Raw genomic sequence first — 55851 nt, 5'->3', positions numbered from 1 at the left:
ACCGTTGATCGACAGGATGCGCGCCGATATTTCTGCCGACTATCCCGTCGCCATCTTGGCCGAGCTTGCCGGGATGAGCGAGCGGACGTTCCTGCGCCGGTTCGCGGCCGCGACCGGCGTCACGCCGGCGCGCTGGCTGCTGTCGGAACGGCTTTCGCGGGCGCGCACGCTGCTGGAAGACACCGCCATGCCGATCGAACGGATTGCCGAGACCGCCGGCTTTGGCGCGGCAGGCACGTTGCGGCATCACTTCCGCCGGCAATTCGCCACGACGCCCGTCGCGTACCGTGCGCGGTTCGGGAACACGGCCAGGTCGGCTTAAGTCACGCGTCCCTCATAGCGGCCACGCGGCCTGATGATGCTGCCGCTAATGATCTGTTCGACCATATGCGCGGCCCAGCCGACACTGCGTCCGAGCGCAAACAGCTGGAACGGTGCATCGCGCGGCAAGCCAAGGCCGCGCGTCAGAGCGGCCAAGGCGAAGTCGATGTTGGGGTGCGCGCCGGTCGCCGCCATGGCGGCTTTTTGCAGCTGTTGCAGCGTCTCGTCGACAGGGATGACTTCCAGAAGTGCGGTGGCACGGGGATCGCCGTCGGGATAGAGCGGATGGCCGAACGCCGGCAAGGGCCGGTCATGGCCGAGCCAGCGCCGGATCGCCGCATCCGCGCCGTGGGCTGCTGCATCTTCAGCCAGTTGCATCGCCGCTTCGCCGGCGCCACCGTGGCGCGGGCCGGACAGCGTTGCCAAGCCGGCCAGCAGGCATGCGGCAGGCGAGGCGCCTGTGGACGCTGCGACGCGGGCGGCAAAGGTCGATGCGTTGAGTTCATGATCGGCGAGCAGGACGAGGGCGCAGCGGATCGCTTCCGCGCCGGCATCATCCACCGACCAGCCCTGCGCCAGGCGCTTATGGACGGGCGCTGTGCCGGCTTCAGCGCCCAGCGACTGCGCCAGCGCTCCGACTGTGCGCGCGGCCTCGGTGCACAGCGAGGCGGCGCTGCGTCCGAGCGAAGGCCGCCCGTGGCCTGCAAGCATGGCAAGCTGCGCAAAGGCCGAGGCGCGGCCGACTGGATGAGGCGCTTCAGATGACGGAGCTTTGAAAGCCACCGGTTCAGGCGAGGCCCAGAGCACAGCAGCGGTTTCCTCCAGCGTCGCCGCTTTGGAAAGCGCAACGGCGTCTTGCCCTCGGTAGATGAGGCGCCCGTGCAGAACGGTTGAAATTGCTGTTGCGATCGAGGGTTCGCCCCAGGCGATCGCACTCTCGGCGATGGCCGAGGGACTGCGGCCCCGCGCCCGGCGGGTCGCCAATGCCGCGATGTCGTCGGCGCGGTACTGGCTGCGGCGCGGGTCGCTCTCATCCGGCCGCATGCCGATGCGGCCACGGCTGACATAGGCGTAGAGCGTCTGCGGCCGGACCTTGAGCCTTTCCAGCGCCTCTTCCCGCGACAGCCATTCGGACATTTTCAGCCCATACATTGATTATATTGATCAAGATTGATCGAGGCGCAGCCTAACCCTTATCTCCCATGCAGAAAAGCTGCAAGGAGATGAGATATGGCGAACGGGCTCGATGATGTGGTGGCGGCGGAGACCGTGCTCTCCGATGTCGATGGCCTTGGCGGCCGCCTGACGATCCGCGGTCATTCGCTGCCGGAATTGGCGGGACGCTGGCGCTATGCGCAAGTGGTTCGCCTGTTGCTCGACGGCTTCTTCGACGGCCTTCCCGGCGATGCCGAACTGGCAGCGAGGCTGGGCAAGGCTCGCGTCGAGGTGTTCGAGCGGCTTGCGCCCTCGCTGCCGCTGCTCGCACCGCTTGAGATCTATAGCGCCATGCGCGCCGGCATGGCGCTGCTGCCGGATGGCGAGACACCGACGGACGCCTTGCGGCTGATCGCGGCGCCCGCCGTGCTGACGCCGGCTCTGCTGCGCGTGGCGCGTGGCGAGCAGCCGATCGCACCTGACGCGAAGGCCGATCATGCCGCCGACATGCTGAGGATGCTCGAGGGATCCGTCCCGTCGCCGGCGCTGGCAAGGGCACTCGACACCTATCTGGTGACCGTCTGCGATCACGGCCTCAACGCCTCGACCTTCGCCACCCGCGTCGTCGCATCGACGCTGGCCGGTCTGACATCGTCGGTGCTGGCCGGGCTCGGCGCGCTCAAGGGGCCCCTGCACGGCGGCGCGCCCGGCCCGGTGATCGAGATGCTCGATGCAATCCAGGCGCATGGCGACGCGGCCGGTTGGCTGCGCGAGAAGGTCGCGCATGGCGAGCGCATCATGGGTTTCGGCCATCGTATCTACCGCGTGCGCGATCCGCGCGCCGATGTACTGAAAGCCGTCGTGCGGCAGCTCGGCAGCGAGGGCGAAGCCGGCCGCCGCCTGGCCTTCGCCGAACAGGTCGAGCACACGGCGCTCGAAGTGCTGCGGATCGCCAAGCCGCAGCGCTCGCTGCAGACCAATGTCGAGTTTTACACAGCGCTTGTGCTTGAGGCGGCTGGCTTTCCGCCACAGGCGTTCAGCAATGTCTTTGCCGCCGGACGTGTCGCCGGCTGGATCGCCCATGCGCGCGAACAGCAGACGACGGGGCGGCTGATCCGTCCACAGTCGCGCTATGTCGGGCCGGTGCCGGACCTCGTGGCCTGAGGTTCCAAGTTCAGATTGTTGCGAAGAGGACCCCACCCTAGCTTGCCGGGGCGAGCCACGAATCTCGCCCGTCCTTCGGACCCCCACAAGGGGAGGGCAGCTGGCGCGCGCCGCCGAAACGTCGGTGGTTTGCTGAGATCAGCGTCTACCAAGTCTCCCTCCCCCTTGTGGGGAGGGATCAAGGGTGGGGGTATTCGTAGGGCGAAGACCTGGGCGTGGAGGACCATTCCCCATGACCAAAATTTCATGTGATCACGCGACCGTGTTCGTGTTCTTGCCTTGGTCATCCCTTATATGCTGCACTGCAATATAAGTCCGCTGCCGTCGAACCCGCCCGATTTCCGGGCGGAATGAGGCAGCAGCGACCAAACTGAACAGGAACGCCATGACCAAAAACGGCAAGGCGGAGGAAACGAAGAAGATCAACATTGCGCTGCAGGGAGGCGGCTCGCACGGGGCTTTCTCCTGGGGCGTACTCGACCGGCTGCTGGAGGATGGCAGGCTCGACATTTCAGCCGTGTCCGGCACCAGCGCCGGCGCGATGAATGCGGTGGCGCTGGCCGATGGTTTTGTGCGCGGCGGCGTCGAGGGTGCACGGCAAAAGCTCGACGACTTCTGGCGCGCGGTGGCGGCCAAGGGCCGCTTCAGCCCGGTGCAGCGCATGCCGTGGGACGTCGCCTGGGGCAACTGGTCGATCGAGAACACGCCCGGCTATTTCTTCTTCGACACCATGTCCCGAGTGTTTTCGCCCTATGTCGCCAATCCGCTGGGCTTGAACCCGCTGCGCGACGTGGTCGAGCAGGAGATCGATTTCAAAAATGTTCACGCCTGCAAGTCGATGGAGCTGTTCATTTCGGCGACCAATGTCGAGACCGGCCAGCTGCGCGTCTTTTCCGATGGCGAGATCGACCTCGACACGGTGATGGCCTCGGCCTGCCTGCCGCAATTGTTCCGCGCCGTCGAGATCAAGGGCGTGCCCTATTGGGATGGCGGCTATGGCGGCAATCCGGCGCTGTTTCCGTTCTTCAAGACGGCGGCGACCGAGGATGTGCTTTTGGTGCAGATCAATCCGGTGGTGCGCGAGGGCACGCCGAAAAGCGCCAACGAAATCCAGAACCGCATCGACGAGATCACCTTCAATGCCGGGCTGCTGAACGAATTCCGCTCGATCGCCTTCGTCAAGGAGCTGATCGCCGCCGGCCGGCTGCCGCCTGGCGAATACCGCGACATCCGCATGCACCGCATCGATGCCGACGAAGCGTTCAAGGATCTGTCGGCGTCATCCAAGGTCAACGCCGAATGGGCTTTTTTGACCTATTTGCGCGACCTTGGCCGCATAGCGGCGAGCGACTGGCTGGAGGAGAATTACGACGCCGTCGGCAAGCGGCCGACGCTCGATCTTTCCGGCGAACTCGATGACGGCTTCAAACCGGTGCGCGGGCCGGCACCGGGACGGCGGGTGAAGGAATTCCTCGCCGCCCGCAAGAAGCCGGAGGCGGAACGCCGGCGGGCCTGAGTCCGCCCGGATCGATCAAGACGATCAGCGAAGTGTTCGGCAAATCGGAGTAGCGCCGATGACTTTCCGTCCCGGAACAACCGTTGCGTGTGACGGTATACAAAATCATACTGACGCCTGCTGCCATTCACTGAGTGGCTACGCAGGTCGCGCCCACATTTGAGCGTCAAAAACTAGTGGGGGCACAGGGTGATGTCAGCGCTCGTAACGCCTTGAAAACAAGTCGGCTCCAGCATCCGTGCGGCGCCGGGGCTGTGGTTCCGCCGCCTGACGGGGCGCTGACAAAACCGTTTCCCGTTGGCCACACTACATCGCCTGGCACACTGTTCCTGCAACTTTTCGACTGTATTGCGATGCAACTTTGATGTAGAAGCGCGGCTTCGCCGTTCACGGCAAATTGAACACGGCCTGGCGCGCACCCATATCGGCGACGCGCCCGAGTTGGAAGACACGGTAGCTGTTAGACGACGGACTCCTGTTGGATAACGACTTGGCCGAACCCCGCAGTGGAAAAACAATGATGCCGAAGATCAGGTTTCACAAGCTTGCCGCTATTGTCGTGCTCATCGGCTTCGCCGCCTGGATGGGAACAGGCGCGTTCTCGTCGGTCGGCAGCGCCGCTGTCGAAGGTGCTGGCAAGGCAGGCGATCAGGCCAAGCCGGGCGATCAGGCCAAGGCGCCGGATGCAGCCAAGGCGGCCGAGGCCGAACCGAAGGCGCCGCTGCGGACCGTCGCTGTGGTGACGCCGCCGCGCAAGACCTATGCCCGCGCCATCCGCATTTCCGGGCTGACCGAGGCCGACAAGCGCGCCGTGCTGGCGACGCGCGTCGCCGGCGTCATCGAAAAGCTGCCGGTCAAGCAGGGCGATCACGTCAAGACCGGCGACCTGGTGCTGATGCTGGCGGCCGAAGAAAAGATCTCGATGGTCGACAGTGCCAAGCAGCTCGTCGCGCAGCGCCAGGCTGAACTCGACGCATCGCTGCGGCTCATGAAGACCGGCAATCTGCCCAAGCTGCAGCTCGACACGGCGCGTTCGAACCTGACCGCTGCGCAGTCGCAGCTGGAAACGGCGCAGGCCGAACTCGACCGCAATCAGGTCAAGGCGCCCTTCGACGGCGTCATCGACCGGGTGCCGGTGGAGCTCGGCAGTTCCATCATGCAGGGCGGCGAGGTGGCAACCATCCTCAAGCTCGATCCGGTGATTGCGCGCGGTGAAGTCAGCGAACGCGACCTCGGCTATCTCAAGCTCGGCGACAAGGCTGCTGTGCGGCTGGTCAGCGGCCAGACCGTCGAAGGCACCGTGCGCTACATCAGCCGCGACGCCTCGTCGGCCACCCGAACCTTCCGCGTCGAGATCGCCGTCCCCAATGCCGATGGCTCCGTGCCGGCGGGCATGACGGCCGAGATTTCGCTCAGCGCGCAGCCGACCGATGCCGTCATGTTGCCGCGCTCCGTGGTGACGCTGGGCGACAAGGGCGACCTCGGCATCCGTGCCGTCGACAAGGACAACAAGGTGGTGTTCTTCCCGATCGACCTGGTCGACGACTCGCCGAAGGGGCTCGTGCTTGGCGGCATTCCCGCCGATGCCCGCGTCATCGTCGCCGGCCAGGAATTGGTCAAGGAAGGCGACGTCGTCAAGCCGGTCGAGGCCGACCAGGCGACCATCCAGAAACTGTTGGGCGAAGCGACAACGCAGTAGCGCCGGAGCGGCCCCGGCCGGAGCCGTCCCCGCCGCAATGCGGCTCCTGAAATCTTGAGAACAGGCCATGGATATCGTCAAACTCGCGATCAACAATGCCCGGCTGACCATTGCGGTGCTGGTCTTCCTGCTGCTGGCGGGCTGGGTCGCCTATCAGTCGACACCGAAGGAAGCGGAACCCGACGTTCCTACCCCTTATGTTTATATAAATGTCGCCTATCAAGGCATTGCGCCCGAAGACGCTGAAAGACTTCTGCTTAGGCCGCTGGAGGCAAAGCTTAAGAGTCTTAAGGGGTTAAAGGAGATGAAATCATCCGCCTATCAGGGCGGCGCCTTTGTCTTTCTTGAGTTTCTGCCGTCTATAAAAGTCGACACCGCGGTGACAGATACACGCTCGAAGGTTCAGGACGCGAAGGCTGACCTGCCCCAAGCGGCAGAAGAACCGGTTGTTACCGAGGTCAACATTTCCGAGTTTCCCGTCCTGGTCGTCACGCTGTCCGGCGATGTGCCCGAGCGTGTGCTTACGGCGGCGGCGCGCGAACTGCGCGACCGCATCGAGGAAGTACCGGGCGTTCTTGAGGGCACCATACAAGGCGCGCGCGACGATCTTGTCGAAGTCGTCATCGACCCGATGAAGCTGTCCTCCTACGGCCTGCAGCTCGACCAGTTGATCGGCGCGGTCGGCGCTTCCAACAGCCTGGTCGCCGCCGGCAATATCGAGGGTTCGGAAGGCAAATACGCGGTCAAGGTGCCGTCGCTGATCGAAACACCAGAGGATGTGGCGTCGCTGCCGGTGGTTGCCGGACCCAATGCCGTCGTCCAGGCCAAGGACATCGCCACGATCCGGTCGACCTTTGCCGATGCCACGACCATCACCCGCCTCAACGGCAAGCCGGCCATCGCCATTGAAGTCAAGAAGCGCATCGGCGCCAATCTGATCGACACGCTGGCCAAGGTGCGGGAAGTGTCCGACGCCTACGTCAAGACCATGCCGGAAGGCATGAACATCACCTACACGCAGGACAAGTCCGTCTTCGTCAACCAGCTGCTGGGCGACCTGCAGAACCACGTGATGATCGCCGTCATCCTGGTGTTCATCGTCATCCTCTATGCACTGTCGGGACGCGCCTCGCTGCTGATCGGGCTTGCCATTCCGTCATCCTTCCTCATCGGCATCCTGCTGCTTGCGATGATGGGCTACACGATCAACATGATCGTGCTGTTCAGCCTTATCCTGGCGGTCGGCATGCTGGTCGACGACGCCATCATCGTCACCGAATTCGCCGAAAGGCGCATGGGCGAAGGCATGCCGAAGGCGGAAGCCTTCACGCTGGCCGCCAAGCGCATGGCCGGTCCGGTCATCGCCGCGACGATGACGCGCATCGCGGCGTTTTCGCCGCTGCTGTTCTGGCCCGGCATCATCGGCGACTTCATGAAATACATGCCGATCACGCTGATCGTCACGCTGTCGGCCTCGATGCTTTATGCGCTGGTGTTCGCGCCGACGCTGGGCGCGCTCTTCGCCAAGGCGCCGGAGCATCACGAGGAACACAATCGCGACGGCTGGTACATGGCGCTGGTCAAACAGGCGGTGCGCTTCCCCATCACCGTGCTGGTGCTCACCGCCGTGCTGCTCACCGGCGTCGGCTTCGCCTATTCGAAATATGGCGCCGGCGTCGAGTTCTTCCCCAGCGTCGAGCCCGATTACGGCCTGCTCTATGTGCATGCCCGCGGCAATCTCTCGCTGGCCGAAATGGATACGGCAACCAGGATCGCCGAAAACCGGCTGCTCGGCTGGCCCGGCGTGAAATCGGTTTACACCCGCGTCGGCAAGACGCAGGGCGGCGGCCAGGATGTGCCGGAGGACGTCGTCGGCGTCATCCAGTATGAGTTCATCGACTGGCGCGAGCGCAAATCGGCCAACCACATCCTGGACGAGCTGCGCACTGTCATGGCCGGCATTCCCGGCGTCGATGTCGAAGTGCGCGTGCCGGAGGCCGGTCCTCCCACGGGCAAGGCGGTCCAGCTCCGGCTTTCGGCCATCGATCCCAAAGGGCTCGACGACCAGGCCCGCGCCGTTGCGGCGCGCATCGCCAAGGTGCCCGGTGTCATCGACGTTTCCGACGGCCTGCCGCCGCCCGGCGTCGACTGGGCGCTCGAGGTCGACCGCGCCAAGGCGGCGCAGTACGGCATCAGCCCGACCGCCGTCGGCACGGTGGTGCAACTGGTGACCAATGGCCTGAAGCTGTCCGAGTACCGGCCGGCCGGCGCCGACGATGCCGTCGATATCCGCCTGCGCCTGCCCGAAGACCGGCGCACGCTGTCGACGCTCGACGAGCTCCGGGTGCAGACCGCGCAAGGCTCGGTGCCGATCTCGAACTTTGTCGTGCGCAAGCCGGAGCCGACGGTCGGCATCCTCAACCGCATCGACGGCGCCCGCACCGTGGTCGTCCAGGCCAACGTCGCCGCCGGTAACCAGGTTGCGGCGGTGCAGGCGGAAGTGACGAAGGCGGTCACCGACATGAAGCTCGACAGCGGCATACGCTGGAAGCTGGCCGGCTCCAACGAGGACAGCGCCGAAGCCAGCGCCTTCCTCGGCAAGGCCTTCGGCGCGGCGATCTTCCTGATCTTCCTGGTGCTGCTGATGCAGTTCAACAAGTTCACCAGCGTGCTTCTGGTGCTGTCCTGCGTGGTCATGGCGACGATCGGTGTGTTCCTGGGGCTGCTGCTGACAGGCGAAGCGTTCGGCATCGTCATGTCGGGCATCGGCGTCATCGCGCTGGCCGGTGTGGTGGTGAACAACAACATCGTTCTCATCGACACCTATGACCGGTTGCGCGAAGAGGGCTGGGACAAGATGGAGGCGGTGCTGCAGACCTGCCGCGAGCGTGCCCGCCCGGTCGTGCTGACGGCTGTCTCGGCCATCCTCGGCGTGCTGCCGATCGCCTTCGGCCTCGGGTTGGAAATCTTCCATCACGAGACGACGATCAACGCGCCGTCGACGCAATGGTGGATTTCGCTGTCCTCGGCGATCGTCTTCGGCCTGTCCTTTGCCACCTTGCTGACGCTGGTGGTGACGCCATCCATGCTGATGATCTTCACGCGCAGCAAGAACAGCCGCTTCTATGCGTTCTTCCGCCGGCTGTTCGGCCGCGACAAGAAACGGGATGCGTCCACGGGGCCGAAGCCGGGTCCGCTCGATGAACCGGCAATCGCCTTCCCGAAAGCCGCGGAATAGCTGCATTCGACCAGTTCAGACAAAAGGCCGTCCGGAACAACCGGGCGGCCTTTTGCATTGTGCCCTCGTATCCGACCAGCAAAGCGAGGGACTCTTAATGACCGTCAGCACCATCCTCATCATCGTTCTAGTCCTGATCCTGATCGGCGCCGTACCGGCCTGGCCGCATTCGCGCTCCTGGGGTTATGGGCCGTCCGGAATAGCCGGCGCTGTGCTGGTGGTGCTGCTGATCCTGGTGCTGATGGGCAGGATTTGATCGGGGCAAGAGACCTCTGCGATCAGCGTTTCCTCGCCCGATGAAGTGCTGGCAATAGGCATACGGCGGCGCCCGCCCCCACTCCGGCCGCTGGGCGGCCACCCTCTCCCCCATGTCCATGGGGAGAGGAAATGCCAAGTCTTTCAATGCCGCAGCCTCGGCGATTAGCATTTCCTCTCCCCCAAGGAATGTGGGGGTAGAGGTGGCTCGGCGAAGCCGAGACGGAGTGGGGGAACTCCCTATGCGATTGGCCCGAAATCGAGATGACGAGCACACGCTGGGTCCCCCCTTGGCCACCCCGCTCCGTTGCGTATACGCTGCCGTCACGACAATCACCGAGGGAGCCATCAAGATGAACACCGCCAGCCCACCAAGGCCTCTCGCCGAGATCGCCAGCTATCACGCCCACATCTACTATGACGGGCAAGCCGAGCGGCAGCACGCCGAATGGCTGCGCCTGCGCATCGGCGAACGCTTCCGCGTGCGCCTGGGCGCCTGGCACGACAAACAAGTCGGCCCGCACGAGCAGGCCATGTACCAGGTCTCCTTCGCCACCGAGATCTTCGCCACGCTGGTCCCATGGCTGATGCTGAACCATGGCGGCCTGAGCGTCCTCATCCACCCCAACACCACCAACCCCAAGCGCGACCATCTGGTCGATCCGATCTGGATCGGGCGGCCGCTGGGGGTTCATGGCGAGGTGCTGGGTGAAGAGGATGAAGCGGAACAGGCGCTGGAGGTGAATACGGAGCCGACGCTGGGGGCTTAGGGAGGGCGTTCTGCAAAGTAGAGACTTGGCCCTTGGAGACGCGTTCACCAATAGCCCAGTTCAGGCATGCATGACCGGCCGCTTTACGCCTCAAGCCGTATCCTATGCCTTCATCATTGCTTCGTCGAAGATGCCGAACCAGCGTGGGGCCGTTGGAGCGATGGACCGTCGATGGATGGCAAGGGAGAGTTCTCCCTGGTCGCCGGTACGCCGAGGCGGGGCCGCCGAATAGGCAAAAGGTTGCAATACAGGACGCAGCCGGCACTCGGTTCCCGCGGAGTCGGGCGCACCGGTTCGTACGGGAGCAACTGGCGCTCCGCACGAGGGACAGGGCAACTCACTGGTGACTGGGTGCGTGCCTGACGAAGCTCTTCGTTTCGGCTGAGATAAATGCTCGCACTTAGGGAACATCGCAGGTTCCTCGAAGTTGGAAAGCTACGGAGGACGTGCACATGAACAGTGTAATCTATCTTATCGGCCTTATCGTCGTCGTGCTCGCGGTCCTCTCCTTCCTCGGTTTTCACTAGGTGGCCTCATGCAGCATGAGAACGATCAGGGCGGACAGCCCACCGATTTCGGCAAGGCGAAAAGCGACGTCTCCGAAAGACTTCGCCAGGAAAATGAGCGTGCCAGCGAGTTGCTTCACGACGCGCGGGACGAGGTGACCCGCAAGGCTGGCGACTATGCATCTGAAGCCACGCAGGTCATCTCCGACAAGGCGGAGGAGGCGCAGCGCGACATCGGATCGAGCTTGGCGGCGTTGGGTGGTGCACTGCGAGCGGCCAGCGATCATCTTGCCAGCAACGATGAAAGGAACGCATCGAAATTCGCTTTGGATGCTGCCAGTGGCCTTGAGCGGCTTTCATCGTCCTTGAAACAGAAGCCCTTTAGCCAAGTCCTTGATGACGTGCAGTCCTTCGGCCGGCAAAATCCCGGTGTCCTGCTTGCGGGATCGGTGTTGGCCGGATTGGCTCTCGGGCGGTTCATCAAGGCTTCTCCGCCGGCAAGGCCCGATTCTGAGGCCGCTCCGGGAGGCCTCAAATCACACACCGATCAGCCACAGGGTTGGTCCGCTGATCGTCCACAAGATTTTGGCGTGGTCGGCGATGATGGGGCCACGCAGATGGCGGAGCAGGACAGATGAATAACCAGGACAATCCCAGCCTTGCCGGGCTAGTCACCGATTTGGCCCAGAATGTCACCACTCTGGTGCAAACCGAGGCGAGGCTGTTTCGGGCCGAGCTCTCTGAAAAGCTTACCAAAGCCGGAGCAGGTGCCGCGGAAGTGCTGGGCGGCGCGATTTGCCTGCTCGCCGCGCTCTTGGTGTTGCTGCAGGCGCTCATTATCGCACTGACGCGGGCAGGGCTTGGCGCGGGGTGGTCTTCCCTGCTGGTCGGTGTGGTCGTGGCGGTCCTCGGCGTCATCCTGCTGCGGACGGGGACGGCCAGCATGGCGCCTTCGGAACTTACCCCCGACCGGACCCAGGGACAGCTCAAGCGCGACGCGAGCGCGATTAAGGAGCAGGTGAGATGAACGAGAAATCCGCAGCCGAACTTGAACGCGAGGCCGAGGCGGCTCGCGCCCGGGTGATGGAGACCGCCGAATCCATTCGAGGCAAGATGACGCCGGGACAATTGCTGGATGAGTTCACCGGGCTGTTCTCGGGAGGGGAGAGCGCGGCCATGCTCAGCAATCTCAGAACGCAGGTCCGAGACAATCCTTTGCCGGTCACCATGGTGGGCGCAGGTCTGGCCTGGCTGATGTTCGGCAGCGGTGCCTCAAACACCGCCCACCGTTCGGCTGGCTATCCATTGCCTTCAGCGCCGGGACGACATGATGCAGCAGGGGAGCGCGGCGGTTTGGGCGGCACGCTCTCCGACGCCGCGGAATCGCTCTCCTCGAGCGCTACCAGCGTCGGCGACACCATATCGAGCACCGCAAGAGCCGCTGCGGCGGGTCTGACGGGAAGCGCTGCCAATGCAAGCTCGACGACGGGGGACATGGCGGCGAAAGCCAGCCGCTCCGCGCAAGATCTGTTGGAGGACCAACCCTTGGCCGTAGCGGCCGTCGGTCTCGCCATCGGCGCCGCTATAGGTGCAATGCTGCCCCATACCGCAACGGAGGACGAGCAACTAGGCGCCTATGGCGACAAGCTTCGCGATTCCGCCGAAACTTTGCTCAATAGGGGCCTCGATGAGGCCAAGCAGGTCGCCGCCGAAGCCTATGAGACCATCAAGCAGGAAGCTGGCCGGCAAGATATGGAAGCAGACACGATAGCCGATCAGCTCGGCGAGATCGTGAAGTCCACAGCAGACAAGACCGAGCATGCCGTGCGCGAACGAATTTCCGATACGTCTCAGCGCCAAACCTAGCTTGATGATCCTGGATCAACGATAGCCGGCCTCTCCAGAAAGGGGCTGGTGTTGTCCGTCAAACGGTGACCCGCTCGAGTCACTTCAGAGCCGTGTGCGGACTGATGTCCCTTGCCGATAGTAATCCAGCGGATCAGGTTCTCTGGATTGTTGGCCAACCCGCCGCCGATAAGACGCGGTCAGCAAAACTGGCATCTAGGCGAGGACCGACATTGCACTTGAAGTTCGCAGACCGAGGATGCCGGTCCGCTCTGGGACGTAGGGCGACACCCCACTTCACCCCCCAGCCAGCCGCGGCAGCAGAAAAATCTCCGCCCCCGGCGGCAGTTCCTTCGACCACGTATCGCGATAAATCGTCCCGTCGATCGCCACCGCGATGCCCTTCTCGATCCAGGGCTCGATGCCGGGATACTGTTCAGCCAGTTTCCTGAACAGCTCCCTGATGTCCTTGGCCTCGACCTCGACCTTGCTCTGGCCGCCGGCGAGCTGGCTCAGCGCGCCCCAGAGCGTCACTTCGACCATTAGGGCAAGAACCTCATTTTTGCCCTAGCCCCCCCGTTCCGCCTCGATCGCGGCGAGGACCCTTGGCGGCGACATCGGGATGTGGGTCATGCGTACGCCGGCGGCGTTGGAGACCGCGTTGGCGATCGCCGCCAGCGGCGGCACGATCGAGGTTTCGCCGACGCCGCGCACGCCATAGGGGTGGTTGGGGTTGGGGATCTCGAGGATCTGCGTGTCGATCATCGGCAGGTCCGAGCAGACCGGGATGCGATAGTCGAGGAAGCCGGCATTCTGGAGGCGCCCGTCCTTGCCGTAGATATACTCCTCGTTGAGCGCCCAGCCGATGCCTTGCGCGGCGCCGCCCTGGTACTGGCCCTCGACATAGGTGGGGTGCACCGCCTTGCCGGCATCCTGGATCACCGTGTAGCGGATCACCCTGGTCGAGCCGGTATCGGGGTCGACCTCGATGTCGCATATATGGGTGGCGAAGGAGACGCCGGCGCCGTCGGCGACGAGCTCGCTGTGGCCGGCGATCGGCCCGCCGGTCTTGCCGGAAGCGGCGGCGATCTCCTTCAGCGACAGGGCTGCAAGATTGCCGTATTTTTCGCCCTTGGCGATGGCGTGGCCGTTTTCCCAGACCACGTCGTCGACGGGGATGTCCCACGTCTGGGCGGCGCGCTCACGCAGGATCTTGATCGCGTTGCGGGCGGCCGAGATGGTCGCCATCGAGGACGAGAAGGTGCCCCGGCTGCCGTCGGTCATGTCGTTGTAGCCGAGCGAGGACGTGTCGGCGACCACCGCCTTGAGCTGGGCATAGTCGATGCCGAGCTCCTCCGCCGCCACCAGCGACAGCGAAGCGCGCGAACCGCCTACGTCCACCGTGCCGACAGCCAGCGACACCGAGCCGTCCATGCCGATGTTCAGGTCCACGCAGGTCTGGCCACCGAAATTGAACCAGAAGCCGCAAGCCATGCCGCGGCCCTGGTTCTTGCCCAGCGGGGCCTTCATGTGCGGATGGTGCTTGGCCGCCTCCAGCGTCGGGCCGATGCCGATCGGGCCGTAGACCGGGCCATAGGAGGACCTGGTGCCTTCCTGCGCGGCGTTCTTGATGCGGAACTCGACCGGATCCATGCCGAGTTCCTTGGCCAGCTCGTCGACGGCACTTTCCACCGCGAACGCCGCCATCGGTGCGGAGGGTGCGCGATAGGCCGCGGTCTTCGGCCGGTTGACCAGCACTTCGAAGCCGACCGTCTTGACGTTATCGAGCTTGTAGCAGGCGAACGCCGTCATGGCGCCGATCTCGGCCCAGGTGCCGGCATAGGGGCCGCTGGTGTAGCGCAGCGTCGCTTCGGCGGCAGTGATGGTGCCATCCTTGCGGGCGCCGATCTTGACGTCGATCGAGGTCGCGCTGGTCGGACCCGAGGCGCGGAACACCTCGTCGCGGGTCATCACCAGCTTCACCGGCCGGCCTGCCTTGCGCGACAAAGCGAGCGCCACCGGCTCGGCCCAGACATGGGTCTTGCCGCCGAAGCCGCCGCCGATTTCAGACGAGGTGACGCGCAGCTTCGAGGCTTCCAGCCCGAGCAATTGCGCACAATGCTGGCGGTAGACGAAATGGCCCTGCGTGCAGACCCAGAGGTCGGCGGTGCCGTCGGACGAGACGCTCGCCACGCAGGCATGCGGCTCGATATAGCCCTGGTGCGTCTGCTCGGTCTTGAAGGAGCGCTCGACGATGACATCGGCGTGGCCAAAGCCCTGATGGACATCGCCATGGCCAAACTGGCTGCGCTTGGTGACGTTGGACGGCTTTACCGGCTTTTCGTCGAGGCCTTCGGTGAAGATGGTATCGTTGATGAGAGGGGCGTTGTGCTTCATCGCCTCGTCGACATCGGTGACATGCGGCAACAGCTCGTACTCGACCTCGATCAGCTTCAGCGCCTGCCTTGCCGTGCGGGCATCGACGGCGGCGACCGCGGCCACGGCGTGGCCGTCATAGAGCGCCTTGCCGCGCGCCATGCAATTGTCGAGGACGTCGTACATGGCGGCATCGCCATCGGTGAGATCGGGCAGGTCGGCGGCGGTGATCACCGCTTTCACGCCGGCCAGCTTTTCCGCTTTCGAAGTGTCGATCTTGAGGATCCTGGCATGCGCATGCGGGCTGCGCAGGATGCGCCCGACCAGCTGTCCCGCCATGTTGAAGTCGGCGCCGTAACGGGCGCGGCCCGTCACCTTGTCGACGCCGTCGGGACGGATGGGCCGCGTGCCGACGGAGGAGAATTTGCGGCCCGAAAAGCGTGGATCGAAGTTCATGCGTGCGCTCCCTTCATCACATTGGCCGCATCCTGGACCGCGCGCACGATCTTGTCGTAGCCGGTGCAGCGGCAGAGGTTGCCGGCGAGGCCGAAGCGGATTTCTTCCTCGGTAGGATCGGGGTTCTTGGCCAGAAGATCCTTGGCCGCGATGAGGAAGCCCGGCGTGCAGATGCCGCATTGCAGGGCCGCATGCTCGAGGAATTTCTGCTGCAGCGGATGCAATTGATCGCCATGCGCCATGCCCTCGACGGTCTCGATATGCCGGCCTTCGGCTTCAGCGCCGAGCACCAGGCACGAGCAGACGAGCCGGTTGTCGAGGATGATCGAGCAGGCGCCGCAGTCACCGGTGCCGCAGCCTTCCTTGGCGCCGGTCAGCCCGAGCCGATCGCGCAGGACGTCGAGCAACGTCTCGTCGGGCTGGCAAAGGTATTCGACGTGATCGCCGTTGATTGTCGTTGAAACTGCTACACCGGCCATCATTTGCCTCCTGCGCGTGCGTAGGCGGTCGTCGCGGCCCGTCCGGCCAGCACGCCCGCAACTTTTCGTCTGAACTCGATGGTGCCGCGCTTGTCGTCGATGGGGCGGCAGGCCCCAGCGCAGATCTTGGCGAGCCGCTCAAGTGCCGCCTCATCCAGCTTCCTGCCGATGAGAGCCTCGGCTGCTTCTTCCACCAGAAGCACGGTCGGGGCCGCGGCGCCCAGCGCGACGCGGGCGGCTGTTATGACGCCATGCTCGTCGAGCGTCAGGTTCACGCCGGCGCTGACCACCGCGATGTCCATCTCGGTGCGCGGAATGAATCTGAGGTAGGCGTCGCCCGAACGCGGCGCGCGCTTGTCGAGCAGGATCGCCTCGACGATCTCACCCTTGGTGAGCGAGGTCTTGCCAGGCCCGATCGGCACAGCCTCGACCGGAATGGTGCGCTTGCCCGAGGGACCGGCAACCACGGCCTTTGCGGCGGCGGCCACCAAGGCCGGGACGCTGTCGGCGGCCGGCGATGCGTTGCACAGATTGCCAACGATGGTGCAGCGGCCCTGGACCTGTTTCGAGCCGATCAGCTTCGACGCTTCGACGACACCGGGCCAGGCCTTCTTCAGAACCGAGCTCTCGCCCAGGACGGCGCAGGGGACCGTGGCGCCGATGCTGAAGCCGTCGGCCGTCTCCCTGATCTCGCTCAAGCCCCCGATCGCCTTGATGTCGACGATCAGGTCGGGATCGACAAACCCGCCCTTCATCCGAACGAGGAGGTCACTGCCTCCAGCGAGAATGGCTGATGTGCCGGAAGCGTCGGCCAGCAGGCCAACGGCGTCTTCGATTGAAAGCGGACGTATGTAACGCATCGTCTCCCCTTGGTGATGGTGATCTCGCCGACCGTTATAAACAGTCTCCTCATAATGACCATCCGGTTGCTGATTTCCAGCGATTGGGCCAGCACCGCGAGAGAGATTTTTGTCTAAAGTCTTTGTTTTGATGCATGTCGTTGTCCCAGAACCGCGCACACTTCTGGGCGACATGCATTTAAGCGGCGTGTTTTGCATTGTCGAGGCTGATGCCGATGTCCTTCAATGCCTCGGCCACGGCCTCGTCCAGCGGGGTGTGCGGGACTTCGCCGATGATGCCTTCCAGCCGGTCGGACACGAGCCGGTGCGGTTCGAAGCGCAGATAGGACATCGAGACGATCTCGCGCCACATCGCCACGAACGGGCTGCCGGCGCGCAGCACCCACCAGGGCATGAAGGTCAGTTTCAGCGGACGGCCCAGCGCCTTCTCGGCCGCGGCCTTGATGTCCATGTCGGTGACGGCGTGGCCGGGGAAGTTGAGCGCCTCAAAGAAGCCGAGCTTGCCCTGATTACGCGCCAGGCCGACGAAGCCGATGGCGAAGTCCGGCAAATAGGCCCATTCGTGCACGAGGTTGGCAGGGCCAGGCGCGGTGTAGACGCCCTTGCTCATCTTGGCGGCGACGACGAGGTCGAACCATGATCCGCTGCCGGTGCCGCCGAAGAAATCGCCGGCGCGCAGGATGATGGTGCGGACGCGGCTGGCATCGGCCTCGCGGCGAAACAGCGCTTCCATGGCGCAGCGGATGCGGCCCTTCTCGGTGGTCGGACGGAATGGCGTGTCTTCGGTGACCACCTCAGGCATCGGCGAGCCGTAATTGTAGACAGTGCCGGGGAAAAAATGCAGCGCGCCATTGGCATGGCAGGCGGCCATGACGTTCTCCGCCATCGGCAGACACTTGCCCCAGTCGGTGTAGATCGGGTTGAGGCCGTTGAAGATGATGTCGACCCCTTGCGTGGCGCGGATCAGCGCCTCGCGGTCGAGCGCATCGCCGGCGACGGCGGTGGCGCCCTTGAGTTCGGCCGGGACCTTGCCGCTGCGGGTGACGGCGCGGACATCGAAACCGGCGTCGATGAAGGCCTTGCCAACCACGCGGCCGAGCCGGCCATTGGCGCCCAGAATTGCGATCTTGGTCATTTTCTTCTCCGTGTCTGTGTTTGCACGGCGAATATGATGCGTTCATACGCGAATGAAAATTGACTATGGATGCAGATTTGTTATTCATAAATGAATGGAAGACATCGACTGGAACCTGATCAAGAGTTTCGTCACCGTGGCGGAGACCGGCAGCCTGTCGGCCGCGGCGCGCAAACTGTCGGCCAGCCAACCGACGCTCGGGCGTCACATCGGTGAGCTCGAACAGGCGTTGGGCGTCACCTTGTTCCGGCGCGGGCGGCGCGGCTATGCGCTGACGGAAGCAGGCGCCACGCTGTTCGAACGCGGCAGAGCGGTGAGCGAGCAGGCGAGCGCGTTCTCACTATTGGCATTGGGCTCGGTCGAGGCGATCGAAGGCACGGTGCGCATTGCCGCCAGCGAGGNCGAGCGCGTTCTCACTATTGGCATTGGGCTCGGTCGAGGCGATCGAAGGCACGGTGCGCATTGCCGCCAGCGAGGTGGTGGCGGCCTATGTGCTGCCGAAGATGACGGCGCGGCTCGGCATCGAGGAGCCCGGCATCGAGGTCGAGATCGTCGCCTCGAACCAGGTCGAGAACCTGCTGCGAAGGGATGCCGATATCGCCATCCGCATGGTCAAGCCGGCGCAGAACGAGCTGACGGCGCGCAAGGTCTGCGATATCAAGCTCTGCTGCTGCGCGGCGAAATCCTATCTCGACAGGCACGGAAGCCCGCTCAAGCCCGCCGACCTTCTCGACCATCCGCTGATCGGCTTCGACCGCAGCGACGAGATGATCCGGGGCTTTACCCAGGCCGGCATCCCGGTCACCCGAAGCAGTTTCCGCTTCAGGACCGACAACCAGATCGTTCTGTGGGAAGCGCTGCGGGCGGGAAACGGCGTCGGTCTTGGCCAGGAGCCGCTGGCGGACAGCGACCCGTCGCTGGAGAAACTGCTGCCCGGCCTGCCACTGCCCAGCCTGCCGGTGTGGCTGGCCATGCATCGCGACGTGCGCACCAGTGTGCGCATCCGCCGCGTAGCGGATTTCCTCTACGAGGAGCTGAAGCGCTATTCGGCGGGGGCGACCGCGAATTCGGCGCGGTGAGCGAGCCCAGCCATCAACAGCACGACGACCAGCAGCGCCGACATGGCGACGAAAATCGGGCCGAAGCTCGAACGCTCGGCAACGAAGCCGATCGCCGACGGCGCCACCAATATACCGGAATAGCCCATGGTGGTGACGACGCTCATGCCGGTGCCCGACGACATGCCTTCCTGGTTGCCGCCGGCCGAGAAGATGATCGGCACCATATTGGCGATGCCGAAGCCGCAGAGAGCAAAAGCCGCGATGGCGATCCAGGGCGAAGGCGACAGGCCGGCGACCAGCATGCCGGCGGCGGCCACGATGGCCGAACCGCGCAGCGTGGCCACCGCGCCGAAGCGGTTGCGCACGCCGTCGCCGAAAAAGCGCATGACAGCCATGACGCCGGAGAAGGCGGCGTAGGCAAGGCCGGCGATGGCGAGGTCGGCGCCGAGCTCCTGCCGGAGATAAAGCGCTGCCCAGTCGAGCACGGCGCCCTCGGAAATCATCGTCAGCAGCGCCATCAGCCCGACAAGATAGACCAGCGGGTTGGCCGGCAGCGTTAATTTATGATGCTCGGCGGCCTGCGGCTTGTCCTCGGCGATGAGGTAGCCGACCGCCACGGCGATGACGGCAAAAGCAATGACCGTAACCACAGCCGCATGGGCGAGGTGGCCGTAAGTCTGGATGGCGTAACCGCCCAGACCGCCACCGGCGAAACCGCCGAGGCTCCAGAAGCCGTGCGAGGACGACATGATGGCGCGGGACAGCCGGCGCTCGACCACCACGGCATTGGCGTTCATGGCGACATCCATGCCGCCGATCGAGCCGCCGAAGATGATCATGGCGATCGACGCCAGCGGCACGTTGGGCGCCAGCGCCACGATCAGCAGGCCGAGGCTGCCGCACAGGCCGAACCAGCGCAACACGGTGCGCGAGCCATGCCTGGAGATCAGATGGCCGCACCAGCTCATGGCCGCGACCGCGCCGACGCCGAACAGAAGGATCAGCAGACCGAGGGTGAATTTCGAGATGTCGAGCCGGGTCAGGAACACCGGAATCTGCGGCGCCCAGCTGCCGGTCAGGAATCCGTTGGCAAGGAAGATGCTTGCTACAGCCCATCGCCCGCGAAGGGCGCTCTGCATGGTGTTTTGCGCGTCCATGGTTCGAATCCGGTCAAGGAATGGCTTTGCGCGGCAAATTAGATCGATTCAATTTCTCGTCAAGCGCTTGGCTGCGAAAGCTTGTGGGCCACATCTAGGGGAAAACCGTTTGGCAGAGATCCTTCGCGCCCCCCTCTGTCCTGCCGGACATCTCCCCACAAGTGGGGAGATTGGCGGCTTCGGCGCCTCGCTTATTCTTGCACCGTTGGCGATTGGCTAGAGTCTGCGTGACGGCTGATCTCCCCCCAAGTGGGGGAGATGTCCGGCAGGACAGAGGGGGGCGCTGTCCCTCCGACGTCAATCCTGTGAACCGCGCGCTACTTCAATGATCCCTCGGCCGTCTCGCCTCGAACTCCGCTTTCTTGGCGTCCGGAGCCTCGGTCTGGTTCAGCGCCTGCCATTGCGCATAAGGCATGCCGTAGACGATTTCGCGCGACTGGTCCTTGCCGAGATCGACACCCTCGGCCTCGGCCGCTTCGCGGTACCAGTTCGACAGGCAGTTGCGGCAGAAGCCGGCGAGGTTCATCAGGTCGATGTTTTGCACATCGCTGCGCTCGCGCAGATGCTCGACCAGCCGGCGGAAGGCCGCGGCCTCGAAATCGCGTTTCTGGTCATCGCTGAGTTCGGTCATTGCCTTGGGTCCTCACAGCGGCCCGGTGCGCGAGCCGAACATCTTCACCTGATGTATATCGGGACGGCGGTCGATGGCGTCAACGATCGGCGCCAGCCGTTGCGCCCAGGCCAGCGCCCCCTTGCTGTCTGATATCAGGTCCTGGCGGATCTCGATCAGCGCATGGGCAAAGCCGTTGACGATGGCGTGCTTGAACATGGTGTCGCCGCGCAACGCGCCGTCATAGGGTTCGTTGTCGCCGACGACGAGGTTTTTATCCTGCGCCAGCATGTCGATCAGCGGCCGCGCCACGCGGTCGTCGAGGTCCCACAATATGCCGACATGCCAAGGGCGGATGAAGCCCTGCATGACAGGGGTGAAGGAGTGTACGGAGAAGATGAACGGCGCTTTGCCTGAGGCGTGCGCCACCGACGCGATCATGGCGCCGACCGCGTCCTGATAAGGCCGGTAGAAGCCGTCGAGCCGCCTTTCGCGTTCGGCCGGTGCCATGGGATAGTTTCCCGGCACGACGGTGCCGTCATAGAGCTGGCGGATCAGCGTCGGGTCGTCCTCGCCGCGATTGGGATCGATCAGCAGCCGCGAAAAATTGGCGATCACCGCCGGCACGTCGAGCGCCGCGGCCAGTTCGCGCGTCACCGTCTCGACACCGATGTCGTAGGCGATATGGCGATCGAGTTCCGCCGCCGGCAGGCCTAGACTGCCATACTCCTCCGGCAGGTCGCGGCGGGCATGGTCGGCGACAAGCACGATGCCTCGCTTGCGGTCACCTTCGACGATATCGAAAGGCGCGAAAACTGTGGATCGGGTCATTGGCTGGAAAGGTCTGTTCGCTGGCTTCCGGGGAGGGTGGTATCGTCATTCCCACGAAGAGGACGGTTGCGCAATGCCGTTGTTTGGCCACGGTTTCTGCGAAAATCCCGTGACGCGCGGCGTATCGCGTGTCGGGGGCCTTTCTAAATCGATTGGAATTGGACAGAACGGCGCGTTGACATGCGCCCGGACTTTTCCGAAAAGGGGCGTTGAGAGATGCAGATGACGTTATTGAGGGGTTTCGGGATGGGTTCCGCCGGCAGGCCGCGTGCGCGCACCGCCTTTGCCGTGCCGCTGCTGACCCTGACGCTAGGGCTCACCGCGCTGGTCGCGGCCTCGCCTGCCCGCGCCGATTTCCGCGTCTGCAACGCCACGCAGAACCTGGTCGGCGTCGGCATCGGCTACCGCGCCAAGGCAGGCTGGATCACCGAGGGGTGGTGGCACATCGAAGGATCGAGCTGCAAGACGCTGATCGAAGGTCCGCTGTCATCAAGGTTTTACTATCTTTATGCAGAAGACGCCGAGCGCGGCGGGCGCTGGGATGGCCCGATCAACATGTGCGTGGCCGAAAAAGAATTCAAGATCGCAGGCGTTACCGATTGCGTCGCCCGGGGCTTCCAGCGCGCCGGATTCCAGGAATATGACACGGGCGAGCAGGCAAGCTGGATGGTCCAGCTGACCGATGAGTCCACAACGGGAGGCGCTCCAGCCGCCCCGGGAACAAACAGTCAATGAGACGTAGCCGCAAGGTCAAGATCCTCGCCACCATCGGTCCTGCCTCCTCGTCCGAGGAGATGCTCCAGAAGCTGTTCGAAGCCGGCGCCGATGTCTTCCGCATCAATATGAGCCACACCGATCACGAACTGATGCGCACGCTGGTCGGCCGCATCCGCGCGGTCGAGGAAAAGGTCGGCCGTCCGATCGGCATCCTGGCCGATTTGCAGGGACCAAAGCTGCGCGTCGGCAAGTTCGCCAACGGCAAGGAGGTGCTGACGCCGGGCCAGACCTTCACCCTCGACAACAATCCCGAGCCCGGCACGTCGACCCGCGTCTACCTGCCGCATCCCGAAATCCTGAGTTCGGTCGAGGCCGGCCACCGTCTGTTGATCGATGACGGCAAGCTGGAGCTCAGGGCGGTGAAGAGCGACGGCAAGTCGATCACCTGCGCGGTCGTTGCCGGCACCACCATTTCCGACAAGAAAGGCGTCAGCCTGCCCGACACCGACCTGCCGGTCGGTGCGCTGACCGAAAAAGACCGCAAGGACCTCGATGCGGTGCTGGCGGAAAGCGTCGACTGGGTGGCGCTGTCGTTCGTGCAGCGGCCGGAGGATTTGGCGGAAGCCCGCAAGATCGCGCGCGGCCGGGCGCTGATCATGGCCAAGATCGAAAAGCCGCAGGCGGTCGCCCGGCTGGCCGAAATCATCGAACTCTCCGACGCGCTGATGGTCGCCCGCGGCGATCTCGGTGTGGAAATGCCGCTGGAAGCCGTGCCCGGCATCCAGAAGCAGATCACGCGCGCCGCGCGCCGCGCCGGCAAGCCGGTGGTGGTCGCCACGCAAATGCTGGAATCGATGATCACCGCGCCGGTGCCGACCCGCGCCGAGGTCTCCGACGTGTCGATCGCCGTGTTCGAGGGCGCCGACGCCATCATGCTTTCAGCCGAATCCGCTGCCGGCGCCTATCCGGTCGAGGCGGTGGCGATGATGAACCGCATCGCCACCAAGGTCGAAACCGACCCGACCTATGCCGGGATCATCAACGCGCAGCGCTCGGAACCGGAAGCAACCGGCGCCGACGCCATTTCGCTCGCCGCCCGCGAGATTGCCGAGACGCTGAAACTGTCGGCGATCATCACCTATACGGCGTCGGGCACCACCGGCCTGCGCGCCGCGCGCGAGCGGCCGCAAGTGCCGATCATCGCGCTGTCGCCGATCCTCAACACGGCGCGGCGGCTGTCGCTCTTGTGGGGCACGCATTGCGTCGTCTCGCCCGACGCCAGCGACCTCGACGACATGGTCGACCGCGCCTGCCGCATCGCTTTCGAAGAGGGGTTCGGTCAGCCGGGCGACCGCGTCATCATCACGGCGGGCGTGCCGCTGAGGACGCCGGGTTCGACCAACATGCTGCGCATCGCCTATGTCGGATCGGACGTGCAGGCCACCCGCAACATAGGCTGAGACCTCGTCACAGTCCGCAGCGCTCTTGCCGCACCTTCGGCGTGATCGATACGCTGAAGGAAGCGGCGTGCCCGTGGAACGGGGTCGTGCAGGTACTGGTCCGGACCCAGCATCTTTCGCCGGTTGAGTTCGACTGTGTCGAGCAGATCGAAATCGACCGTGGCGATCGTGCAGTGCCACCCGGGATTGCGCGACGCCCAGCCCCTCTCGTGGTGTTCCAAAAGCTGCTCGCGGGCGGAATAGCCGTGATAGTCGAACGCGATCACGCCGTTGGTCGCGTAAATATGGTTCCCGGAAAAGCCCTCGCCGGGAATGATCCGTTCGCCGTAAAATCCTTCCAGAGGAGCATGCTCGAGAAAGGCGCCAGCAAGAATGGCGCACGCGCCATAGCCGAAGAAGATGCGGTCCGGCAACGCCCATCGCTTCTCCGGGTTTCTTTGATGCCGTGTTTCAGGACATACATTGCGATCAGGTCGGGGCCAGTTCCGCGTCGGGCACGGTGATGTCGGGGCATCGCCCCTCATTGTAGGCGTCGCCGGCGATGCGTGCTTCCACGGTTTTTGCCATTGCCTGCAGGTCGACGACCTTGCCGGCGACTTTCTTGATCGCGCCGACGACGAGGTCGGAGGCGATCCAATCCGGCTTGTGGCCGAGATTGTGGACCCAGATCAGTTCGGCGCCGGGGATGTCCCTGACCAGGCCGACCGAATGGATCGAGGCATAGACCACCTTGTCGCGGTCGCCCGAGATGACAATCGTCGGCGCTGTGATGTCGCGGTAATGCGGCGCGGCCTTCAGCGTATAGTCGTAGAGGCCGGCGACATCGATGGCGTTGGCGCGGAAAGCGCCGGGACGCAGCACCAGCGGAATCGAGGCATTGCCGACATAGCCTTCCGGCACCTTGTTGGGAGAAAACACGCAGGCCGTGGCGCTGTCCATCTGCAGCGTGCCTGCCGGATAGGTCAATGTCTCCGAGAACAGCCAGCCGATGATGGGGGTGGCGGTCAGCTTGTAGTACCAGGCGGTCGCGCCGCCCGGCCAGGGGTGGCTGACCGGCGACAGAAAGACCAGCCCGAGCGTCTTCTCCGGGTGTTCGCGGCCAAAGGCGGCGGTGATCACGCCGCCAAAGGAATGGCCGACCATGATCGCATTGTGAATGCCGAGACGGTCCATCAGCCTGGCGATGGTGTCGGCCTGCGCCGACGGGCTCTCATTGCCGGGGCCGCGTGCCGACCAGCCAAAGCCCGGCCGGTCGAGGAAGACCATCTCCGCGCGGCCTTCGAGCAAAGGCCTGATCGGCAGCATCTGATCCCTGAGGTTGGCGCTGGCGCCGTGGATGAAGACGATGGCCGGCAGCTCTGCATTTTGCGGAGCCGGCACGTGGACATAGTGGATGCGGGTGCCGTCGATGTCGGCAAATTCGCCGGCCGGCGGGTTGCGCCACTCGATCAGCCACGCGCCGGCGCGGGTGACACCGGCCAGGGCAAAGACGAGCGCGAGGAGGAAGGCACAGGCGGCGTAGATGAGGTTCATGCGCGGAGATACGGCGGTGGAGAGGGATAAGTTCTAGGGAGCAGGGAGTAGTGAGTAGGGAGTAGTGAGTAGGGAGTAGGGAGTAGGGAGTAGGGAGTAGGGAGTAGGGAGTAGGGAGGTGGCGTCTCGACCAATCTTCTCTACTGACTACTCGCTAATCCCTAATTCCTACTGCCTAATCAAATTCCTTCGCCGGCAAGCTCTTCCGAAATTGCCGCGACCTGGTCCTGGGCGCTGCGCATCATCGGATAGATGGTAAGCACCTTCTGCCAGGCTTCGAGCGCCGATTGCTTGTGGCCGGTGGCGGCCATGATCTGGGCCAGGCCGGAAAGCGCGCCGAAATGGCGCGGTTCCAGCTGCAGCGTCTGGTCGATGTCGGACATCGATTTCCCGAAATTCTTCATCATGTAGTGCACGGTGGCGCGCCGGTTCCAGCCTTCGGCATATTTTGGCTGCAGGATGACGACCTGGTCGAGGAAGTCGAGGGCGACGTCGAACTTCTGGTCGTCCATCGCCTTTTGCGACCATTGCATCATCAGGTCGATCGAGGCGCTGCCGGACTGGAACCATTCGCCCCAGATGCGCCCGGCGATGCGCTCGGCCGCCTTTTCGTTGCGCTCGCGCTTCAGCTCGGCAAACAGTTGGTCGAGCCTGGCTTCCCTGGTCAGGGCAACCGGCGGCTTTGCCGGCGGATCGTCCGCCGACGCCGGAGCGACGCCGAAAAGAAACAGGGTCGCCAAAAATGCAAAAAGAATCCGCATCACCGGAATCTAACCCCGGACGGCGGATCGTCAAACTGAAATTAGCGTGAAAGTGCCTGGAACCAGGCAATTACCATCGTATGGACGGAGACAACGAGCCTCCGGCCGAACACTCAGCCCTGGCGCGCCTTGTAGCGTGGAGCGGTCTTGTTGATGATGTAGACGCGGCCCTTGCGGCGAACCAGCTGGTTGTCGCGGTGACGCGCCTTCAGCGCCTTGAGCGAATTCTTGATCTTCATGGTCTTGCCCGTCAGTCTGGGCCCTATCCGGGCCGAATTATTAAGGCGCGCCTGAAAAGCGCGCCTTGAACTTGCGGTGGCTCATAAACGAGGAGCCTTGCCCGTGTCAACCGCAAGCGTGCTGGATAGAGGCCGAGAATGGCTTTGGCCATCAAATATCCGCCATCTCGGCTCCACGCCATTGCGCAGCCGAAGACGGGCTGGAATGGTGCGGCACCCGCAAGCCGATTTGGAGACCTCCATGCGCCTGTTGTTTGTGTCCGCCTGCCTTGCCGTTGTGGCAGCGGCATCCACCGCGCAGGCGCAGGAATGCGACCGCAACGACGACAGCCAGCAGATGATGAACATCTGCGCCGGCGAGGACTATCAGGCGGCCGATGCCAAGCTCAACCAGGCCTACAAGGATCTCGTCGGTCGCAACGACGACAAGAGCAGGAAGCTGCTGCAGGTCGCGCAACGCGCCTGGATCGCCTTCCGCGACGCCGAATGCGCCTATACGACGACAGACAGCGAGGGCGGCTCCATCCATCCGATGGAGGTTTCACAATGCCTGACCGAACTGACTGACCAGCGCATCAAACAGCTCACCGCGGGCGCCAATTGTAGGGAAGGCGATGCGAGTTGCGCCAGCCCCGACGAGGACGGGGATCTGAACGACGAGCTGCAATAGGGCTCGATCCACGCCCTCGCGCAAAGTGCCGGAATGGCTTAGCTACGGCGGCTGATGCGCGTGAAATGGCCCATCTTGCGGCCTGGGCGCGCTTCCGCCTTGCCGTAGAGATGCAGCATCAGATCGGGCTCGGCGAGCAAAGCGGGTACGCGCAGCACATCGTCGCCGATCAGGTTTTCCATGATGCAGTTTGAATGCCGGCCAGGGTTGCCCAGCGGCAGGCCGGCAATGGCGCGGATATGCTGCTCGAATTGCGAAACGATGCAGGCGGCTTCCGTCCAGTGGCCGGAATTGTGCACGCGCGGCGCCATTTCGTTGGCCAGCAGCGTGCCATCGGCAAGAACGAAGAACTCGACGCCGATGACGCCGACATAGTCGAGGGCCGCCAGGATTTTCGCTGCCGACCCCTGTGCCGTCGCCGCCGTCTCCAGCCTGATCTGGGCCGGCAGGGTCGAGGTATGCAGGATGCCGTCGCGGTGGACGTTCTCAGCCGGATCGTAGGCGGCGACCGCGCCGTCCAACCCGCGCGCGGCGATGACCGAGATTTCGCGCTCGAAAGCGACGAAGGATTCGAGGATCAGCGGCACATTGCCCATGGTCTCGCATGTGCCGGCAAAGCCGCCCGTCTCCATGTTGCGGAAGACGCGCTGGCCCTTGCCGTCATAGCCCATGCGGCGGGTTTTCAAGATGCCGCTGCCACCGAACTCTCTCAGCGCCGCCGTCAGCTCGTCGTCATTGTCGACGGAGCGGAAATCCGCTGTCCTGATGCCGATGCCGTTCAGGAATAGCTTCTCCGCCACCCGGTCCTGGGCGACTTCCAGCGCCCTGGGCGGCGGATAGACCGGGACCTTGGCGGCGAGCGCGCCGGCAGCCGCTACCGGCACATTCTCGAATTCGTAGGTGACGACGGCGCTGACTGCCGCCAGTTCGGCAAGGGCGTCCGCATCGTCATAGGCGGCGGTGATCTGGCGGTTGGCGACCTGAGCCGCCGGGCAATCGGCCTGCGGTTCGAGGATAATTGTGCGGTAGCCGAGGCGCGCTGCGGCAACAGCCAGCATGCGGCCGAGCTGGCCGCCGCCGATGATGCCGATGCTCGATCCGGCGGGCAGGCTCACGGCGCGTCCGTCGGTTCGGTGGCGACCCTGGCGGTTTGGGCGGTGCGCCAGGCATCCAGGCGGGCGGCAAGTTTTTCGTCGTGCAGCGCCAGCACGGCGGCCGCCAGAAGGGCCGCGTTGGCCGCACCCGCCTTGCCGATGGCAAGCGTGCCGACCGGAATGCCGGCCGGCATCTGGACGATGGAGAGCAGCGAATCCTGGCCGGACAGCGCCTTCGATTCGACCGGCACGCCGAACACCGGCAGCGGCGTCATCGCCGCCGTCATGCCGGGCAGGTGGGCGGCGCCGCCGGCGCCGGCGATGATCACCTTGTAGCCGGCCGCCTTGGCGCCTTTGGCGAAATCATAGAGGCGGTCCGGGGTGCGGTGGGCGGAGACGATCAGCCGCTTGTGCGGAATGCCCAGCGCCTCCAGCGTTTCGGCGGCGTGGCGCATCGTCGCCCAGTCGGACTGGCTGCCCATGATGATGGCGACGTCGGCGCGGTGGTCGGTCAAGCGCATGCTCCCGGCGGTAAAGGCGCGCCTTAGCGGAATTCGGGCTGGCCCGCAAGGATGGCGGCCGCCGCAGCCTAGTCCGGCCAGCGCAGGGCGCCGGATGAATCCTTTCGCGGCTGTCTCATCGCATCCGCCGGCCTGTCGGCCGCGGTGAGCACGGCGCGGAGGCGTTCGGCGACGATCTCGGCCTCGCCTGGGTGCAGGTTGCACGGGTCGAGGAAGAAATGGCCACGCTCGACTTCGTGGTTGCGCACGATGATGGGCGGCGATCCGGCCGCCAATGCCGAGGCGAGGCCGGCGGCACTGAAGCGGCTTTCGGGGGAGACGAAGATCTGCAGCCGGTCGAGCGGATTGGCGGTCGGGTCGGGAATGATGTTTGCGACGATGCCGGGTATTCCCTGCAGCGAATCCCTCCACAGATGGAGCGCCGCTTCCTCGCGTCGGCGGATGCCGGCATGGTCGCGCTTTTCCCAGGCTTCGAGCGCCGCCATGGTGCCGGCGATGCTTTCCTTGCCGACCTTCATGGCGCGGGCGACGCCGCGGTTCTGCAGATAGGCGGCGCGGACAAGATCCTTGCGTCCCGTAACGATGCCGCTGGTTGGCCCCGAAAGGAATTTGTGGCCGCTGTAGACGACGATGTCGGCGCCGCGCGCCAGGAAGCTGCGCAGGTCATATTCGGAAGCCGCGTCGACGATCACCGGCACGCCCCTGGCGTGGCAGATTTCGCAGAATTCCTCGAGGGAAAGCATGCCGTACTGCACGGTGTGGTGCGCGACGACATAGAGTGCTGCCGCCGTGCGCTCATTGATCGCTTCGCGCAGGTGATAGTCCTGGGTGACGCTGACGGTACCGGCTGGAATGACCTTGGCGCCGGCGACGCGGATCGACTGGTCGATCGGCGCGCCGTAATTGACGATATGGCCAAGCTGGATGACGACTTCGGACTTCAGGCCTTCGGTGTCGTCGGGCAGCCGTTCGATCGCCAGCAAATTGGTGCCGGTCATCGCCCCGGCGATCGCCATTGTGATGCCTGAGGCGCAGCAGGCGGTGATGAAGCCGGCCTCGCCGCCGGTGAGGCGGGCGGTGATCACGCTTGCGGCGCGCTGCAGATCGTCCATCTCCACCCATTGCGAGGCGATCTCGGCCATGGCGCTGATCGCCTCGGGAACGATGATCGAGGCGCCGAGGGTCGTCATCGTGCCGGAGACGTTGATGATCGGCCTCAGTCCCAGCCGTTCACGGATCGTGGTGTTGGAGCCGGTGTCGGAATAGGTTTTCATGTTCAGCAATCCCTTGACGGTCAGGCGGCGATCTCGACGACCGCTTCGATTTCGACGGTGATGTTTCCAGGCAGCGAGCCGACCCCGATCGCCGAGCGTGCATGGCCGCCGATCTTGTCGAAGACGCTGGCGAACAGGTCCGAGCAGCCATTGACCACTTTCGGGTGGTCGCTGAAGGTCGGCGTCGCATTGACGAAGCCGAGCAATTTGACGACGCGCACGATGCGGCCGAGATCGCCGGCGGCGGCGTGCATGACGGCGAGCAGGTTGAGGCCGGTGAGGCGGGCATGCTCATAGGCCTGCTCGACGGTGACGTCCTCGCCGACCTTGCCGGTGCACAGCGTGCCGTCGGCGCGCAGCGGCCCTTGACCCGAAAGAAAGATCAGCCGGCCGCTTTCCGCATGGGTGACGAAATTGGCGATCGGCGTCGGCGGCTCGGGCAGCGTCAGGCCGAGCTCGGCGAGCCGGATGTAAGGCGTCATGGAAGAATTCTCCTTGGGCCGGCCTGTTGTTTTACGCAATTCCCAAGGGAAAGCGCTTCGCGCTTTTCCCGGGAAAACCGCTTACACTTTTCCTGGAATTGCTTCGGGCCGCCCATGTCAGAAATGCGAGGCGCGGAACCGCGCCAGGAAAGAGCGCAGGCGCTCATTGGTGGTCTCTTCGGCAAGGATCTCCTTCGGCGGGCCAACAGCGCTGACACCGCCATCGGCCATGAAGACAATGCGGCTCGAAGCGTCGCGGGCAAAGGCCATCTCGTGCGTGACCATCACCATTGTCATGCCGTCTTCGGCCAGGCTGCGCACAACGGCCAGCACCTCGCCGACCAATTCGGGATCGAGCGCGGAGGTGATCTCGTCGAGCAGCAGGATCTTTGGCTCCATGGCGACTGCCCGCGCTATGCCGACGCGCTGCTGCTGGCCCCCGGAGAGTTCCGCCGGCAGGCTGTCGGCCTTGTGGGCGAGGCCGACGCGGCTCAGCCAATGCTCGGCGATCTGGCGCGCCTCGGCCTTGCTCTTGCCGCGCACCTTGGTGAGGCCGAGCATGATGTTGCCGGCGGCGGTGAGGTGCGGAAACAGGTTGAAGCTCTGGAACACCATGCCGGTTTCGGCGCGCATATTGGCAAGGTCGCGCTCGCTGCGCCGCTGGCGCGCGCCGGCCTCACGAAAACCGACCTCCTTGCCGTCGATGCGGATCGAACCTGAGTCGTAGCTTTCGAGAAAGTTGACGCAGCGCAGCAGGGTGGTTTTGCCGCTGCCGGAAGGGCCGATGACGGTGACCACCTCGCCCCTGTCCACCTTGAGGCTGACCGAGCGAAGCACCTCGACCGAACCAAAGGCTTTCGAGACCCCGGCAATGTCGAGAAGGGCAGCATTGTCGTTCGAGCTTGTGGCCATCGTGCTAGTCCCGGATGAAGGCAAAGCGCCGTTCCAGCCGCCGGCTGGCGTAGGAAAGCGCATAGTTGACGGCGAAATAGATCAAGGCGCCGAGGATGTAGAGCGGCATCGCCTCATAGGTGCGGCCGATGACCTGGTTGATCGCCTGCATCAGGTCGGTGATGCCGAGCAGCGAGACCAGGGCGCTGCCCTTGACCGCATCGGTGACGCCGTTGATCCAGGGCGGCAGGAAGCGCCGGAAGGCCTGCGGAAAGATGACGTAGGTGAGCCGCTGGCGAAAAGTCAGCCCAATGGCCATCGCCGCTTCTGACTGGCCCTTGGGAATAGAGCCGACGGCGCCCCGGAGATACTCAATGACCTGCGCCGTCTTGAACAAGGTCAGCGCCAGCACCGCCGCCGAGAAGGATTGCAGATGCAGGCCGATGGCCGGCAGGCCGTAATAGACGAAGAACATCAGCACCAGGATCGGGATGCCGCGGATGGTGTCGGAGAAGATGCGCACGGCCCAGCGCAGCGGCGCCGGGCCGTAGACCAGGCCGACGCCGAGCGCGACGCCGGCAATCAGCGACAGCACCACGACCAGCAGCGACACCCACAAAGTGATGGCGAAGCCCTGGGCGAGGAACGGTACGGCGTAGAGGATCTGGCTCAGCATGTCAGCGCGCAGCCCTGAACCGGCGTTCGACCAGCCGCAGCCCGAAGAGCAGGGTGTAACCGGTCACCAGGTACATCGCCGTCGTCACCAGATAGACCTCGACAATGCGGAAGGTGTTGAAGTTGATCCACTGGGCGCCGAAGGTGAGCTCGGGCACCGAGATGACCGATGCGATGGACGTGTCCTTGAACAGCGAGATGAAGGTGTTGGACAGCGCCGGCAGCGTGATGCGCAGCATGGTCGGCAGGCGCACATGAACCAGCCGCTGCCAGGGCGTCAGGCCGATGGCTTTGCCGGCATCGAGCTGGCCGCGCGGCACGGCTTCCAGGCCGGAGCGGAACACCTCGACCAGATAGGCGCCGCTATAGACCGACAGCGTCAGCACGAACGAGGTCGGCGCGTCGTAGGCGACGTCGATCACCGTCGGCAGGCCGTAGAAGACAAGATAGACGAGCAGGATCAGCGGCACGTTGCGGATGAATTCGACGTAAGCCGCAATGATGGCGCGCACCACGCGTCCGGCCGAGACATACCAGACCGCCAGCACCAGGCCGATGACGACGCCGATGGCAATCGAAATCACGGCAAGCTCGAGGCTGAGCAGAAGGCCGCCCCACAGCTTGTCGAAATGGCGCCAGATCAGGTTGAAGTTGAGCGTATAGCCCATGCGTCTCCCGCAATAACCAAGGGGATGCGAACTAGAAGGCGGAAGGGCTAACCCTTCCGCCAGCACTTGTCAGACAACCGGGAAACCGGGATGGCGGGCCGGCGGCTCTTGGCCGAAATAGTCCTTGAAGGCGGCGTCGTAGAGTGCGGTCTCATGGCCGAACATGGCGATGGTGAAGGTCTGGTTGACGAAGGTCAGCCAGTCCAGGTCGCCCTGCCTGACCGCCGCGCCGTAGAGCATCGAGTACCAGCTCTTGCCGGCATCGAAATATTTGTCGGGGTTGCGCGAGGCCAGCCAGCGCACGGTTGAAAGATCGACAGCGGCGGCATCGGCGCGTTTCGATTCCAGTGCCTGCAGCACATTGGCCTGGGTGTCGATCTGCAGCACCTGCGCCTCCGGCAGGGCGTAATGGACCGAGCTTTCGGCATCGACATTCTGCAGGATCGAGATGCGCGTCGCCGAACCACCGGCGAGCAGCTTGTCGAAGGTCTTGTTTTCCGCCGTCGGCAGCGTCAGCAGGGCGACGCCCTCGACATAGTATGGCCTGGAGAAGTGGATCAGCTGCGAGCGCTGCGCGGTCATGGTCATGAACTGGATGGTAATGTCGACCTTGTTGGTGGTGACATTGGGGATGCGCTGCGCCGGATCCTGCATGACGAACTCGACCTTGCTCGGATCGTCGAACAGACCCTTGGCCAGGATGCGTCCCATGGTGATGTCCATGCCGACCAGCTCGCCGGCATCGTTTTCGAAATGCCATGGCGCGTTGGTGCTGCCGGTGCCGACGATCAGCTTTCCGCGGTCAAGCGCGGTGCGCAGAACGCTGTCGGATGCGGCTTGTGCCGCCGCCTTTTCGGCGCTGACAGCGGTCATCACGCCCGCCGTTGCAAGCCCGGCCATGCCTAGTTTCAGAAAATCTCGCTTGGATGCGTCGTTCACTGCGACCTCCTGTTGTTTGAGTTCCCCTTACAGACACACGTGTCGCCGACCTGATTGTCTCTTACAATAGACACATGTATCCTATACAAGACAGATACTAACATCAGGAATCAGTTATGCAAGACAGCAATGGACTCACGGATCGGGCGGAGCTTGGTCCAGCCGGGAGCCCGACGCCCGACAAGACCTCCGGCTCGCGCGAGAAGGGCCTCAACCGGGTGCTGGAGATCCTGGACTTCCTGCATGTTACGCAGCGCGCCATCGGCATTGGCGATCTCGCCAAGGGGGTGAATGCGCCGCGCTCCACCACCTATACGCTGGTGCGTTCGCTGGTCGATGCGGGTCTCCTGGAGATGGAGGGCGACGGCAACCGGGTCTATTTCGGCAAGAAGCTCTACCTCTATGGAATGGACTATGTCAGGGGCAACGACCTGCTTAGGCGGGGCCGGCAGGAGGTCGACAATCTGTCGCGCGAGACCGGCGAGACCTCCGAATTGTGCATGCTGCAAAGCGGGCGCTATACCATCGTCCATTCCAGCCCCGGCACCAGGCCGTTCCGCATCAGCTCGGCCACCGGCCTGCAGATCCCGCTGCCATGGACGGCATCGGGGCGGCTGCTTCTGGCCGGATTGGAAAGGGCCGCCATCCAGGACATGGTCTCGGAAGACGACCTTTTGCTGCCCGACGGCCGCAGGCTGCAGTTCGACGACTTCGTTGCCGATATCGCGACGGCCAGAACGACCGGCTATTGCATCACTTCGGGGCTGGTCGACGCCTACACCAAATGCCTGGCCGCCCCTGTCTTCGCGGCCGCCGGCAAGGTCGAGGCGACGATGTGCCTGGTGGTGCCGATCGACACTTCAGCGGAGAAGACCGACGAATTGCTGACGTTGCTGCGCCATCGCGCGGCGCGGCTGTCGATAGCGGGGTGAGCAGTTAGGCCCCGAGGCCGTCGGCTAAGCGATGATGTCCGGAATGATCTTGTCTTCCAGCGCCATCAGCCGGTCCTTGAGGAAAAGCTTCTTCTTCTTCATGCGCTGGATCTGCAAGGGGTCGCAGCCCATGGCGATCATCGCATTGATGGCCGCGTCGAAATCGGCATGCTCCTGCTTCAGGCGGGAAAATTCGAGGCGGACATCGGCCTTTTCCTGGTCGGACATTCTCTACCGTCTGCATGTCTGCGGCGCCCGGCAATGGGCATGATTGGGCGGGGGCGGCATCAATTGCCGCCGGCGCGCAGCCAATATCACATATCACATTGTCGTGGAATGCTACCACGCAGCATTCGACATCGCAGCCGGATGGTGGCAGACTGTCATGGTGCCGTCACAGATGCGACCTGCGGTGGACGTGCCTTTGACGGCTGCAATCGAGGAAACCATGAAAGGGAGAACCAATCATGTCTCTTGCATCCCATCTTGATGAGTTGCAGCGGAAACACGGTGATATCGAACGCGAGATCGACGATGCGATGAACCATCCATCGGTCGACGACCTCGAAATCGTGAATCTGAAGCGACGCAAGCTGGCACTCAAGGACGAGATTGAAAAACTGAAGGCGAAACCGACGAGACACTGACGCCCTTCCAGGATTAGACGCGCCGCCTTGGCGCGTGACTATCGCTCCGGTGGCGACATGCCGCCGGAGGCCTGTTTTTGCTACTGATTCCGATACTGTTGGCCGGCGAAACCCGTCTGTGGGGTCGCCGCGCTGCTGCGATTTGGCGGCTCTGCTTGTCTGTCGCCATTGACAAGCCATCTTTGCTCCTCCACCTCATGCCCGAACCTCAGCGCTATGCGCTGATAGCTGATTGAGCGTGCGTCGACGTGGACGTGTGTCGCTCGGGTGATCAAGAGGCTGCCGGCATGACCGGGTATTTTTCCTCCCCCTTTGGGCGCCGGACATCGGTCGGCGTCGATGTCGGCGGCGTGGTCGTCGGCGGCGGCGCGCCGGTCGTCGTGCAGTCGATGACTAACACCGACACGGCCGATATCGACCAGACCGTCGCGCAGGTTGCGGCTTTGCATCGCGCTGGCTCCGAGATCGTGCGCATCACCGTCGATCGTGACGAGAGCGCCGCCGCCGTGCCGCGCATCCGCGAACGGCTCGAGCGGCTCGGCATCAATGTGCCGCTGGTCGGCGACTTCCACTATATCGGCCACAAGCTGCTGGCCGACCATCCGGACTGCGCCGAGGCGCTGGCCAAATACCGCATCAATCCCGGCAATGTCGGCTTCAAGGACAAGAGGGACCGCCAGTTCGCGGCGATCGTCGAAATGGCGATCAGGCATGACAAGCCGGTGCGCATCGGCGTCAATTGGGGGTCGCTCGATCAGGAGTTGCTCACCCGGCTGATGGACGAGAACCAGCGCCAAGGCTTCCCGCTGACGGCGCAGGAAGTAACCCGCGAGGCGATCGTGCAGTCGGCGATCCTGTCGGCCGAAATGGCTGAAGAGATAGGCCTCGCCCGCGAAAAGATCATCCTGTCGGCCAAGGTCAGCGGCGTGCAGGATTTGATCGCGGTCTATACCGAGCTTGCCACGCGTTCCAACCATGCGCTGCATCTTGGCCTCACCGAAGCCGGCATGGGATCCAAGGGCATCGTCGCCTCGTCGGCTGCCATGGGCATCCTCTTGCAGCAAGGCATTGGCGACACCATCCGCATCTCGCTGACGCCGGAGCCGAATGGCGATCGCACGCGTGAGGTGCAGGTCTCGCAGGAACTGCTGCAGACCATGGGCTTCCGTCAGTTCGTGCCGATCGTCGCCGCTTGCCCCGGCTGCGGTCGCACGACCTCCACCGTGTTCCAGGAGCTCGCCCAGAACATCCAGGCCGATTTGCGCAAGAACATGCCGGTCTGGCGGGAGAAATATCCCGGCGTCGAGAACCTCAAGATCGCGGTGATGGGCTGCATCGTCAACGGCCCCGGCGAATCCAAGCACGCCGATATCGGCATCTCGCTGCCCGGCACCGGCGAGACGCCGACCGCGCCCGTCTTCGTCGACGGCAAGAAGTCGGCGACGCTGCGCGGTCCGTCGATCGCCGCCGATTTCGAAAAAATGGTCGCCGATTATATCGAGCAGCGGTTTGGACAGCACGGCAAGGCTGCGGCCGAATAAGCCATGCGGGGGCTGCTGAAAGCCGGTGTGATCCTGCTCTGCGGGCTGGGTGCCGGACAGGCACTTGCCGATCCACCGCAATCGCGCTCGGCGGCGAAACGATTGATCGGCCGTGTCTGTGACCTGATCGAGACGCATGCCGAGCGGAACGGCCTGCCGAAGGATTACTTCGCCCGGCTGATCTGGAAAGAAAGCCGCTTCGATCCCAATGCGGTTAGCCCGGTCGGTGCCGAAGGCATCGCCCAGTTCATGCCGGGCACCGCCAAGATGCGCGGGCTGGCCGATCCTTTCGATATCGACCAGGCGATCCCGGCTTCGGCGAAATATCTCGCCGAAATGAAGACCGGCTTCGGCAATCTCGGCCTGGCGGCGGCTGCCTACAATGCCGGCGAGAGCCGCGTTTCGCGCTGGCTGGGTTCCGGCGGTTTCCTGCCGATGGAGACCGAGAGCTACGTCTTCGACATCATGGGCGAACCGGCCGACAAGTTCTCCGACAGCGCCTACGCCGGAACGATCGAGCCGCTCGACGGGAAAACCAGCTTTGCCGTCGCCTGCCGCAAGCTGCCGGTGATCATGTCTAGAACCGTGGCCATGGCGTCGATCAATGTGAAGCCATGGGGCGTCCAGGTGGCCGGCAATTTCCGCAGGGGCGCTGCGATCAATCAGTGGCTGCGGGTCAGGAGCCGGTTTCCGGCGCTGCTTTCCGGTCGTGACCCGGTGGTCAGCCGGGTGCGCACGCCGATCGGCCGACGCGGCATCTACGCCGTCAGGATCGGTGTCGACGACCGTAGCGCCGCCAACGTCATCTGCCAGAAACTGCAAAGCGTCGGCGGCGCCTGTATCGTCGTGCGCAACCGATAGGGGGCGACATGACGGCCAAAATCGTCCTGCTCAATGGCGTCGGCAGCGCCGGCAAAAGCTCGATCGCCAGGGCGCTGCAAACAATCGCCGCTGAACCGTTCCTGCATGTCCAGATGGATGCTTTCATCGACATGCTGCCGCCGGCGCTGCAGGATCATGCCGACGGGTTTTCCTTTGAGACGGTGCTGGAAGACGGCAGGCCGTCGGTGGTGATCAGGAGCGGGCCGGTCGGCGCGCGAGCCATGCGCGGCATGCGCCATGCCATCGCCGCCATGGCCGGGCAAGGCAACAATCTCATCGTCGACGACGTGATCTTCAATGACGAGATAGCGGAGCACCGCAAGTTGCTGTCGAGCTTTGACCTGCATCTGGTCGGCGTCATGGCGCCGCTGGAGGTGCTGGAAGCGCGCGAGGCCGCGCGCGCCGACAGGCTGCCTGGCCTGGCGCGCTGGCAATATGGACGCGTCCACAAGGGCATGGACTACGACCTCGAAGTCGACACCAGCCGGCTGACGCCGCTTGAATGCGCCCGTCGCATCCAGGAAAGATTCCGACTATAGTGGCCGGTGTTCTTTTGTTGCAATCATGGCTCTTCCAATCGCCCAAAAGCGATAGTCACCCGTCATGTGCAGGGTCGTGGCGATTAAATATTAATGAGCCCTGCTGTAGCAAAAGAGGTCGATATCTCCGACGAGAGCTTTTTTGCGATCGTCAAAAAGGCGGGGCATAGGGGGCGGTGGCAAATTTCCTTAGACGCGTTGTAAGTGAACTTGAAACGCCGCGCGCCAAACGGCCGTTCGGTTCTGGCTGGCTGTCCGGCTCGATTGGCTTGCTTGCCGGGGTCACCGCCCTGCTGATGGTCATCGTGCTGCGCTACCCGTCGCTTACATCGATGCCGGATCTGGCCCCCATCCACCAGATGCTGTTCTTCAAGCCGGTGCTCTATTTCGTCCTCATCTCCGGCTATATCCTGGCGATCCTCAGCATGACGCTGCGCAGGCAAAAGACGCTCGGCGCGGCAGCGATGTTCACTGTGCTGCTGGCGTCGCTGGTCGGCATGCTTCCGGTGCGCCATCAACTGCACATCGACGGGGTGTTCTTCGGGCTCGATTTCTTCATCCTGAACGCCTTGTTCATGGGTGTGCTGTTCGTCCCGCTCGAACGTCTTTTCGCGCGCAACAAGGATCAGACCGTGTTCCGCGACGAATGGCGCGAGGACCTGTTCTACTATCTGGTCTCGTCGCTGCTGGTGCAGATTTTGACCTACCTGACCTTGGCGCCGTCCAACTTCGTCAATTCACAGGGCGCCCTTGGTTCGGTGCGCGCCTGGGTCCACGGCTTGCCGTGGCTGGTGCAACTGCTGGCGGTGATGTTCCTGACCGACCTTGCCCAGTATTGGGTGCATCGGGCCTTTCATCGCATTCCCTGGCTGTGGAAGTTCCATGCCGTGCACCATTCCGCCAAGTCGATGGACTGGATTGCCGGTGCGCGCATGCATTTCCTGGAAATCATCGTGCTGCGCAGCCTGACGGCCACCCCGATGTTCGTGCTGGGGTTCGATGAATCGGCTATCCAGACGTATATATTGATCGTCTACGTCTATTCGTCGTTCATCCATTCCAACATCGGAACCAGTTTCGGTCCAGTCGAAAAGGTGCTGGTGTCGCCGCGTTACCACCACTGGCATCACGGCCTCGAAAAAGAAGCGATCGACGTAAATTTCGCCATCCATTTCCCGCTGCTCGACCGGCTGTTCGGCACCCATCATATGCCCGAAGGGCGCTGGCCGAACGGCTACGGCATTCACGGACATCCCGTTCCGAACGGATACTGGCAGCAATTCCTCTATCCCTTCCGGCGCGGCTAGACTGGAGCCTTTCGCGAAGCGCGCGTGTCACCGCGCCCTGGCGGGGTTAGCCCAATCCATGACAAGCGACAGAGTCCCAGATGCTTGACGGCTACATAATCTGCGGCACGCCGAGAACCGGAAGCACTTTGCTGTGCGGCCTTCTGGCCTCGACGAAAACAGCCGGCGATCCGCACTCATTCTACCGGCGGCAGGACAAAGCGGAATGGGCCGAAGAGTGGAAATTGCCGCATCCCGAGACGATGAGCGCGCATGATTTCGACGTCGCCTATCTCGGTGCGGCAATCAGCGCGGGAAGGGGCGGAACAGGCGTCTTCGGCTTGCGCCTGATGCGGGAAAACCTGGGTGAACTCTCGGCCATCCTCGACCGGATCTACCCAGACCTGCCATCGGACAAAGCACGCTTTGAAAAGGCCTTCGGCCGGATCCTCTACATCCATCTTTCGCGCGAAAACAAGCTGGCGCAGGCGGTGTCGCTGATCAAGGCCGAGCAGACTGGGCTTTGGCACATCGCGCCCGACGGAACCGAGATCGAACGGGTCGCACCGCCGCAGGAACCCCGCTACGATTTCAAGCGGATCCAGCGCGAGCTTGCCGAACTCGAAGCCTATGACGCGGGCTGGAATGTCTGGTTCGCGGAGCAGGGGATCGTCCCGCTGCGCATCGGCTATGAGCGCCTGTCAGCCGATCCGGCAGCGGCATTGTCATCCATCTGCAAGGCCCTGGGCGTTCCGGCGCCGAATGCCGCCGACGTAAAGCCGGGCGTCGCCAAGCTCTCCGACGAGACCAGTCTCGACTGGATGCACCGCTATCGTCTGGACGCGGCGATTTGATCAAGCCCTCTTTACCGTGACCGTTTCGCTGAGCCATGTGCCGATCTTACTGCCGAGGCGGTCGGGCGACACCGGCTTGGGCAGATAGTCGTCCATTCCGGACTCGATACATTTGTCGCGGTCGCCCTTCAGTGCGTGAGCGGTGACGCCGATGATTGGTGTGTGATTGCCACTCGCTGCCTCCGCCGCCCGGATGGCGCGGGTCGCCTCGTAGCCGTTCATCTCCGGCATGGAGACGTCCATGAGGATCAGCTTCGGCCGCAGCGCCCGGTACATCTCAACGGCCGTGCGGCCATTGCTGGCGATGCGGTAGCTGAGGCCAAGCCCATTGAGGATTTGGCCGAACACCAGCTGGTTCACGTCATTGTCCTCGGCGATCAGAATATCGATCGGGCCGTTTGGCGTGGCGATCGATTCAGGCACTGTGGCCGCCGGAATTGCCGGGCCGCGAATGACGGTGAAGGCGGGTGGCGTCACGGGTGCCGCCTGCGGAACAACAGGCTCGCGAACGAACTGGGCCTTGCCGATCTGGGCCCGCGCTTTCTGGATGGCCGAGATGACGGTGCCGAGCAGGATGGCCGAGCGCGCCGGCTTGGTGAGATGCGCGGCGATGCCGAAATCGATGACCATCTTGCCGAAATCGACCTGATCGACCGAGGTCAGCAGCACCACCGGGATGGCGGAGAGACGGCTGTCGGCGGAAATCGCCTTGGCGACATCGGCGCCGTTCATGCCGGGCATCTGGTAGTCGAGGATGATGCAGTCGACCGCAGCACCGAGTTGGCTGGCCCGGTCTAGAAAGGCGAGGCCGACGGCGCCGCTTTCGGCGGCCGCGCAGTCGAAGCTCCAGCTTCTGAGCTGCTCCAGCAAGATCTCGCGGTTGACCGGGTTGTCGTCGATGACCAGCACGCGGGCGCCGGTGACATCGACCGGCACGATCTCGTTGCGCGTGTCCTGCTGATGCGCCGGCAGCGGCACGGCGAACCAGAACACCGAGCCGCGGCCGATCTCGCTTTCGACGCCGATCTTGCCGCCCATCAGGTCGATGAGGCGGGCGGCGATGGCAAGGCCGAGGCCGGTGCCTTCATGGCGGCGCGTCGACGAGCCGTCGACCTGCGCGAATTTCTCGAACACGTTCTCGAGCTTCTCGGCAGGAATGCCGATGCCTGTGTCCTCGACGCGGACCTTGAGCTGGACCATGCCGTCGACCACCTCGCCGCCGACATCGATCAGCACATGGCCCTTCTCGGTGAACTTCACCGCATTGCCGAGCAGATTGGTGACGATCTGACGGAACCGTCCGGCATCGCCGACGACATGGGCAGGCAGGCGCGGGTCGACACGCACGATCAGCTCGAGGTTCTTTTCGGCGACGCGCGCCGACACCAGTGTGGCCACGTCCTCGACCGCTTCGGCAAGCCGGAAGGGTGCAGGATCGAGCGTCAGCTGACCGGCATTGATCTTGGAGAAATCGAGGATGTCGTTGATGATGGTGAGCAGCGCATTGCCGGACTTGACGATGACTTCGGTGAAGGTTTTCTGGCGCGCGTTAAGCTCGGTCTTGGCGAGCAGTTCGGCCATGCCCAGCACGCCATTCATCGGCGTGCGGATCTCATGGCTCATATTGGCCAGGAATTCCGATTTGGCGCGGTCGGCCGCTTCGGCCTTGAACAAGGATGCGGCGGATTCGGTGAAGGCGCGGCGAATCGCATTTTCCATCGGCCGGAAGATCCAGAGGGCAACGATGGCAAGAACCGCGAACAGAAGGCCGCTTGCCCACAACAGCAGCCTGTCGCTGGAGGCGTCGGCCAGATGGCGTTCGCCATCCATGGCGGTACGCACACGCACCAGCATCGGCTGGACGAACAGGTCGTTCTGGTTGAGGATTTCGCGCGAACTCCATTCGTCGGTCTGTTGCGCCGCCGACATCAGGTTGAAGTTGCGCACGATGTCGCGCGACGACCAGAACAGGTCGCCGTTGACGGCGGCCGACGAGAGTTCGTCCAGCGTTTTGGCCGACAGGCTCGGCTTGATCGCGGCCAACTCCGCGGACAGTGTTTCGATCTCGCTGGTCAGGCGTTGCGAATGGCCGCGCGCTGCGGCGGCAAGGCCGTCACGGGTTTCGGTGCGCCAGGTCGTGCTGGCGGTTTCGGCAAAGCTGGAGGCGTTGCGCAGGTCGCGGGTGAAGACGACGAGATTGCTGCTCAGCGCGTCGATGTCGTGGCGGAAGGAATTGACGCGATTGAGCGCAAACATCACCGCGGTGGAAGCCAGCGCAAAGATGAGCAATCCCGAGATGTAGCGGATCCGGATCGAGCGGATGAAGAAAGAATATTCCGGCATGCGCAACCCCAACACATACGCATCATTTTAACGGTCGGGATTACGCTTGATTTACATTAAAATTCCGTTCGCGCCTGGCGGGCCGTCAAGATCCTGGCTGCACGTGCCCGGAGTTGGCGCCATAGAGGGTGGCATCGCATTCGCGCATCATGCGCAGTGCTTCTTCCTCGGTCAGGCCGAACTTGCGCATCATGCTCCGGATTTCGGGGCCTACAGCTATCTCCACCGGTCTTGCCGCCTGGCGGGTCTTCCTGGCCTTTTTCTTGGACATCAGTACGTTTCCCGTCTTGACCGACACATGTTTCGCATCAGCCCTGGCCCGGCCTCACCGTGCTGCGCCAGACCATGGGCGCATGGCAGATCAGGCGGCTGCCAGCCTCCTCCCGCGCGCCGGTCGCGAGCCGCACGGCGCGCCTGGCGATCTCCTCGATCGGCGGCGAGAACGTCGTCAGCCGGTAAGAGGCCCAGTCGGCCTGTTCAATGTCGTCAAAGCCGATGACGCAGAGATCGCGGGGTACGTTGATGCCGAACTCGTGGCGGGCCGCATCGAGAAAGCCGCACGCAATCAGGTCGGTCACGCAGAACGCCGCATCCGGCCGCTGCCGGCCGGAAAAGAGTCGCCTGGCGCCATCGGCTCCGGTGGCATAGCCGGTGCGGCCCTCGCGCCACACGGTCACCTCCAGCCCTTCCTTCTGCGCGGCGGTAAGGAAGGCGGTTTCGCGGGAGAGCAGGCTGGGCGTGCCGGCAGCCGAGGTCACCAAAGCGGGGCGGGTACAGCCGGCCCGGATGAAGGCATGCAGCGCTGCCTCTGCGGCTGCAGCGTTGTCGACACCGATATTGTGCGGGCCGTCGAAGCGGTCATCGCGATTGATCAGCACCAGCCGCTGGCCGTTCTCAAGACAGGTGCGGATCAGCAACTGCGGCGGCGAGCCGGACAGAACGATGCTCGCATCGGCGCGATAGTTCAGCGTGTTGCGCAGCGCCTGGTCGACATGGTGGCTGGGGCCGGAGGTGTTGAACACCATGGCCATTTTGCCGGCGTCCCGCAGATGTTGGGTCAGCGCCTTCTGCAGGCGGGCATGATAGGGCGTGTCGCCGTCGGCAACGATGAGGCAGACGATGCCGGTCGAAGCCCGCATCAGGCCGCGAGCCAGATGGTTGACGTGATAGCCGAGTTGCTCGGCCGCCAGCATCACCCGCTCGCGGGTTTCCCCGGAAACGGAAGCGCCGGGCGTGAAGGTACGTGACACGGCCGAGCGCGAAACCCCGGCGAGGTCGGCAACCTGCTGGGCGCTGGAAAAACCGGTGCGGATTCTCGGAACCGTCAAGCGAACGCTCTCGCTGCTGTTTTCGTAATTCTTTGCACGCCCGTGCAATGTAATGCAACTCTTCTGCCATTGCCACCCACCGCACTTGACAGGCATGGCGGAATGCAACAGCTTTGCACAGCCGTGCAATACAAGCCGGCTCAAGAGTGGCATCGGAGGAATACCCTGTCCATTTCGCCGAAGACGGCATTGAGGGCGCGACTGTCCGGACCGGCTGCATGAGCAGGGCGGCGGCGCATCCGAAGGCGGACCGGCTGTCCGAGGCCGAGATGGACAGGCGTGCCGAGGTCTGCCGGAAACTGCTTGTCACGGCCGGGCAACTGGCGATGGAAGGCTATGCCCGGCAGGGCGCCGTCCAGCCGGTGGCGATGAAAGGCCCGCAGGATTTTCTCACTGAAACCGACGGTAAGGTCGAGGAGCACATCCGCGCGACGCTGGCAGACGCTTTTCCGCAGGACGGGTTTTTGGGCGAGGAAGGCGGTGGCATCGGCTCTGCCCGCATGTGGGTCGTCGACCCCATCGACGGCACCGCCAATTTCATGCGCGGTATTCCGCATTTCTGCATTTCGATAGCTTTCGTCGAGGACGGCCGCAGCGAGATCGGCGGCATTGCCAATCCGGCCATCGGCGAAACGTATTTTGCCCGTCGCGGGCAAGGCGCGACACGCAATGGCGCGCCGATCCATGTTTCGCCGACGCAAGCGTTCGACCGTGCCTTTGTGGAGTTCGGCTGGTCGCCGAGGATTCCGAACCGTGAGTATCTCGACAAGGTGAGCCTGGTGTGGGCGCTCGGCGCCAATGTACGCCGCTCCGGCTCCGGAGCGCTTGGGCTGGCCTATGTGGCCGACGGCCGCTCGGATGCCTATGCCGAGCTGCACATCAATTCGTGGGACTGCCTGGCCGGATTGCTGCTGGTGGAGGAGGCCGGCGGCCGGGTGAACCGGTTCCTCGACGGCGACGGCATGGCGAAGGGCAATCCCGTGCTTGCGGCAGCACCCGGTGTCGCGGCGACATTGTCCCAGGTGATCGGAGTGCCGCTCGACGACGGGTAGATCGTTTCCAGTGAGAAGACAGGGAGGAATATCGATGAAGACATTTGACAGTAAGCAAGGCTTGCGCGCCGCCTGGCTTGGCCTTGGCGCGGCGCTGGCCATGTTCGGATTGGCGGGTGCCGCCCAGGCGGCCGACCGCAGCCTCACAATGTATTGCGCCGTCGACGAGGCCTGGTGCCGGGCGATGGCGACCACCTACCAGAAGGAGACGGGCGTCAGCGTCGACATGACCCGCATGAGCGCCGGCGAAATCTACGCCCGCCTCCGGGCCGAGAAGGACAATCCGCAAGCCGATATCTGGTGGGGCGGCACCGGCGACCCGCATCTGCAGGCGGCGGAAGAGGGCCTCACCCAGGAATACAAGTCGCCGCAACTGGCAAACTTGCGCGACTGGGCGCTGAAGCAGGCCGACAGGTCGAAGAACCGCACGGTCGGCATTTATCTCGGTGCGCTCGGCTATGGCTACAATGAGGAAGATCTGAAGCAGCGCGGGCTGACCGCGCCGGCGTGCTGGGCCGATCTGGTCAAGCCGGAATTCCAGGGCGAGATCGAGATGGCCGACCCGAATTCATCGGGCACGGCCTGGACCATGCTTGCCACCATCGTCCAGCTGATGGGCGAGGACAAGGCATTCGACTATCTCAAGCAGCTCAACAAGAACATCGCCGAATACACCAAGGCAGGGGCTGCGCCGGCGCTCGCCGTCGGCAAGGGCGAGACGCTGATCGGCATCTCCTTCCAGCACGACGTGATCAATGCCGCGAAACAGAACCCTGCCGTGAAGGTGGTGTCGCCTTGCGAAGGCACCGGCTTCGAGATCGGTTCGATGAGCATCGTGACGGGCGCCAAGCATGCCGAAGAGGCGCAGAAATTCTACGACTGGGCGCTGAGCCCGGACGCGCAGAAGCTCGCGGCGCCGAACGGCAGCTTCCAGATTCCGTCGAACACCGCCACGCCGGTGCCGCCCGAGGCGCCGGACCTCTCGAAGATCAAGCTGATCGACTACGACTTCGCCAAATACGGCTCGTCGGCCGAACGCAAGCGGCTGTTGAAGAAGTTCACCGACGAGGTCCGCAATGGCGGCTGAGCGCGTTCTTTCGCGCTCACTCTAGCATCTGATCGCCGGCTGCCCTTCGCGGCAGCTGGCGCACCGTCCTTTGGCAACAGAAAGACATTGAATGGCCGCGGCCGGTTCCATGGTCAGTTCCGCTCCTGGACGCAGCGCGCTCCCCTGGGTAATGGCCGCGTGGGCGAGCTTCGTGCTCTTGCCTTGGTACAAGGTCGAAGGCGGCTTCCTTTCGTTCGACTGGCTGGCACAGCCGGCGGATGCGACGCCGGCCATCATGCTGGCGCTCGGTGGCCGGCCCTGGCTGTTGCCGATTATCCTGCCGCTTCTGCTGGCGAGCTGGCTGGTGGCGCGCAACAACCCCAAGAGCCTGGCGGTTGCAGGCGCGGCGGGCCTGCTGTGGCTGGCCATCGAAGGCTTTTCCATCATCCATTCGGGCTGGGGATTTGGCTTGCTTACCCAGGTCGCCGGCACGCCGGGACCGATACAGCCGGGGCTCGGCTGGGGTGCGGCGCTCTATGCCGTGGCGATGCTGATGTTCATCGCCGAGGCGCTCGCTGCGCGGGGATGGTGCAAGGGCGACCGTTTCGTCGTCGGCTCGCTCTCAATCGTGATTGCTTCGCTGATCCTGTTCGTCGCCTATCCGCTGCTGTCGATCCTCACCTCGGCCATCAAGGACAATGACGGCAATGTCGTGCCGGCGCTGTTCTTCGATAAGATCTTTAGCGCCAACATATGGAGCCTGCGCTGCCTCTATGGCGAGGGCTCCTGCGGCGTGGCGTGGAACACGGTGGCGATCGCAGTCCTCGTCGGCTTTTTCTGCACGGCGCTCGGCCTAGCGCTGGCGCTGATCGCGCTACGCACCAAGCTGCCGGCCAAATGGTTGCTGCGCGGCCTGTCCATCCTGCCGATCATCACGCCGCCCTTCGTCATCGGCCTGGCGCTGATCCTGCTGTTCGGCCGCGCCGGCATCGTCACCAACCTCATGTCGGTGCATCTCGGCATTCCGCGCAGCCGCTGGATCTATGGCATGGCCGGCATCACCATCGCGCAGGTGCTGGCCTTCACGCCGATCGCCTTCCTGGTTTTGGTCGGCGTGCTGCAAGGGGTCAGCCCGAGCATGGAGGAGGCGTCGCAGACCTTGCGCGCCAGCCGCTGGCGGACGTTTCGCACCGTCACCTGGCCGTTGATCCGGCCGGGCCTGGCCAGCGCCTTCCTGATCTCGTTCATCGAGAGCATGGCCGATTTCGCCAATCCGCTGGTGCTGGGAGGCAATTTCAACGTGCTGTCGACCGATATATTCTTCGCGGTGGTTGGCGCGGCGCACGACCAGGGTCGCGCGGCGGTGCTGGCGATCGTGCTGTTGATGTTCACGCTGGCAGCCTTCGTCATCCAGCGCCGCTGGATCGGCAGCCGCAGCTACGTCACCGTCGCAGGCAAGGGCGATGGCGGCGTACCGGCGACGCTGCCCAAGGCCTTGCGGATCGGCTGCTACGCCGCCGTCGTTCCGTGGCTGGTTCTGACCATCGTGGTCTACGGCATCATCCTGGGCGGCGGTTTCGTGCAATCGATCGGGCGCGACAACACGCCGACGCTCGAATATTTCCTCACCGCCTTTTCGATCGAGAAAGGCGTCAATGGCTGGTTTTTCAGCGGCTCGGCCTGGCCGTCGCTGCTGATGACCATCGGCCTGGCGCTGGTGGCCATGCCGTTCACCGCGGCGCTCGGCATCCTGACGGCCTATCTGCTCGACCGGCAGCGTTTCGCCGGGCGCACCATGTTCGAATTCCTGGCCATGATGAGTTTCGCCATTCCCGGCACGGTGATCGGCGTCAGCTATATCCTTGCCTTCAACGTGCCGCCGGTGCAATTGACCGGCACCGGGCTGATCATCGTCATCTCCTTCATCTTCCGCAACATGCCGGTGGCGATCCGTGCCGGGCTCGCCAATCTGGGCCAGATCGACAAGAGCCTGGACGAGGCATCGCTGACGCTTGGGGCGCGGTCTTTTGCTACCTTGCGGCGGGTGATCCTGCCGATCCTGAAGCCGGCGATCGTGACCGCGATGATCTACAGTTTCGTGCGCGCGGTGACGGCGGTCAGCGCCGTCATCTTCCTGGCGAGCGGCCGGTTCAACCTCGCCACGGTCTACATTGTCGGGCGCGCAGATGTCGGCGAATACGGCATCGCGATTGTCTATTCGGCGGTGATGATCGTCGTCATGATGGTCATCCTCATCGGCATCCAGCTGCTGGTCGGCGAACGCCGGCTCGGCCGGCGCCGGCCTGGTCCGGAAGCCGTTGTGGCAGCAATCTGATGGGGAGAAGCGGCGTGGATCAGACGGCGAAGACTGCTGCCCCGGTTGCGACGGACAGGCCAGCGGTGCGGTTCGAGGGCGTCACCAAGAAATATGGCGCGGTGACCGCCGTCGACAACGTCAGCTTCGACATCGCGGCGGCCAGTCTGGTGACGCTGCTCGGGCCCTCGGGTTGCGGCAAGACGACGACGCTCAGGCTGATCGCCGGGCTGGAACAGACCAGCACCGGGCGCATCCTGATCGACGACAAGGACGTCACCTTGCTGTCCGCCGCCGAGCGCGATGTCTCCATGGTGTTCCAGTCCTATGCGCTGTTTCCGCATATGAACGTGATGGAGAATGTCAGCTACGGCCTGCGGGCGATGGGGCTTGGCAAGGCGCAGGCAGCCGAGCGCGCCGCCGAAAAGCTGTCGCTTGTCGGCCTGTCCGGCTACGAGAAGCGCCAGCCGAGCGAGTTGTCCGGCGGCCAGCAGCAGCGCGTCGCGGTGGCGCGCGCCATCGTGCTGGAGCCGAAGGTGCTGTTGTTCGACGAGCCGCTGTCCAATCTCGACGCCAAGCTGCGCCGGCGGGTGCGCGACGAAATCCGCGGTCTCCAGCAAGATCTGGCGCTGACCATGGTCTATGTCACGCATGACCAGGAAGAGGCGCTCGCCGTCTCCGACCGCATCATCGTCATGAACGCCGCTCGCGTCGCCCAGGACGGCACGCCGCGCGACCTCTACAACGAGCCGACCAACCGTTTCATCGCCGACTTCATGGGCGACGCCAATCTGCTCGATGTCGAGGTGCTTTCCAGCAATGCGACCAGTGCAAGGGTCAAGGTCGGACCCTTGCTGCTCGACATGCCGGGTCGCGGTAACGCTCCGGGGCCGGCGATCCTCGCTGTGCGCCCGAATGCCGTGCGCATCTTGCCCGGCCAGCCAGCGGGCACCATGAAGGGCCAGGTGGTCAAGAGCTCGTATCTCGGCGACCACATGGAATACCGAATCGCGATCAGCGATCCGGCGGTCGAACTGTTCGCGACATCGCCTGATGTCACACCCGCCGTGGCGGAAGGGACGATGGTCGGGATCGATTTCGATCCGGCGAAGATCGTGCTGATCAAAGACGATTGAACGCGCCGGGAAAACCGTTGCACACTTTCCCGGCGTTGCTTGGTGACGTTACAACAGGCGGCGACCAGCGATTAGCGACCCAGTTTTGCCTTGGGTTTAGAATCGTTGTTTTTGCATGCTCGCCTATTTGCGAGCCTGAGGGTCACCAGGGCGCATCGACCGAACTCAAACGAGCTTTTCCAGCGTGATCGGAAGGCTTCGAATGCGTTTGCCGGTCGCGTGGAAGACGGCATTACCGATCGCAGGTGCGACCCCTACGACACCGATCTCNCACCGATCTCGCCGACGCCTTTGCCGCCAAGAGCGGTTGCCTGCATGTCCGGAATTCCAACCGAAATCACCTGGATGTCGGGCACATCGGCGTTAACCGGGACGGCATAGTCGGCAAAATTCGCGTTGATGGTGCGCCCGTCTCGCTGGTCGACGTAACCTTCTTCCAGGAGAGCCTGCCCGAGACCCATGACCATACCGCCGATCCACTGGCTTTCCGCAAGCTTCGGATTGAAGATCCTGCCGCTATCGAATGCCGAGACCATGCGCTTGACGCGGATCGTGCCAAAATCCTCATCGATCCGAACTTCCACGAAATGCGCACACCAGCTATGGGCCGAGACGCCTCCTTCCACAGCGCCCTTCAACTGTGCAAAACTGCGGTCAGCTCCGTTCTTCATCTCCTCGGTGGCGCCGGGAGCAAAGGTGTTACCCTCGATTTCCAGTTTGTCTTTGCCCACTGCCTTCAAGAGTTCCGCGATGCCGATACCGCCGTTCGGCCGTCGGGTCGGTTGCACCGAGCCGTTTTCGAACGTGAGGTCAGTCGCCTTCGAGGCTGCCAGCGGCGACTTCGGATCGGATGCGGCAAGCGCCAGCAAGGCGTCCCGTGCATTCCTGGCCGCCTTGTCCACCGCTCCCGTCAGGTTGTTGGCCTGCTGGGAACCGCCTGCGAGCGCCGATCTGGGGAGGAGGGTATCGCCCAGCCGCACCGCGACTGTCTCAACAGGAACGCCCAATGCGTCAGCCGCTGTCTGGGCGAGAATGGTATAGGTCCCCGTTCCCATGTCGGTGCCCGCGCTGAGGACTTCGATCTGTCCACTGGCATGGAGTACGATCTTGGCTTCGCTCGCGGTACGGATCATGGGGTATGACCCGGCGGCCATTCCATAACCGATCAACTCGCGGCCTTCGCGCATCGAGCGAGGGGCCGGGTTCCGGTTCCACCAGCCGAAGGCTTCCGCGCCCACGGCATAGGCTTCGCGTAACTGTCGAGTGCTCCACTTCATCCCATTGCTGGGATCCGTCTCCGCCCAGTTGGCAAGGCGCAGCGTGACCGGATCCATGCTGAGCGCGTACGCCAGCTCGTCGATCGCGCTTTCCACAGCATAGGCACTGGGGTTTTCGCCGGGGCCCCGTTTCCAGCCGGGCTGGACCGTATTGACCGGGACGACGTTGAGACGTGAAGAAAAGTTCGGCGTCGCATACATGATCTTCGTCACATTGTTGCAAGCCTCGATATGGACTTCGTCAATCGCCGTCTCGTTCCAGCTCTCATGGACGATCGAGCTTATCTTTCCGTCCTTCGAGGCTCCGATTGAGAGTGTCTGCCGTGTCGCCGGTCGGCCGCCAAGGCCGGTAAAGGTCTGCGGCCGCGTGAGAGAAACCTTGATCGGCCTGCCCAGTTTCCGCGAGGCCGCGCAAGCCAGCCCCACATGCGGATGTGCCCCGATCTTGGACCCGAACCCACCGCCGACATAGGGCGAGATCACCCGCACATTCTCGATGTCGATGCCGAGCCATTCCGACACGACGCTCCGTGCCCCGCCAACCCACTGGCTGGGCTCCCAGACGGTGATTTTCCCGTTGTCCCAGGAAGCGATGCACGCATGCGGCTCCATCGGCACATTGTATTCGCGTGACGTCGTGTAAGTGACGTCTACCTTGACCTCGGCATTGGCCAACGCTGTCGCCGCATCGCCCCACGCGGCACCCATCTCATCGATGGGCTGCGCTTTTGCCTTGGGATCGTTGATGTCGAGAATAGGGTCGCCGTCCTCGTATTCGACCTTGAGAAGGCTTGCCGCTTCCGTTGCCTGTTCAAAGGTTTCTGCGACCACGAGCGCGATATGCATGCCGTTGAAACGGACCACATCGTCTTGAATTGGGGTAAATTCCTCGGTCGCTCCGCCGCCCTTGCTGTAGACGGTCGGCTTGTTGAGCTTCAGGGAATTCTGCGCGGTGTAGACATCCAGGACACCCGGTAGAGCCTTGGCGGCCGACGTATCGATACTGACGATACGCCCTGCCGGCCGCGTCGATTGGACAGTTACGCCATAGGCCAGGTTCTCCAGCTTCTGCTCGATCGCATAGCGAGCCTGCCCGGTTACTTTCAACGGGCCTTCGGCGCGGGAAAGCCTGGCACCGAGAGCTGGCGCCTTGGCGGGGACGGTCTCAGCCGCAACGGCTTTTGACGAGAGATCGACAGCGGCGCCAGCGACAGCGGCTACGCCGGCGCCGAGCTTCAAGACGGTGCGGCGGTTGAGTTCGAACGCGTTACCATGTGTCATGCGATACCTCCTACCGTCATCAGGGCGCGGGCCACGACCTTCGGTGCCAGTTCAACCTTGAATGCGTTGTGTCCGCTCGACTTCGCGCCGTCGCCGGCGGCTGACGAGGCGCTACGAATCGTCGCCTCGTCGAGCGTCTTTCCCTTGAGCAAATTTTCGACGGCGCGCAGGCGCCAGGGTTTGGTGGCGAGGCCGCCGACCGCGATGCGTACTTCGCGAATTGTCTTGCCATCGGCTTCCAATTCGATCCCGACAGCGGCGCTGGCCGCGGCGAACTCGTACGACGCGCGATCCCGGACCTTGAGATAATGCGAGCGTTCCAGGGCTGCCGAACGCGGGATCTCGATCCCGACGACCATCTCGCCGGCCGACAGCTCATGCTCAAGGTGCGGGGTATCGCCAGGGAGAAGGAAGAATTCGTCGGCGGGAATTTTGCGTTCGGAAGCTCCCCGGATGATGACCGTGGCGTCGAATGCCACCAGGGAAACCGCAAAATCTCCGGGGTAGATTGCTATGCACGCGTCACTCGTGCCGAGCACCGCGTGGTTGCGGTTGACGCCGCCAAGGGCAGCGCATCCGGAACCTGGATTGCGCTTGTTGCAGTTCGAATAAGCGCCCGGGTCCCGGAAGTAGGTGCAACGGGTTCGCTGCATCAAGTTTCCACCGATGGACGCCATGTTGCGCAGCTGTGCCGAGGCAGCGCGCCACAGGCTTTCGGAAAGCACCGGCGCAGCCTGCTTGATATCGGCGTGGTCGGCGACCTTGCTCATCTTGGCGAGCGCACCGATGCGAATGGCATCCGCCGATACCTCGATCTTGTCCAGGCCGGGAAGGCGCGTGATGTCGACCACCCGCGCAGGACGCTCGACATTCAGCTTCATGAGGTCAAGAAGCGTGGTCCCACCGGCGAGAAATCTTGTCTCTGGCTTGGTAGCCTCGGCAAGCGCCCTCGCGGCATCTTTGGCGCGGAGATACTCGAAAGGTCTCATAGTGCTGCCTCCTTCTTCAGGCGGCTGGCGGCATCGCGCACCGCGGCGACGATATGGGGGTAAGCGCCGCACCGGCAGATGTTGCCGCTCATGTATTCGCGGATGTCCTCGTCCGTATCGGCGTGGCCCTCACGAATGCATGCAACGGCCGACATGATCTGACCGGGGGTGCAATAGCCGCACTGGAATGCATCGTGCTCGATGAACGCGGTCTGGACTGCGTGCATCACGCCGTCGGCAGCCTGGAGGCCCTCGATCGTCGTGACCTGACGGCCTTCGACCTGGGCCGCCAGCGTCAGGCAGCTCAATACCCGCTCGCCGTCGACGTGGACGGTACAGGCGCCGCACTGCCCATGATCACAGCCTTTTTTCGTGCCGGGCAGGTTGGCATGCTCGCGTAATGCATCCAGCAGAGTCACGCGTACATCAAGATTGAACTGGTGGCGCCGGCTGTTGATGTCCAAGGCTAGCTGTCGGGGCTCTGGCATGTCGTCTCCTCGAGTGGCGGGCGGGATATAGGACGCGAAGCTAATCGGACCGACGACGCCTGGCGGCATCAGTGGGAAAGGGAACGTCCATTCCGAAGTTCGGTCGTTGGCCGGTTGCCCAACGGTCAACCCTCAGGAGAGCACGGGCGCGACATTCGGATTAGCCCCCAGAATTCGCATGAGCCTATCGACGGCGCTCATAAATAGACCTGCGACGACGGCAGTGCTGGATGCGACGTTCAGCTGTCGAAGGCCAGCGACCCGGATAGCTCCTCATGGGCATCGACCTGCTGCTGCAGCAGAGCGAGTTTCTGCCTGACCATTGCAAGAGCATCGGCGCCGGCGATGAACCGACGGGGCAGCTCCGGCTTGTCGACCAGAGTGATCAACGCCTGCGCGAGTTTCGCGGGGTCGCCGACTTGCTGGCCGTTCGCGGCTTTCCAACCCGTTATCTGCTGGGCGCGACGTTCGCTGTAATCGCTGACGAATGACGGAGCATATTGTGTGGATTCGTCCGTCAGCAGCTCCGTGCGGAAAAACCCGGGGTTCACGATCATCGTTTCAATGCCGAACGGCGCCACCTCGGCTTGCAGTGACTCGATCCAGCCATCAACGCCGAACTTTGCCGCGGCGTATGCAGAACAGAACTCAAAGCCGACCAGGCCTGCCGTCGATGAGATGGCAATGACCTTGCCAGAACCCTGCGCGCGCATGACCGGCAGGACTGCGCGCGTGACGTTCATGGCGCCGGTCAGGGTGGACGCGAGCTGAAGCTCGATATGGGCCGGAGTCAGGTCCTCGAAATAGCCGGCATAGAAGCCCGCGGCATTGTTGACGAGCACGTCGAGGCGACCAAAGCGGTCCAGGGTTGCCTTCACCGCGGCGTCGGCGTCGGCCGGCTTGGTCACGTCCAACGTGACGACCAAAAGATTGTCCGACTGCCTGATCGCCTTGGCGACCCGATCTGGGTTACGACCGGTCGCAACGACCTTATCGCCGATGGCCAGGGCCGCTTTGGCAAAGTCGAGGCCCATGCCTCGCCCTGCGCCGGTGATCATCCATACTCTACTCATAGTCGTATCCTTCCTGGTCGGTATCTTTCAGTTTATGCCGCGTTGGCTTGGCACGTCCGTCTCAGCGTTTCGTTATCTGCCAGGTGACATAGGGAATAGGACTCGATACGATTAGCCTCTATAATCTGCATGAAGTTAGAAATGGGATTGATAAATGAGGCGCGGAGATTTCAGCGAGCTGGCAGTCTTCATCGCCGTAGCAGAGGCGGGCAGCTTCACGCGCGCCGCAGCAAAGCTTGGTCTATCGCAGTCGGCGCTCAGCTACGCTGTCAGAACGCTGGAACAGCGCATGGGAGTCCGGCTGATCTCACGCACCACCCGCAGCCTGTCCGTGACGGTAGCTGGAGAGCGCTTGCTGCGAAGCCTGCGACCGGCCTTCGATCACATCGAAAGCGAGATCGCCGCCGTCGCCGCCCTGCGCGACAAGCCCACTGGCCTCATTCGCCTGACGACATTCCGATATGCTGCCAAATCAGTACTGTGGCCCGTCATCGCCAGACTCCTTCTGGAGTATCCGGATATCGAAGTAGAATTGAGCCTGGACGAAGGTCTGGTTGACATCGTTGCAAACAAATTCGACGCCGGTATCCGGATCGGCGAGCAGGTCCAGAAGGACATGGTGGCGGTAAGGATCGGCCCGGACCTGCGTATGGCGGTAGTTGGATCACCGTCGTATTTTGCAACCCGAACGGTTCCAAAGACACCGCGCGAACTTGGGGAACACAAAGGCATCAGCTACCGTCAGAAGACCGGCGGCGGGCTCTTTGCCTGGGAGTTCGAAAAACGCGGTGAGGAACTTGAAGTCAGGATGAATGGCCCACTCATTATCAATGACGGGGAAATGCTGGAGGCTGCGGCCCTCGACGGGCTCGGACTAGCATACACGTTTGAAAGCCAGGTCGCTCCGTTCGTCGCAGACGGACGCCTGATCCGGGTGCTGGAAGACTGGTGCCAACCCTTCCCGGGCTATCACCTCTATTATCCCAGCCGACGCCAGCACACTGCAGCGTTCGCTCTTCTTGTGGAGGCACTCCGTCTCAAGGCGTGACGGAAGGGCGAAAACACGCCGCTCTAACTTGGCAAAGTGAGTTATCCCTCCCTCATCAGCACGATTTTCGGGCGTCCAATCGATTCCTCCGTCGCAAGTTACCCCCCCCTTACGGACTGCGTCGCGGTGGCCGTCCGATTCCGAGCCTTGAAGCTGCCATCGCTTCCGGCCCTTATGCGGTCATTCCCTGATGCAGGTTGAGATGGCCTCGTGCTGGCAATGGCCGATGACTTTAGGCAAAGCGACCCTTCTTGTAATGCGGGGTTGTGTGCGTCAAGTTCTGCAAAATGGGGCGGCCATGATGCTGGTCATGCGGCTTGGCGCAGAGCGAGCTTCTTGTGCTCGCGCAGGTCGTCCATATTGATGTATCGGTTGGCCTCCATCCAGTTTTCATTGGTCTCGACGGCCAACGCCCTGACCAGGCGCAGGCAGCTT

Annotated in this window: 54 protein-coding genes and 3 pseudogenes (1 of these 57 only partly in view); 27 read left to right on the top strand and 30 right to left on the bottom strand. The window is 63.6% G+C overall.

Features of this window, described 5'->3' with window-relative positions; translation table 11 throughout:
* A protein-coding gene (ftrA, locus tag X757_RS139225; RefSeq protein ID WP_023752866.1) for a transcriptional regulator FtrA crosses the window boundary here: on the top strand, nucleotides 1–322 show its final stretch. The gene continues 671 nt to the left of window position 1, outside the view; only the last 322 of its 993 coding nucleotides appear in the window; the start codon falls outside the window, past its left edge; it ends in the stop codon at nucleotides 320–322.
* On the opposite strand, the gene X757_RS139230 is transcribed toward ftrA, so the two are convergent.
* Complete coding sequence (locus X757_RS139230) at nucleotides 319–1458, bottom strand: citrate synthase (protein ID WP_023752867.1); 1140 nt, start codon at nucleotides 1456–1458, stop codon at nucleotides 319–321. The two genes, ftrA and X757_RS139230, sit on opposite strands and share 4 nt — an antisense overlap.
* 93 nt (nucleotides 1459–1551) lie before the next feature.
* Between X757_RS139230 and X757_RS139235 the strand changes: the two genes are divergently transcribed.
* The 9 genes from X757_RS139235 to X757_RS139270 all read left to right on the top strand — a co-directional run bounded on the left by X757_RS139235 (nucleotide 1552) and on the right by X757_RS139270 (nucleotide 12490).
* Complete coding sequence (locus X757_RS139235) at nucleotides 1552–2640, top strand: citrate synthase/methylcitrate synthase (RefSeq protein WP_023727618.1); 1089 nt, start codon at nucleotides 1552–1554, stop codon at nucleotides 2638–2640.
* A gap of 385 nt (nucleotides 2641–3025) precedes the next feature.
* A complete protein-coding gene (locus tag X757_RS139240; RefSeq protein ID WP_023727617.1) occupies nucleotides 3026–4156 on the top strand; it encodes a patatin-like phospholipase family protein in 1131 nt (376 codons plus the stop codon).
* A gap of 520 nt (nucleotides 4157–4676) precedes the next feature.
* Nucleotides 4677–5855 (top strand): efflux RND transporter periplasmic adaptor subunit, encoded by a 1179-nt coding sequence (locus tag X757_RS139245; protein ID WP_023752868.1) that lies wholly within the window; start codon nucleotides 4677–4679, stop codon nucleotides 5853–5855.
* Nucleotides 5856–5922: 67 nt separating this feature from the next.
* Complete coding sequence (locus X757_RS139250) at nucleotides 5923–9093, top strand: efflux RND transporter permease subunit (protein WP_023727616.1); 3171 nt, start codon at nucleotides 5923–5925, stop codon at nucleotides 9091–9093.
* A gap of 97 nt (nucleotides 9094–9190) precedes the next feature.
* Nucleotides 9191–9349, top strand: a complete 159-nt coding sequence (locus tag X757_RS1000000167230; RefSeq protein ID WP_023727615.1) for a DUF3309 family protein — start codon at nucleotides 9191–9193, stop codon at nucleotides 9347–9349.
* Nucleotides 9350–9701: 352 nt separating this feature from the next.
* Entirely contained in the window at nucleotides 9702–10118 is a 417-nt protein-coding gene (locus X757_RS139255) for a DOPA 4,5-dioxygenase family protein (RefSeq protein WP_023727614.1), read from the top strand.
* 535 nt (nucleotides 10119–10653) lie between these two features.
* Nucleotides 10654–11262 (top strand): hypothetical protein, encoded by a 609-nt coding sequence (locus X757_RS139260; RefSeq protein ID WP_023727613.1) that lies wholly within the window; start codon nucleotides 10654–10656, stop codon nucleotides 11260–11262.
* On the top strand, nucleotides 11259–11651 hold the full coding sequence (locus X757_RS139265) for a phage holin family protein (RefSeq protein WP_023693628.1): 393 nt from the start codon (nucleotides 11259–11261) through the stop codon (nucleotides 11649–11651). The genes X757_RS139260 and X757_RS139265 overlap by 4 nt, the downstream gene beginning before the upstream one ends.
* Complete coding sequence (locus tag X757_RS139270) at nucleotides 11648–12490, top strand: DUF3618 domain-containing protein (RefSeq protein ID WP_023727612.1); 843 nt, start codon at nucleotides 11648–11650, stop codon at nucleotides 12488–12490. The genes X757_RS139265 and X757_RS139270 overlap by 4 nt, the downstream gene beginning before the upstream one ends.
* A 276-nt stretch (nucleotides 12491–12766) precedes the next feature.
* Here X757_RS139270 and X757_RS139275 read toward each other — a convergent pair whose 3' ends face one another.
* The 5 genes from X757_RS139275 to X757_RS139295 form a co-directional block, all read right to left on the bottom strand.
* Entirely contained in the window at nucleotides 12767–13012 is a 246-nt protein-coding gene (locus X757_RS139275; RefSeq protein ID WP_023727611.1) for a MoaD/ThiS family protein, read from the bottom strand.
* Nucleotides 13013–13036: 24 nt separating this feature from the next.
* On the bottom strand, nucleotides 13037–15301 hold the full coding sequence (locus X757_RS139280; protein WP_023727610.1) for a xanthine dehydrogenase family protein molybdopterin-binding subunit: 2265 nt from the start codon (nucleotides 15299–15301) through the stop codon (nucleotides 13037–13039).
* On the bottom strand, nucleotides 15298–15780 hold the full coding sequence (locus tag X757_RS139285; RefSeq protein ID WP_023684040.1) for a (2Fe-2S)-binding protein: 483 nt from the start codon (nucleotides 15778–15780) through the stop codon (nucleotides 15298–15300). Before X757_RS139285 ends, X757_RS139280 begins: the two co-directional genes overlap by 4 nt.
* Nucleotides 15780–16640 (bottom strand): xanthine dehydrogenase family protein subunit M, encoded by an 861-nt coding sequence (locus X757_RS139290; RefSeq protein WP_023727609.1) that lies wholly within the window; start codon nucleotides 16638–16640, stop codon nucleotides 15780–15782. The genes X757_RS139285 and X757_RS139290 overlap by 1 nt, the downstream gene beginning before the upstream one ends.
* A gap of 178 nt (nucleotides 16641–16818) precedes the next feature.
* The gene (locus tag X757_RS139295) at nucleotides 16819–17775 is read right to left on the bottom strand and encodes an SDR family oxidoreductase (RefSeq protein ID WP_023727608.1); all 957 of its coding nucleotides are present in this window, start codon (nucleotides 17773–17775) and stop codon (nucleotides 16819–16821) included.
* A gap of 94 nt (nucleotides 17776–17869) precedes the next feature.
* On the opposite strand from X757_RS139295, the pseudogene X757_RS1000000169810 reads away from it, so the two are divergent.
* Both X757_RS1000000169810 and X757_RS01000000165355 read left to right on the top strand, forming a co-directional pair.
* Nucleotides 17870–18001, top strand: a pseudogene (locus tag X757_RS1000000169810) (LysR family transcriptional regulator); the annotation flags it as partial.
* Between the two features lie 193 nt (nucleotides 18002–18194).
* Nucleotides 18195–18854, top strand: a complete 660-nt coding sequence (locus tag X757_RS01000000165355; protein WP_373432860.1) for a LysR substrate-binding domain-containing protein — start codon at nucleotides 18195–18197, stop codon at nucleotides 18852–18854.
* On the opposite strand, the gene X757_RS139300 is transcribed toward X757_RS01000000165355, so the two are convergent.
* The 3 genes from X757_RS139300 to X757_RS139310 all read right to left on the bottom strand — a co-directional run bounded on the left by X757_RS139300 (nucleotide 18818) and on the right by X757_RS139310 (nucleotide 21434).
* Nucleotides 18818–19993, bottom strand: a complete 1176-nt coding sequence (locus X757_RS139300; RefSeq protein WP_023727605.1) for an MFS transporter — start codon at nucleotides 19991–19993, stop codon at nucleotides 18818–18820. The two genes, X757_RS01000000165355 and X757_RS139300, sit on opposite strands and share 37 nt — an antisense overlap.
* Nucleotides 19994–20315: 322 nt before the next feature.
* Entirely contained in the window at nucleotides 20316–20624 is a 309-nt protein-coding gene (locus X757_RS139305) for a DUF1244 domain-containing protein (protein ID WP_023727604.1), read from the bottom strand.
* A gap of 12 nt (nucleotides 20625–20636) precedes the next feature.
* A complete protein-coding gene (locus X757_RS139310; protein ID WP_023706261.1) occupies nucleotides 20637–21434 on the bottom strand; it encodes an N-formylglutamate amidohydrolase in 798 nt (265 codons plus the stop codon).
* Nucleotides 21435–21680: 246 nt separating this feature from the next.
* Between X757_RS139310 and X757_RS139315 the strand changes: the two genes are divergently transcribed.
* A complete protein-coding gene (locus X757_RS139315) occupies nucleotides 21681–22169 on the top strand; it encodes a DUF1036 domain-containing protein (RefSeq protein ID WP_023673118.1) in 489 nt (162 codons plus the stop codon).
* Nucleotides 22166–23611: a pyruvate kinase gene (gene pyk / locus X757_RS139320; protein WP_023690053.1), complete on the top strand. Its 1446-nt coding sequence runs from the start codon at nucleotides 22166–22168 to the stop codon at nucleotides 23609–23611. The genes X757_RS139315 and pyk overlap by 4 nt, the downstream gene beginning before the upstream one ends.
* On the opposite strand, the pseudogene X757_RS03865 reads toward pyk, so the two are convergent.
* From X757_RS03865 to ykgO, 4 genes and pseudogenes are all read right to left on the bottom strand, one after another.
* A pseudogene (locus X757_RS03865) lies at nucleotides 23569–24074 on the bottom strand (hypothetical protein). The gene pyk and the pseudogene X757_RS03865 sit on opposite strands and share 43 nt — an antisense overlap.
* A gap of 5 nt (nucleotides 24075–24079) precedes the next feature.
* On the bottom strand, nucleotides 24080–25144 hold the full coding sequence (locus tag X757_RS139325) for an alpha/beta fold hydrolase (RefSeq protein ID WP_023673115.1): 1065 nt from the start codon (nucleotides 25142–25144) through the stop codon (nucleotides 24080–24082).
* A gap of 179 nt (nucleotides 25145–25323) precedes the next feature.
* Complete coding sequence (locus X757_RS139330) at nucleotides 25324–25905, bottom strand: hypothetical protein (RefSeq protein WP_023684032.1); 582 nt, start codon at nucleotides 25903–25905, stop codon at nucleotides 25324–25326.
* Between the two features lie 113 nt (nucleotides 25906–26018).
* On the bottom strand, nucleotides 26019–26144 hold the full coding sequence (ykgO, locus tag X757_RS139335) for a type B 50S ribosomal protein L36 (protein ID WP_006327841.1): 126 nt from the start codon (nucleotides 26142–26144) through the stop codon (nucleotides 26019–26021).
* A 241-nt stretch (nucleotides 26145–26385) separates the two neighbouring features.
* Between ykgO and X757_RS139340 the strand changes: the two genes are divergently transcribed.
* Nucleotides 26386–26814 (top strand): lysozyme inhibitor LprI family protein, encoded by a 429-nt coding sequence (locus tag X757_RS139340; protein ID WP_031251619.1) that lies wholly within the window; start codon nucleotides 26386–26388, stop codon nucleotides 26812–26814.
* A gap of 38 nt (nucleotides 26815–26852) precedes the next feature.
* Here the strand turns inward: X757_RS139340 and X757_RS139345 are convergent, their stop codons facing one another.
* The 8 genes from X757_RS139345 to X757_RS139380 form a co-directional block, all read right to left on the bottom strand.
* The gene (locus X757_RS139345; RefSeq protein ID WP_023702776.1) at nucleotides 26853–27929 is read right to left on the bottom strand and encodes a 5-(carboxyamino)imidazole ribonucleotide synthase; all 1077 of its coding nucleotides are present in this window, start codon (nucleotides 27927–27929) and stop codon (nucleotides 26853–26855) included.
* Nucleotides 27926–28423 carry a 5-(carboxyamino)imidazole ribonucleotide mutase gene (gene purE, locus X757_RS139350; RefSeq protein WP_023708578.1) on the bottom strand — a complete coding sequence of 166 codons (498 nt, stop codon included), beginning with the start codon at nucleotides 28421–28423 and terminating at the stop codon, nucleotides 27926–27928. Before purE ends, X757_RS139345 begins: the two co-directional genes overlap by 4 nt.
* Nucleotides 28424–28497: 74 nt before the next feature.
* Nucleotides 28498–29703: an aminotransferase class V-fold PLP-dependent enzyme gene (locus tag X757_RS139355; RefSeq protein WP_031251618.1), complete on the bottom strand. Its 1206-nt coding sequence runs from the start codon at nucleotides 29701–29703 to the stop codon at nucleotides 28498–28500.
* A gap of 20 nt (nucleotides 29704–29723) precedes the next feature.
* Nucleotides 29724–30185: a RidA family protein gene (locus X757_RS139360; RefSeq protein WP_023673109.1), complete on the bottom strand. Its 462-nt coding sequence runs from the start codon at nucleotides 30183–30185 to the stop codon at nucleotides 29724–29726.
* Nucleotides 30186–30302: 117 nt separating this feature from the next.
* Nucleotides 30303–31097: an amino acid ABC transporter ATP-binding protein gene (locus X757_RS139365; protein ID WP_023673108.1), complete on the bottom strand. Its 795-nt coding sequence runs from the start codon at nucleotides 31095–31097 to the stop codon at nucleotides 30303–30305.
* Between the two features lie 4 nt (nucleotides 31098–31101).
* Nucleotides 31102–31752 (bottom strand): amino acid ABC transporter permease, encoded by a 651-nt coding sequence (locus X757_RS139370; protein WP_023684027.1) that lies wholly within the window; start codon nucleotides 31750–31752, stop codon nucleotides 31102–31104.
* A gap of 1 nt (nucleotide 31753) precedes the next feature.
* Nucleotides 31754–32419 (bottom strand): amino acid ABC transporter permease, encoded by a 666-nt coding sequence (locus X757_RS139375; protein ID WP_023693641.1) that lies wholly within the window; start codon nucleotides 32417–32419, stop codon nucleotides 31754–31756.
* 69 nt (nucleotides 32420–32488) lie between these two features.
* Nucleotides 32489–33319: a transporter substrate-binding domain-containing protein gene (locus tag X757_RS139380; protein ID WP_023673105.1), complete on the bottom strand. Its 831-nt coding sequence runs from the start codon at nucleotides 33317–33319 to the stop codon at nucleotides 32489–32491.
* 155 nt (nucleotides 33320–33474) lie between these two features.
* Here X757_RS139380 and X757_RS139385 point away from each other — a divergent pair, with 155 nt between their 5' ends.
* Nucleotides 33475–34290 (top strand): IclR family transcriptional regulator, encoded by an 816-nt coding sequence (locus X757_RS139385; protein ID WP_023698476.1) that lies wholly within the window; start codon nucleotides 33475–33477, stop codon nucleotides 34288–34290.
* A gap of 24 nt (nucleotides 34291–34314) precedes the next feature.
* On the opposite strand, the gene X757_RS139390 is transcribed toward X757_RS139385, so the two are convergent.
* Complete coding sequence (locus X757_RS139390) at nucleotides 34315–34518, bottom strand: YdcH family protein (RefSeq protein WP_023673103.1); 204 nt, start codon at nucleotides 34516–34518, stop codon at nucleotides 34315–34317.
* A 239-nt stretch (nucleotides 34519–34757) separates the two neighbouring features.
* Here X757_RS139390 and X757_RS139395 point away from each other — a divergent pair, with 239 nt between their 5' ends.
* From X757_RS139395 to X757_RS139420, 6 genes are all read left to right on the top strand, one after another.
* Nucleotides 34758–34937 carry a YdcH family protein gene (locus X757_RS139395; protein ID WP_023684024.1) on the top strand — a complete coding sequence of 60 codons (180 nt, stop codon included), beginning with the start codon at nucleotides 34758–34760 and terminating at the stop codon, nucleotides 34935–34937.
* 287 nt (nucleotides 34938–35224) lie between these two features.
* Complete coding sequence (gene ispG, locus X757_RS139400) at nucleotides 35225–36478, top strand: flavodoxin-dependent (E)-4-hydroxy-3-methylbut-2-enyl-diphosphate synthase (protein ID WP_023727601.1); 1254 nt, start codon at nucleotides 35225–35227, stop codon at nucleotides 36476–36478.
* 3 nt (nucleotides 36479–36481) lie between these two features.
* Entirely contained in the window at nucleotides 36482–37339 is an 858-nt protein-coding gene (locus X757_RS139405) for a lytic transglycosylase domain-containing protein (protein WP_023727600.1), read from the top strand.
* Nucleotides 37340–37347: 8 nt separating this feature from the next.
* Nucleotides 37348–37899: a chloramphenicol phosphotransferase CPT family protein gene (locus X757_RS139410; RefSeq protein ID WP_023727599.1), complete on the top strand. Its 552-nt coding sequence runs from the start codon at nucleotides 37348–37350 to the stop codon at nucleotides 37897–37899.
* Between the two features lie 176 nt (nucleotides 37900–38075).
* On the top strand, nucleotides 38076–39206 hold the full coding sequence (locus X757_RS139415) for a sterol desaturase family protein (protein ID WP_023690062.1): 1131 nt from the start codon (nucleotides 38076–38078) through the stop codon (nucleotides 39204–39206).
* Between the two features lie 80 nt (nucleotides 39207–39286).
* Entirely contained in the window at nucleotides 39287–40039 is a 753-nt protein-coding gene (locus X757_RS139420) for a Stf0 family sulfotransferase (RefSeq protein WP_023715042.1), read from the top strand.
* On the opposite strand, the gene X757_RS139425 is transcribed toward X757_RS139420, so the two are convergent.
* The 3 genes from X757_RS139425 to X757_RS139435 all read right to left on the bottom strand — a co-directional run bounded on the left by X757_RS139425 (nucleotide 40040) and on the right by X757_RS139435 (nucleotide 43710).
* A complete protein-coding gene (locus tag X757_RS139425) occupies nucleotides 40040–42382 on the bottom strand; it encodes a response regulator (protein WP_023715041.1) in 2343 nt (780 codons plus the stop codon).
* Nucleotides 42383–42467: 85 nt separating this feature from the next.
* On the bottom strand, nucleotides 42468–42653 hold the full coding sequence (locus tag X757_RS139430) for a hypothetical protein (protein ID WP_023684018.1): 186 nt from the start codon (nucleotides 42651–42653) through the stop codon (nucleotides 42468–42470).
* A 37-nt stretch (nucleotides 42654–42690) separates the two neighbouring features.
* Nucleotides 42691–43710, bottom strand: coding sequence for a substrate-binding domain-containing protein (locus X757_RS139435; RefSeq protein WP_031195645.1), 1020 nt, complete (start codon nucleotides 43708–43710; stop codon nucleotides 42691–42693).
* Between the two features lie 218 nt (nucleotides 43711–43928).
* On the opposite strand from X757_RS139435, the gene X757_RS139440 reads away from it, so the two are divergent.
* The 4 genes from X757_RS139440 (at nucleotide 43929) to X757_RS139455 (ending at nucleotide 49260) form a co-directional block, all read left to right on the top strand.
* Nucleotides 43929–44762, top strand: coding sequence for an inositol monophosphatase (locus tag X757_RS139440; protein ID WP_031198040.1), 834 nt, complete (start codon nucleotides 43929–43931; stop codon nucleotides 44760–44762).
* 34 nt (nucleotides 44763–44796) lie between these two features.
* Nucleotides 44797–45849, top strand: a complete 1053-nt coding sequence (locus tag X757_RS139445; protein WP_023727596.1) for an ABC transporter substrate-binding protein — start codon at nucleotides 44797–44799, stop codon at nucleotides 45847–45849.
* A gap of 91 nt (nucleotides 45850–45940) precedes the next feature.
* Nucleotides 45941–48145, top strand: a complete 2205-nt coding sequence (locus X757_RS139450) for an iron ABC transporter permease (RefSeq protein ID WP_245275127.1) — start codon at nucleotides 45941–45943, stop codon at nucleotides 48143–48145.
* A gap of 14 nt (nucleotides 48146–48159) precedes the next feature.
* Nucleotides 48160–49260, top strand: coding sequence for an ABC transporter ATP-binding protein (locus X757_RS139455; protein ID WP_023727594.1), 1101 nt, complete (start codon nucleotides 48160–48162; stop codon nucleotides 49258–49260).
* A gap of 254 nt (nucleotides 49261–49514) precedes the next feature.
* On the opposite strand, the gene X757_RS04005 is transcribed toward X757_RS139455, so the two are convergent.
* The 4 genes from X757_RS04005 to X757_RS139470 form a co-directional block, all read right to left on the bottom strand.
* Nucleotides 49515–51818 (bottom strand): xanthine dehydrogenase family protein molybdopterin-binding subunit, encoded by a 2304-nt coding sequence (locus tag X757_RS04005; RefSeq protein WP_023727593.1) that lies wholly within the window; start codon nucleotides 51816–51818, stop codon nucleotides 49515–49517.
* The gene (locus X757_RS139460) at nucleotides 51815–52807 is read right to left on the bottom strand and encodes a xanthine dehydrogenase family protein subunit M (protein ID WP_023727592.1); all 993 of its coding nucleotides are present in this window, start codon (nucleotides 52805–52807) and stop codon (nucleotides 51815–51817) included. Before X757_RS139460 ends, X757_RS04005 begins: the two co-directional genes overlap by 4 nt.
* Nucleotides 52804–53295: a (2Fe-2S)-binding protein gene (locus X757_RS139465; protein WP_023730815.1), complete on the bottom strand. Its 492-nt coding sequence runs from the start codon at nucleotides 53293–53295 to the stop codon at nucleotides 52804–52806. The genes X757_RS139460 and X757_RS139465 overlap by 4 nt, the downstream gene beginning before the upstream one ends.
* Nucleotides 53296–53534: 239 nt before the next feature.
* A complete protein-coding gene (locus X757_RS139470) occupies nucleotides 53535–54368 on the bottom strand; it encodes an SDR family oxidoreductase (RefSeq protein WP_031251615.1) in 834 nt (277 codons plus the stop codon).
* Between the two features lie 154 nt (nucleotides 54369–54522).
* On the opposite strand from X757_RS139470, the gene X757_RS139475 reads away from it, so the two are divergent.
* Nucleotides 54523–55416 carry a LysR family transcriptional regulator gene (locus tag X757_RS139475; RefSeq protein ID WP_023727589.1) on the top strand — a complete coding sequence of 298 codons (894 nt, stop codon included), beginning with the start codon at nucleotides 54523–54525 and terminating at the stop codon, nucleotides 55414–55416.
* 308 nt (nucleotides 55417–55724) lie between these two features.
* On the opposite strand, the pseudogene X757_RS1000000168210 reads toward X757_RS139475, so the two are convergent.
* Nucleotides 55725–55851, bottom strand: a pseudogene (locus X757_RS1000000168210) (IS256 family transposase); the annotation flags it as partial.

It is taken from the genome of Mesorhizobium sp. LSHC412B00 (genome assembly GCF_000503035.1).
Taxonomy (GTDB): domain Bacteria; phylum Pseudomonadota; class Alphaproteobacteria; order Rhizobiales; family Rhizobiaceae; genus Mesorhizobium.
This window is presented reverse-complemented; position numbering and strand designations above follow the sequence as displayed.

What these genes read in the sequence shown, in the direction of transcription:
- X757_RS139230 (WP_023752867.1), bottom strand. Translation starts at nt 1,458, where the DNA reads ATGTCCGAATGGCTGTCGCGGGAAGAGGCGCTGGAAAGGCTCAAGGTC.
- X757_RS139235 (WP_023727618.1), top strand. Translation starts at nt 1,552, where the DNA reads ATGGCGAACGGGCTCGATGATGTGGTGGCGGCGGAGACCGTGCTCTCC.
- X757_RS139240 (WP_023727617.1), top strand. Translation starts at nt 3,026, where the DNA reads ATGACCAAAAACGGCAAGGCGGAGGAAACGAAGAAGATCAACATTGCG.
- X757_RS139245 (WP_023752868.1), top strand. Translation starts at nt 4,677, where the DNA reads ATGCCGAAGATCAGGTTTCACAAGCTTGCCGCTATTGTCGTGCTCATC.
- X757_RS139250 (WP_023727616.1), top strand. Translation starts at nt 5,923, where the DNA reads ATGGATATCGTCAAACTCGCGATCAACAATGCCCGGCTGACCATTGCG.
- X757_RS1000000167230 (WP_023727615.1), top strand. Translation starts at nt 9,191, where the DNA reads ATGACCGTCAGCACCATCCTCATCATCGTTCTAGTCCTGATCCTGATC.
- X757_RS139255 (WP_023727614.1), top strand. Translation starts at nt 9,702, where the DNA reads ATGAACACCGCCAGCCCACCAAGGCCTCTCGCCGAGATCGCCAGCTAT.
- X757_RS139260 (WP_023727613.1), top strand. Translation starts at nt 10,654, where the DNA reads ATGCAGCATGAGAACGATCAGGGCGGACAGCCCACCGATTTCGGCAAG.
- X757_RS139265 (WP_023693628.1), top strand. Translation starts at nt 11,259, where the DNA reads ATGAATAACCAGGACAATCCCAGCCTTGCCGGGCTAGTCACCGATTTG.
- X757_RS139270 (WP_023727612.1), top strand. Translation starts at nt 11,648, where the DNA reads ATGAACGAGAAATCCGCAGCCGAACTTGAACGCGAGGCCGAGGCGGCT.
- X757_RS139275 (WP_023727611.1), bottom strand. Translation starts at nt 13,012, where the DNA reads ATGGTCGAAGTGACGCTCTGGGGCGCGCTGAGCCAGCTCGCCGGCGGC.
- X757_RS139280 (WP_023727610.1), bottom strand. Translation starts at nt 15,301, where the DNA reads ATGAACTTCGATCCACGCTTTTCGGGCCGCAAATTCTCCTCCGTCGGC.
- X757_RS139285 (WP_023684040.1), bottom strand. Translation starts at nt 15,780, where the DNA reads ATGGCCGGTGTAGCAGTTTCAACGACAATCAACGGCGATCACGTCGAA.
- X757_RS139290 (WP_023727609.1), bottom strand. Translation starts at nt 16,640, where the DNA reads ATGCGTTACATACGTCCGCTTTCAATCGAAGACGCCGTTGGCCTGCTG.
- X757_RS139295 (WP_023727608.1), bottom strand. Translation starts at nt 17,775, where the DNA reads ATGACCAAGATCGCAATTCTGGGCGCCAATGGCCGGCTCGGCCGCGTG.
- X757_RS139300 (WP_023727605.1), bottom strand. Translation starts at nt 19,993, where the DNA reads ATGGACGCGCAAAACACCATGCAGAGCGCCCTTCGCGGGCGATGGGCT.
- X757_RS139305 (WP_023727604.1), bottom strand. Translation starts at nt 20,624, where the DNA reads ATGACCGAACTCAGCGATGACCAGAAACGCGATTTCGAGGCCGCGGCC.
- X757_RS139310 (WP_023706261.1), bottom strand. Translation starts at nt 21,434, where the DNA reads ATGACCCGATCCACAGTTTTCGCGCCTTTCGATATCGTCGAAGGTGAC.
- X757_RS139315 (WP_023673118.1), top strand. Translation starts at nt 21,681, where the DNA reads ATGGGTTCCGCCGGCAGGCCGCGTGCGCGCACCGCCTTTGCCGTGCCG.
- pyk (WP_023690053.1), top strand. Translation starts at nt 22,166, where the DNA reads ATGAGACGTAGCCGCAAGGTCAAGATCCTCGCCACCATCGGTCCTGCC.
- X757_RS139325 (WP_023673115.1), bottom strand. Translation starts at nt 25,144, where the DNA reads ATGAACCTCATCTACGCCGCCTGTGCCTTCCTCCTCGCGCTCGTCTTT.
- X757_RS139330 (WP_023684032.1), bottom strand. Translation starts at nt 25,905, where the DNA reads ATGCGGATTCTTTTTGCATTTTTGGCGACCCTGTTTCTTTTCGGCGTC.
- ykgO (WP_006327841.1), bottom strand. Translation starts at nt 26,144, where the DNA reads ATGAAGATCAAGAATTCGCTCAAGGCGCTGAAGGCGCGTCACCGCGAC.
- X757_RS139340 (WP_031251619.1), top strand. Translation starts at nt 26,386, where the DNA reads ATGCGCCTGTTGTTTGTGTCCGCCTGCCTTGCCGTTGTGGCAGCGGCA.
- X757_RS139355 (WP_031251618.1), bottom strand. Translation starts at nt 29,703, where the DNA reads ATGAAAACCTATTCCGACACCGGCTCCAACACCACGATCCGTGAACGG.
- X757_RS139360 (WP_023673109.1), bottom strand. Translation starts at nt 30,185, where the DNA reads ATGACGCCTTACATCCGGCTCGCCGAGCTCGGCCTGACGCTGCCCGAG.
- X757_RS139365 (WP_023673108.1), bottom strand. Translation starts at nt 31,097, where the DNA reads ATGGCCACAAGCTCGAACGACAATGCTGCCCTTCTCGACATTGCCGGG.
- X757_RS139370 (WP_023684027.1), bottom strand. Translation starts at nt 31,752, where the DNA reads ATGCTGAGCCAGATCCTCTACGCCGTACCGTTCCTCGCCCAGGGCTTC.
- X757_RS139375 (WP_023693641.1), bottom strand. Translation starts at nt 32,419, where the DNA reads ATGGGCTATACGCTCAACTTCAACCTGATCTGGCGCCATTTCGACAAG.
- X757_RS139380 (WP_023673105.1), bottom strand. Translation starts at nt 33,319, where the DNA reads ATGGCCGGGCTTGCAACGGCGGGCGTGATGACCGCTGTCAGCGCCGAA.
- X757_RS139385 (WP_023698476.1), top strand. Translation starts at nt 33,475, where the DNA reads ATGCAAGACAGCAATGGACTCACGGATCGGGCGGAGCTTGGTCCAGCC.
- X757_RS139390 (WP_023673103.1), bottom strand. Translation starts at nt 34,518, where the DNA reads ATGTCCGACCAGGAAAAGGCCGATGTCCGCCTCGAATTTTCCCGCCTG.
- X757_RS139395 (WP_023684024.1), top strand. Translation starts at nt 34,758, where the DNA reads ATGTCTCTTGCATCCCATCTTGATGAGTTGCAGCGGAAACACGGTGAT.
- ispG (WP_023727601.1), top strand. Translation starts at nt 35,225, where the DNA reads ATGACCGGGTATTTTTCCTCCCCCTTTGGGCGCCGGACATCGGTCGGC.
- X757_RS139405 (WP_023727600.1), top strand. Translation starts at nt 36,482, where the DNA reads ATGCGGGGGCTGCTGAAAGCCGGTGTGATCCTGCTCTGCGGGCTGGGT.
- X757_RS139410 (WP_023727599.1), top strand. Translation starts at nt 37,348, where the DNA reads ATGACGGCCAAAATCGTCCTGCTCAATGGCGTCGGCAGCGCCGGCAAA.
- X757_RS139420 (WP_023715042.1), top strand. Translation starts at nt 39,287, where the DNA reads ATGCTTGACGGCTACATAATCTGCGGCACGCCGAGAACCGGAAGCACT.
- X757_RS139425 (WP_023715041.1), bottom strand. Translation starts at nt 42,382, where the DNA reads ATGCCGGAATATTCTTTCTTCATCCGCTCGATCCGGATCCGCTACATC.
- X757_RS139430 (WP_023684018.1), bottom strand. Translation starts at nt 42,653, where the DNA reads ATGTCCAAGAAAAAGGCCAGGAAGACCCGCCAGGCGGCAAGACCGGTG.
- X757_RS139440 (WP_031198040.1), top strand. Translation starts at nt 43,929, where the DNA reads ATGAGCAGGGCGGCGGCGCATCCGAAGGCGGACCGGCTGTCCGAGGCC.
- X757_RS139445 (WP_023727596.1), top strand. Translation starts at nt 44,797, where the DNA reads ATGAAGACATTTGACAGTAAGCAAGGCTTGCGCGCCGCCTGGCTTGGC.
- X757_RS139450 (WP_245275127.1), top strand. Translation starts at nt 45,941, where the DNA reads ATGGCCGCGGCCGGTTCCATGGTCAGTTCCGCTCCTGGACGCAGCGCG.
- X757_RS139460 (WP_023727592.1), bottom strand. Translation starts at nt 52,807, where the DNA reads ATGAGACCTTTCGAGTATCTCCGCGCCAAAGATGCCGCGAGGGCGCTT.
- X757_RS139465 (WP_023730815.1), bottom strand. Translation starts at nt 53,295, where the DNA reads ATGCCAGAGCCCCGACAGCTAGCCTTGGACATCAACAGCCGGCGCCAC.
- X757_RS139470 (WP_031251615.1), bottom strand. Translation starts at nt 54,368, where the DNA reads ATGAGTAGAGTATGGATGATCACCGGCGCAGGGCGAGGCATGGGCCTC.
- X757_RS139475 (WP_023727589.1), top strand. Translation starts at nt 54,523, where the DNA reads ATGAGGCGCGGAGATTTCAGCGAGCTGGCAGTCTTCATCGCCGTAGCA.